Origin of the sequence: Protofrankia sp. Cas4 (assembly GCF_963555915.1) — a bacterium.
Classification (GTDB): Bacteria; Actinomycetota; Actinomycetes; order Frankiales; family Frankiaceae; genus Protofrankia.
The window spans coordinates 1-40,454 of sequence record NZ_CAUVXL010000014.1 but is presented as its reverse complement, the minus strand read 5'-3'; the positions used below and the strand labels follow the sequence as shown (position 1 = coordinate 40,454).

Genomic DNA, 40,454 nt, shown 5'->3' with positions numbered 1-40,454 from the left:
CGGTGGCGGCGTGTGCGACGCCGGCCAGGTCCACGGGCAGCAGGTGCAAGGTCTTGCGCATGCACCGCAGCGTGGTGAGTCCTTGCTGGCGGGTGAGCAGGGCGAGCGCGACGTCGGGGCTGGCGGCACGAGCCAGCACCGTGGCGAATGGGCTGGGTAGGCGCGCGGCGTGGATTCCCAGCCCGGCGCCCGCGATCTCGGCGACGGACGACAACCGGCGCTCGGGGTGCAGGCCGTGACGGGACAGCGTCCAGTTCCATAGCTGATGGGCCTGAGAGTGCGTCAGTGTGACGGCCCCGCTGGTCCGGGGTGCAACGGCGCTCACCGGCGGGAATCTATCAGCGGGCCACCACCCGCCCGTGCGTGGACACGTCCGGGTCAGATCATCCCTGCCGGTTCCAGTGCGTTTCGACGAAGTCGCGGAGCCGCCGGTAGGAGTCCTCGGTGTCCTGCCACTGTTCGGGGGTGCCCCACCAGTGCCGGTCGTTGTGGTGGATGTGGAACTTCGACCAGTCCCCGTCCCAGTCAGGCTGGGTGTGTGCGCCGTGGAGGTTGTGCCGGTCGGGATCGGCGTAGACCTGGGTGCCCGGCAGTGGAACGAACCGGAACAGTGACACCCGACTCAGGGAGGTTCCAAGCTCCTGCAGCAGGCTCATCGTCTCGGCGGTGGTCTCGGTGTTCTCGCCGGGGAACCCGTGGATGATGAACGCCTTCGCCTCGATCCCCGCGTCTGCGGTGGCAGCGAACGCCCGTTTGATCTGCGCGCGGGTAGTGTTCTTCCGCATGGCCTTCAGCAGTGCCTCGCTGCCGGACTCCACCCCGTACTTGATCTCGATGCAGCCGGCTGCCGCCATCGTCTTCAGCAGCGGGAGGTCGATCGTGTCGACGCGGGACAGCGCCGACCAGGACAAGCCGAGGTCGGTGATCTGTTCGCAGATATCGCTGACCTTGCGCTTGTTGACGATGAAGTTGTCGTCGACGATCGCGAAACCCTCGACCCCGTAACGCTCGATCAGGTGGACCAGCTCGGTGTGGGCACTGACGCCGCTGCGGTACTGGATTCTGGTCTGCCCGGCAGCGCAGAACGAACAGGGGAACGGGCAGCCCCGCGAGAACATCACGTGCGCCATCCGCAGGTCGCGGCCGGCGAGCCGATCCGAGAGCAGGAAATCTTCGGTCGGTAGCAGGTGTCGGGCCGGCAGCGGCAGGCAGTCGATGTCCCCGATGAGTCGGCGGGGCGGTTCTCGGTGGACCTGCTCGCCATTGGTCCATAGCGTGCCGGTGATGCCGCCAAATGCCCGGGAGGTCACCGCCCGGTCGAGGACCTCGAGGATGGTGTGTTCGGACTCTCCTTCACACATCACGTCCGCGTCGAAGTCGACCAGGGACTCCTCGGGATAGAAATTGGCGTGGACCCCACCTACCATCACCAGCGCGTCCGAGTCTATCCGGCTCGCACGGCGGGCCTGACGCAGGATGCCGTAGGTGGCGGATGAGGCCAGGCTGAACCCGACGGCCTCAAACCCGCTCAGGTCCAGGTCCGGTTCATGGGGGGTCACCTTGCGGACGGCCACGTCGTGCCCGGCGTCCTCCATCACGGCTGCCAAATAAAGGACCCCGAACGGGGGAAACTCCTTGCGCTGTTCAGCGAAACGGGCCATGTCGTACACCTCGGGGTAGAGCAGGACTACGCGCACGGTTGGCTACCTCCGGTTGAGCCAGATGGGCAGGTGGAACGGCCGACCTTCTCGGCCGGCTGATCAGAGAGCGAGGCGGCCTCACCGCGACTCAGAATCTGGGGCCGTTTCCTGTTCGGCACCCGCCGCCAACCGACGAGGGCCTATCCGCAGGATCTCGGCCGGGTACCGCGCGGCGATGCGGGCCAACTCCGCGTGCGGCCGACTCTGCAGGACGCCGGTCACCGCTTCGCGGACGACCGGCGTGAATATGGCAATGCCGGCATCGGCGCACTCCCGGTCCGCTGCTGGAATCAGATGGGAGTTACATACGATGAGGTCGTAGCGGGCGCGATCGGTGAACAAATCGAAACCGTGACGACGGACGAACCTGTCTCGGGTGTCGTGGTCCTTGGCCCGCACCAGCTCACGGCAGTCACGCAGCGACAGGCGCGTACGTTCCTGCGACACCAGGCACTTGCGTGCTCGGGACTCCAGATCGGACTCGATCCATATGCGCACCATCGGACTCGGGCTCAACCACGCCAACGCCCACGTGTCGAACACAGTCCCTTGCCGTGTCGCGGCCAACGCCACCAAATGCCGATCCAGCTCGGCGTCCGCCGCATCCCCCCGTCGTGCAGCCTGGATTTCGTCGAATCGCTCGAACCACACTCCGTCGCTGGGAGTGTCGATCCCGAGAATCGCCAGCATCACATCCGTCGCCGACACATAGTCATAGCCCAGGTCGGCGGCGAGCCGGCGCGCATGCGTCGTCTTGCCGGCCGCGGTCAACCCTGCGAACGCGACATTGGGACGATGGGAGGGAAACACCGGAACCCCTTACGAGGAGGACCCACAGGCGCAGGTCGTCAGTCCCGAGGCGTTATCACTGTAGTTATAGACCCGGGCAGAGCGCGCCATCGTCGTGTCAATCTCAGCAGGTGCGCGGTGCGGTCCTGGAAAGCCGGAGGTAAAATCCCACCGCCGGCCTTGCGTGCGACTAGTAATCCCGGCTTTCCTATTCCGTCGAGTGGGGTCAGACAGCTCACTGGTTGTCTCCCTGTACCCTGGGCCGGCTTCCCCACCTGAGGTGTCCATCCTTGCTAACCTCTGGTGTCCCGGTCGCTGTTTACGGCGTGCGGCGCGACTGCGGTGGGATGGCCCTCACGGGCAGGTGCGACCAGGTCATCCGGTGCCATGACGTCAGGTACCGAGTCAGTGTGCGCACTCCGGGCAACCCTCCCACCGCGTACATGGCGGTGTTCACCTCGTGGGGTCCGCTGCCACCGACCTCGATCAACGCGACGTGCGGGTCACCGTCGTCGGCCACCCATCCGGCGATTCCATGCAGGCACGAGGCTGCGCGCAGCACTGCCTCCCGGTCCGCCGCCGCGATGACCAGCAGCCCGACGGCTTCGGTCGCCGGCAGGGCGAAGAGACCCTGACCGGCCAGTCCGTGATCGGCGACGGTGCGGACCACCGTCCACGTCGGAACCCCGACCTGCGCACGCAGCAGTTCCGCGGTCGCGCCCGGACCTGCGCGCCGTCCGTCGCTGGTGTAGGCGGCGAAAGCCGACTGCCCGTCCTCCGACCGCCCGGCCATCCGTAACCGTCCGTCGCCGACAAGACCGAGCAGTCGCGCCACCCCGGCCATGTCCGACGTGCCATCAAACATCACGTACGTGTCACGCAGCACCTCACACCCCTTTCATCACCCTTCTGCATCCGACTGATCGCACTTGTCGCCGAGCATTGGTCGTGACGTGAATCGGCTCTCGGTCGGGCGTTTGACGACAGCGTGTCCGATCCGTCGCCCTGTCGACACGGGGCGCGGGTGCGCTGCGACAATCGGCTGACACCACCTGTAACCCGTCACGGAAGGACGCCGCGATCGTGCCGGACTCGGACGCCGTACTGGCCGCGCGTGCGGCCCTCGGCGCGGAACTCGCCGCATTGCGGAAGCAGGCCGGGCACACACAGCACAGCCTCGCTCCGCTGATCTACGTTAGTCGCAGCACCCTGGCAAACGTCGAGATCGGCTATCAGCACACGACCAAGGACCTCTGGCAGCGCGCCGACGCTGTGCTCGGTGCCGGCGGGGTACTGGTTCGGGGATACGAGGAGGTTGAGGCCGCCCGACGTGACCAGCGTCAGATGGAAGCCCATGCCGCCCAGGCCGCTCGCGAGGCCCGAGTCGAAGGACAGCGCGCCGTCTCCCAGACGGAAGCACGGGCGCTGCTCGGCCGCCTGGCCCTGGGCCAGCTCGGAGCGCACGCCGCCAACGCGGCCTCCGCATCGGCCAACCAATGGCTACCGAGCGTTACCGACTCGGTTGTCCGGCGTTCGTCGCCAGCGCCCGTTGATCCGCCTAGCGGCAACGTCGGTGCGGGTAGCCTGACCCTACCGGGTGGGCCATGCCAGGTCATTGCGAGTACCGGGGATGTGGTGATCGTGGCGATCGACAGGCGGATCTTCCTCGCCGGTACCGGCCTGCTGATTCCGGGTGCCGGTTTGGAGCTTTCCCGTCACAACATGCATCGTTCTCTGGTTGCTGACCCCTCTGCCGCCGACGTCAGCGAATGGCAAGAGATCGCCTGGGAGCACAGCGTCAGCTACATGACCGTCGCGCCGGGCGAGCTGCTAGGCAGCCTTCAGGTTGATCTCGTGGCACTAGGCAACACCGTGCAAGGTCCACACTCGGACACCGCCAGCCGCGAGCTGCGTAAGGTCGCGGCGCTCCTTGCCGCCGTGACCGCGCACACCGTCGCCAACCTCGGCGACATCCGGTCCTCCCGCCGATGGTGGCGGACTGCCAAACAGGCCGCCGACGAGTCCGGTGACGTGCAGACCCGCCTGTGGATACGCGGACGAGAAGTTCAGCAGGCCCTGCACGAGCCGCGGGCTGTGCCGGTCATCCTCGACCTGGTGGCAGAAGCTGAAACCATCCGCGCCGGCCTCCATACGCCCCCTGCCGCCCTACCTGGCCTGCTGGCAGGCAAGGCCCAGACCTTGGCCCGCGCGGGCCAGGCCACATCGGCCGAAGCCGCCTTGCGCGAAGTGCGGGACAACTTCGACGCCCTGCCCGTCGATACAACCGGAGACACGGAATCGTTGTTCGGCTGGTCCGAGCGCGCGGTGCGCTTTACCGAGAGCTATGTCTATGCCAACCTGGGCGACTATGCCCGCGCTGACCAAGCGAACGCGGCGGCCCTTGCGCTTTACCCGGCCACCTTCCCGCGTGGCCCGGTGGTGATCGAGTTGCAACGGGCTTTGTGCTTGGTGCGCGCAGGGGACATCCTGCCCGGCGTCGAGCACGCTCACGCCGTCATGACAAGCCTGCCCCGAGAGCAGCACATCCGCCCCATCGCCGACCTAGGCCACAACGTGCTCAGCGCCGTCCCGCCCGCTGAACAGGGCCACGATAGCGTGCAGACCTTCCACGCATACCTCACCCAGCAAGAAGCCGCGTAGCCGGCAGCTGGCGGCTGTGCGCTCGCAGTGCCCGGTCGTAGTCCTCGGCGGCCAACTCCATCCGAATGCGTCGTATGTCGGCGGGGTCGGCTTCGCTGTACCTGGAGATCGTGACCTGGCCGGCTCCGGTCCGTTGTTCTCTGTGTAGCCGCACGACGGTGCCGATGATCCGCGTGTTCTGTTCGCCGGTGTTCCCACGGCAGCCGTGCCGGTCGCCGGCCTGCGATCACGGACTCCTACGAACGGTGACCGAATCTCGCGAGGACACCGCGCCTCTCCACATCCAAAGGGCTCGCGAACTGTTGGAGTTCGAGCCAGCCGAGGCGGCTTTGATAAAATACCGCTCCCATGGGCGACGTAGAGCTACTCGATCAGGTCCGTCGATTGCGCAGTGAGGGGAAGCCTCCGAAGGCGATCGCCCGCGCCCTTGGCGTGCCGCCCTCGGTCGTCGCCTCCCTGGTACGAGTCGTCGCCGCGGAGCGGGACGCCGTAGCGGGTGAGCCGGAAGTCGCTGGTTGCTGGATCAACGTGGGCTGGAGTCTGGGACTCGCTGTTGACCAGTCACGCGGCTGGGTGGACGAAGATGAAGCAGCGTCGGAGGATGGCATAGGCGGGTTGGTCAGTGTGCTGGTCGCCCGCAGGCACCGTTGGGACAAGGTATCGGTGTGCGGCTACCTGGTTGACGCCTACTGCCTGGGCGTCAAGAACGTCCGTGGCCCCGACATCAAGAACGAACTGGATCTGCGGCGGTTCCTGCCGGACTACTTCTCCACCTACCCGCACGGATGGCAGGACGCGCCGATCGAGCTCGCTCGGCACATTGTGTTCGGCGCCGTCGAGTACGCCCGCGGCCTCGGTTTCGAACCCCACGCCGACTTCACCCAGGCAGCCGACCACCTCGGTACGTGGGAAGGACCGTCAGCCATCACCTTCGGTAAGGACGGTAAGCCGTTTTTCATTTCGGGCCCGCACGATAACCCTCGCGAGGTCATCAGGACTCTGGAACGCACAGTCGGCCCGCCGCCCAACTTCCACTTCCTGGCCCCGCAGGCAGCGCCACCCACCTTTGCCGATGATGATTACTTTCTGTAATTAGTCGGAGCTTCTGGCCGTTCAGGCCGGACCCGCACCCACGAAGTTCCGGGACCATCTACTCGGATGCCGCCAGTCTCACGGGCCGAAATCTGCCGGATCCGCCCGCATTACCGGAGTCGACCGGTAACGTCCTGGCTGTCGGACTGTGACGGTCCGGGAGGTTCGAGCCGGGTGAAGAGGGGTTCCGAGTGGAGAGCGTGCAGGCCACCGAGTTCGGGCCGTTGGCGGCGCTGGCCGGGGAGTGGGAGGGCGACGAGGGTCTGGACGTGGCCTTCTCGAACGCCGAGGGCCGCATCGTCGAGACACCGTTCCGCGAGCGCATGTCGCTCAAGCCGTTCGGCCCGGTGGAGAACGGCCCACAGGTGCTGTACGGCCTGGACTACCGCACCGCCGCGTGGCGCATCGGCGAGGAGAACCCGTTCCACACCGAGCTCGGCTACTGGCTGTGGGATGCCGTTGCCGGCCAGGTGATGCGGTGCTTCACCGTGCCCCGCGGCCAGAGTGTGCTGGCCGGCGGCACCGCGGCGCCGGATGCGACCAGCTTCACCATGCGGGCGGAGGTGGAGTCGGAGACCTACGGCATTCTGTCCAACCTCTACCTGGCGAAGGCCGCCCGCACGACCGGCTTTGAGGTCACGGTGACGGTGCAGGCCGACGGTGTCTTCGCCTACAGCGAGAAGACGTTGATCACACATGCCCGGTGGGATGGCGTGGTCGAGCACACCGATCGCAACGTGCTGCGCCGCATCGCAGGCTGACCGGGAATCACATACTGTTTTCGTATTGTTGATCATATTGCTCGGGCTGTATGATCGGATATATGAAGACGATGATCGATCTTGACGACGAGGCGCTGGCGTTGGCGGCCAAGGAGCTGGGCACCACGACGAAGAAGGACACCGTCAACGCCGCGCTCGAGTTCGTGGCCAATCGTCGCCGTCGTATCGAACAGTTGCTTGATGACCCGTACGCCCTCGGCGTCGGTCCGGACATCGCCGATCAGGAGATCATGCGCCAGGCTCGTCGGTGACCGTCCCGGTCGGTCCCGGCCAGCTCTATCTGATCGACACCTCGGCGCACGCGCGGGTCGGTCATCTGGCCATCCGCAATGTCATCGCCGGGCTCATCGCGGATCGGGCCGCGGCCACCTGCGTGACGGTCGACCTGGAAGCCGGCTACTCCGGTCGTGATCTTACCGACGTCCGCACGATCGCCGAGCGCCGCCGAACCCTCTACGTGACGTTACCGGTCAGCGAGGTCATCGCCGACCGGGCGCGTGATGTCCAGATCCGGATGGCCGCCCGAGGCCACCACCGCGCCGCCGGAGTCATCGACCTGATTACCGCCGCCGTGGCCGAACACCACGGCGCGGTAATCCTGCATTACGACGCAGACTTCGAACACATTGCCGCCACGACCGGGCAGCCACACGTCTGGATCGCTCCCCGTGGCGCCATCGCCTGACACCTGGCCTGTGATTGAACCGCGGTCGGTAGTCCGGTTCTGCAGGCCCGGCCGGGCGGCGGCTGTACGGGGGGCGGGTCAGCGGGCGGGTCAGCGGGCGGGAAAAACGCCGCGCAGGGCGCGGTGAACCTCGCCGAAGGCTGCCCCTATACTCCCGCTGGGAAATCTGATCTCCTGAATTCCGGCGAGGTTGGAAAATTCCTCAACGCCTTCTTCCCGAACGATGATCGCTTTTTCAAAGCCCAGCCTGCCCTGGAACAGCCCGGTCTCGTGTACCACGTTCTGGCGCGACCGGACGGTGCCGAGCTTCGTCTCGTCATCAGCGGTGTGGACGAGTAACGCGAAGTCCACCTGTTGAAGCATCTCCCATACGACGTCTGCTGCCGAGCGGCCGTAACGGAATTCGCTCTCGAAGGTCACCACCCGGTAACCGAACTCGGCCAGGTAGTCCTTGAGTATGCGCCACATCTCGTTCGGCCCGCCGTGTCCAATGAAAATCGTCGGCTGTGTCGTGTCGCCCGCCCATCCTTCGTCAGCCGCCTCGGGCTGGCGCGCACGTGGTACCACCGAAGTCGAATCGCCGATCACGTCGAGAATCGTACGGGACATCCGTTCGTCCGGTAAATCGACTACCAGCGTCGCCCGCGGCGGGCGGAAGCGGTAGTCGAAGGAAAAATCGAAGACCTCACGCCGGGGCCCGCTAAGGATGATCTTGCCATGTTCGGACTGCTCGGGGTCATACCTGCTGAACCACTCCGGCCGGAACACCAGCGCATTCCCGTCGGGCGTGGCCAGGCGACGGGCGACGGGCCGGGCGGGCATCCCCGATGGATACAACTCCAGCGCGACGACGGAGATCTCAACGTCATCGTGGCCACGGCCGTGGCCGTCATCCCACGCGTCTTTCACGAACTCGTACCACATGTCATAGGCGCTCACGAGCTGAGCGTCCGGCACTCGGACAGCCATGCTGACTGTAGCCTTCGGCATTCCCAGCCACGTCCTTTCCCATTGACACCGGCCAGATTACTCCGCCGTACCTGGGCAGGTGCACGCCGTATGCGACGGGTATAAGCGGTGGACCGCGGTGGACGTTCGTCCGGTGCACGTTGATCCGATGGATGCCGATCAAGCGGCTGCTGGATCGGCCGGGTGCTGGTCAGGTGCTGACGAACAGGTGAAGATGAGGGGGTGGTCAGGCCAGGGGAGACCCAGTGGATCGGCGCTCGTGTCCAGAACGGTTTGAAGATCATGAAATTGTCCGAGGTCAGCGAGCCAGCGCTGGAGGCCTTCTACGCAGAGGTGCTGACACCGGCCTTCCCACCGGATGAACTCATTACCTGGGACGAGCTGCGTGAGGCCGCTGCCGGCGATCTGGGTCCCGGCGCGCTGGTCTTCGATGGCGAGACCCCGCTGGGGGGAATGCTGGGCGAGATCTATCCCCGATCAGGGGTACTCCTGCTCAGCTATATCGCGGTGCGGCCCGAGGCGCGTGGCCGGGGCATCGGTCAGACCCTGCTCACCGACGTCATCCCCCGATGGCGGGCAGCCATCGGGCCGTCTCTGGTGATCGCCGAGATCGAGGATCCGCGTTTTCACCAGCCGAATGTCTACGGCGACCCCGACGCGCGGCTCAGGCTGTACCACCGGACGGGCTCCACGCTTGTCCCCATGCCGTTCTTTCAGCCGTCCCTGCGGCCTGACGTGCCACGGGTCTTCGACATGCTGCTGATCTGTCTCGGCGAGACCGCGCAGACCGTGTCGGCAAAGATCGTGAGCGTCTTCCTCGACGAGTACTTCGAGCTGTGCGAGGGGAGCGAGGTGCTCACCGCCGACCCTGACTACCAGGTGCTACGGCAGTTCTGCCAGCGGGGCGATGACGGCAGGCTCCCGTTGTGGCCGCTTGATCGTGTGGCGGAGATACCGAGGTTCATCGAGGTCAGCAGGTGACCGGAGCACTGCGAACCGCACTCGCCAGGGGGGATGGCGCGGCCGTCGACACGCTGATGAACACCGACCACGCGCTTGCGGTGCTGCTCGCGGAGGCGGTCGGTGCGTGTCCCGAAGCCGTCGCGGTGGTCGCGGTGGTCGAACGCGCCTGGCTCGACACCGTTGCCGTGGTGGTGGCCGACCCGGATCCACCGGTTCGGGTCGCCCTGCTCGGCGCGGTCCTCAGACTGATGCGGGAGGACGGCCAACTCGATGACGCCGCCGCCACGACCGACAGTGCCACCGCGAGATCGCCAGAGTCAGAGCCATCGCCAGAGCCAGAGCCATCGCGAGCGGGCTTCTTTCTGCCGCCGGATGACCGCTGGGCGGGATGGTGGAACGTTGACGTGTCGTCCTGGCCAGCCGGTTGGGTGCCCACAGCCGAACAGGTGCGTCATGCGGTGCGTCGCCTTGCGCTGAACCAGCGGACGCTGCTCATCCTCCGGGACGCGGCAAAGCTGTCGGCGACCGAGGCCGCTCCCATCACGGGTACGGAACCCGATGACCAGGGCAGACTTCTCGACAGCGCCCGGGAGGCCTACGTCGCTTACCTCGATGAAGAGTGCAGGGCCGTCGATTCCGGGGCTGAGCGCCGATGAGGGCGAGGGACGTCAGCTGTGAGGTCATCTTCGATCTGGTGGGCGCCTGGTACGACGCAGAGCTGACCGACAGTGATCAGAATGCGTTCGAACAGCACCTGCTTTTCTGCCCGCCGTGTCTTGCCTACAGTGACCGGGTGCGACGATCGTTGGCGGCGTTGACGGCGGCGGCCACCGTGGTGGTTCCCGCGGGGCTGGCGGACAGGCTGGCCGCAGTGGTCGAACGGGTTCGTGATACGTGACGATGAGCTACTACAAGTTCCTCCGTCCGGCGGGGACGGGCCCGTTCACCGGCTATGACTGGGGAACGGTGCCGGGAACCTGGGTTGACGCCGAGGTCAATGCCGGAGCCGGAGATGTGGTGCCGTGCAGGGACGGTATCCACGCCTGCCGGGTCGAGGACCTGCCCTACTGGCTCACCGAGGAACTCTGGCGGATAGACCTCGACGGCCCGCTCGTCATCCACGAGAACAAGGTCGTGGCCAGACGCGGTCGGCTCGGCACGCGGGTCGAGCAATGGACGCGGGCGGCTGCCCGGGAATTCAGTGTCGCCTGCGTCTGCCGGGTCGCCTACCATGCGGCGGCCGAACTGCGCGACGCCGGCCTGGCCGCGCTTGCCGAGAGCATCGAGGCCGCGGCGGCAGCTTTTGGCCAGAACGGAATCGGCCAGAAGGGAAAGGGTGACTCGCTCGACGAGCATGCTCGCGCGGGCATCGAGGCAGCTGTCCAGGATCCCGGTTCCACGGCCAACCTGTTGTCGGCATACGTGATCGACGCGCTTGAGTCGCTCGACGTCGACCCTCCCGCGGCACTCGCCTACATCGCGGCACGCGCCGCCAACCAGCGCAGCGCCATCCTCGGCGACGCAGCCCACCTCGATGACCCCTACCTCGATGAACGCCGCTGGCAGGCGTCGTGGCTCGCGACCCGGCTCGGACTGCCCGCCCCAGCCGGTTCGTCGGCGCCGTGACGCAGCCGCTATCCGGAGGCAAGGGACTCCACATCGGCGTCCGACGGTGGCTCGTCCTCGTCGAAGACGCTCCATTCGTCCATGAAGGCGGAGTCCGCTGACCTCAACTCGGCGGGTTCCGGCCCGCGCGGGAACAACCAGACGCGTAGGGCGCGTATGTCCGAACGGTCGAACATTCGGTGGACATCATCTGTGCCGGTTCGCTCACCACCCGAAAGCTGACTGCCGGTCAGCTCGGCCCGTCGCTTTGCCTCATCGACACCGGAGTGATTGAAGATCTCGCACAGGCGACTCACCGTCCGGGTTGTCATCTCCTCGTAGAAAACGAGGTTGTAATTGTCCGGAGGGTGCGGGACACCCATGAACCGATAGGCGTGGACGACAGCACGATGGTAGTCGGCGAATGCCTCGTCGGTCTTCCCTGATGCCCAGTACACATCCGCCCGCACACGGAAGAGGTTCGCGATCAACTCCTCGTCCCAGTCATCTGTTTGCGCGGCGAGCCGTTTCAGGCGTTGCGCCGCGGCGGTGATACGGGTGACCGCCTCCTCCAGAGCCTCCCGTTCCAGCGCGAGGTCCGCGGTTTCGAAGAGCAGCCAGGCGACGTTCCAGTCGTCCGTGAGTTCCTCAAAAACAGCCAGCGCCTCTTTGTAGTAACGGTTCGCGGCCAGGTCCGCCGGGTCACGGAATCGCCTGGTGTGCGCGAGAAATATCCTGATCAGGCCATTGACTCGCAGCAGCTCCCGTTCTTCTTCCGCAGTGGCGTCAACACGCGCGCCACGGCCCAGCCCGCAAAGACGTTGGACGAGGAGAAGCCGGTTACGGATGTCGTTCCAGGGAGCGTCGGTCTTGAGGTACCCGGGCGGATAATGGTCCAGCACAAAGCCCAGCGCTTCGCCCAACTGATCGTCCGGATTACGCTGGGTTGCGGTCGCGACGGAGCCGACGTTCCCGGCGAGCGAGTCCTCCTGGTGCCAGGTACGTTCCCAGTCCTCCAGCAGCCGCCGGTTGTAGTCGAACGGGCAGTAGCACCCCCACCACCAGTAGGCTTCCAGGAACACCAGCGCGAAACGTGCCCGGGTGATCGTGCGGTTCCGGGACACCCGCCGGGCGTGGAACAACCACTCCCGCTTGTAGGCCTGCCAGCGGGGGTGTTCGTAGCGATACCAGGAGCTGTAGGTGCCGGTGGTTTCGTCCTCCCATTCCGACACGAGGCGGAAGTAATGTTGGGCGGCCTGCTGGTGCAGGTCCTGCCAGATGCGGGGGTGCATTGTCCGCAGTTCGCGGCTCAGGGAAAGCCGGATGAACTCGTGCAGGCGGAAACGGTCGGACGGTTCGTCGGCGACCGCGACCAGCTGTTCGGCGATGCCGTATCCTTTGAGCGTCTGAATGACGGTTCCCACATCGGGATACCCGTCGTCGCCTTCTGCCAGCAGTTCGGCGAGTAGCGGCTCGTCGAAGGTGTTCACCACAGCGCAGGCATGGACGGCCTTCGACAGCCGGGTGTCCCGGACGGCGTCGATGATCAGTCGGACGAGGCCGGCCCATTTCTCCCACGGATCGTCCGGTAGCCGCTGAAGAGTTCGCCGCAGGTCCGACGCCTCCAGTTTGTCCGGACCCGTCTCGCTGACCAGCTTCGCCGCCAGCGACAGGCCACCGGGATGTCCCGCCGTGAAATCGTGGACGACATCGGCGACACCTGGCCGCAGTGCACCGTCAAAGGTCTGGTCGAGGTAGAGGACGACTTCGTCGCGAGACAGATAGGGCAGCGCCCGGACGTACCAGCGATCCGATCCGGTCGAGAACGTGTGCGGTGAGGGCACCCGGGCGATGACGACCAGAGTGTTGGTCAGGCGCAGCGCCATACGCGCCAGCCAGTGACCCATCTCGTCGTCGACGATACGTTCGAACGAATCCATGGTGATCAGGATGTGCCGACGCCGGCTCCATTCCGCCCAGCCGCTGACGAAAGCGTCGTCAATGGCCGACTGCGACTGGCGGATCCGAGCCTTCACCGTTTCCTGGTCGTCGCTCTCGGGGGTGTCGCGCACACCCGTTTCGGTCTTCGGTGCACCGCCGAGCAGCCGGGCCTCACGCTCGCACAGCTGGCGGAAACCAGCGAACTCCCGAGCTCGGGTACGATCGGTCACCCGAAGCATCAGCTCTCGTGTTCGCGCGAATGTCTCCCACAGGACGGGGGCAGAGGCGCGGGGGCCGTAGGCGTCCCGGAATCCTTCCCGCCGGAACGCGGACATGTCCTCGTTGAAGATGTATACCCGGTTGGCGCCTTCAACCCGACTGACCAGCTGTCGGATCAGCATGGACTTACCCAGGCCGTGAACACCGACAAGGTCGATCACCGACCCTTCGCCCCGGGTGAAGAGCAGGCGTAACGCCTCTGTCAACTCGGCTTCCCGGCCGACGAAAAGATCCATACCGTCCCCTCGGGTAGCAGTGGGTCGGGCTTCAGGATCTCATCACCCGAGATGCGGCACCATGCCGAAGTAGCTGTCGCGCTATCGTGCTGGCGCTGAGACGGTATAGCGCCGCAGCGCTCACGGGGGGCCAAACCTGGAACTGTCTGACAGGAGAGCATGGTGTCCACGATGCCAACCGGCAGTGGTGATCCGTCCGATTTCGCGGCGGCGTTTCAGGCTGTCGTCGACAACGTCGAGCTGGTGGTGCGGGGCAAGACCGAGGCGGTTTCGCTGGCGCTGACCTGCCTGTTCGCCGGCGGGCATCTGCTCATCGAGGATGTTCCGGGGCTGGGCAAGACCTCGTTGGCCCGCTGCATCGCGGCGTCGTTGGAGGCGTCCTGTCACCGCATCCAGTTCACCCCGGATCTGCTGCCGTCCGATGTCACCGGGGTGACCGTCTACCACCAGGGGACCGCTCAGTTCGGGTTTCATCCCGGGCCGGTGTTCGCCCATGTGGTGGTGGCCGATGAGGTGAACCGGGCGTCACCCAAGACACAGTCGGCGTTGCTGGAGGTCATGGAAGAGGGGCGGGTCACGGTCGACGGCCAGCCCCATGCGGTGCCGCGACCCTTCTTCGTCGTGGCGACCCAGAACCCGGTCGACATGGACGGCACCTATGCGCTGCCAGAGGCGCAGCTGGACCGTTTCCTGATGCGGGTTCGGATGGGCTACCCCGACCGTGAGTCCGAGGTGGCGATTCTACGTAACCGTCAGTCGGGCATCCGGGTGGAGGATCTGCGCCCGGTGCTGTCCACCGACGAGGTATTGGCGCTGGTCGCGCAGGGTGCGCGCACCCATGTCGCGGACACCGTGCACGAATATGTCGTCGACGTGGTCGCGGCAACCCGGACGATGCCGCGGCTACGGCTGGGCGCCAGCCCGCGCGGCAGCATCGCTCTGCTGCGCGCGTCCCAGGTCCGGGCGGCCGCGGCTGGACGGGATTTCGTCACCCCGGACGACGTCAAGGCGCTTGCCGTGCCCGTGCTCGCGCACCGGATGCTGGTGGCGGCCGACGCGGAACTGCGCGGCTTCACCGGCGAGGACGCGGTCGGTGAGGTGCTCGGGTCCGTGTCGGTACCCCGGTCGCTGGCCGGGGTGTAACCGGCCGTGGCACCTGCCCGGCGCCACCCGGGCGCGGCGCTTGGCATCGTCACCCCGACCGGGTGGGGGGTGGCCGGCGCGGCGGTCGTGCTGGCGGTGATCTCGGGTGTGCTGCGGTTCGCCGAACTGTCGGTGCTGGCGGTGGGGTGTGTCGCCGCGTTGCTGGCGGCGGCGGTCGCGGTCGCTTACCGTCCGCGGCTGGGTGCGGAGATCGAGGTTCTTCCGGCCCGGGTCCGTCGTGGCGAGGCGGCGATGGCGAGTGTGACGATCAGGAATATCGCCGACCGGCGGAGCGGGGTCCTGCAGATCATCCTGCCGCACGGTGAGACCGCGACCGAAACCCCCCTGCGTTCGCTGGGTGGATCGACGCGGCGCACGATCGCGGTGCCGCTGCCGACCGCGCGTCGGGGAGTGCTGCGGGTCGGCCCGGTGCACGTCCGCAGGTCCGACCCGTTCGGCCTGCTGGCACGCTCGCAGCAGGTCGGGGAAGCGGCTGTGGTCCACGTCCACCCGGTGGTGCATCCGCTGACGCCGCTGGCGTCCGCCCGGTCCAGCAGCCCCGACGGACTGTCCGTGGACAGCCGGACCGAAGGTGGCGTGACCTTCCACGCGCTGCGGGAATACGTGCCCGGTGACGATCCCCGGCATGTGCACTGGCGGTCCAGCGCCCGGGCGGGGACGTTGCTGGTGCGCCGGCATGTCGATCCGAGCGAGCCGGTCACGACCGTTCTGCTGGACACCCGGGCGTACGCCTATCCGTCCGGTGCGGCCGGTGACGGCGCGTTCGACGCCGCGGTGGATGTCGCCGCGTCCGTGCTGTTCGCCTCGGCCCGGCGCCGGTTTCCGGTCCGGTTACGGACCACAGGGGATGTTCGGGTGGCGGGCCGGGGCGGGCGCGGTGACGACCAGGTCGTCCTGGACGCGCTCGCCCGGGTGGAACGCGACGCCGGCACTCTCGACGCGGCCGGTTCCGGTCTCGGTTCCGGTGCCGGTCTCGGTGTCGCGGCATACCCGGATGACGCGCTGACGGCGGCCGTCCGGGGGCTCGGCCGCGGCGGAGTCGGCACACTGACCCTGGTCACCGGCGGAGTCGACGTCGGGCAGGCGGCGGCGGTCGCCCCGGCCGTCAGCCGGTTCGAGCACGTAATCGTGGTCCGGGTCGGCGGTACCGGAATCGAATCCAGCGGCGGGTCCGGTGCGGCCGGGTCCGGTGCGGCCGGCCCTGCCAGGGCGTCGGTTACGGCGGGTAGCGGACGACTGCGTGTTCTGGACGTCGCCGACGCCGCCGCGTTGGTGTCGGTGTGGCCGGCGACATCCGCCGGGAGGATGCGGTGACGGCGACGGTGCCTGCGGTGACGGCGACGGTGCCTACGCAGACGACGGCGTCGCTGCCCCGGGTCGGGAGCTTCGTCGCGGTCACGCTGGCGGCCGGGCTTGCCGGCGGAGCATTCCATCGGGCGTTCGCCGTGGGCGCGCTCGCCGGCCCGGTCGCGGTGGCCGCGGTCGTACCCGTGCTCGCGGTGGCGGCGTTCGCAGGTGTGGCCCGCCGTCGCCGGGTGCCGTTACTGCTGTCCGTGCTGGCATGGGCCGGGCTGTGGCTGGCCGTGGTGGCGCTCACCCTGTTCCGGCACGGTTCGCCGGACGTGCCCGCTGTGCTGCCCGCCGTCGGCGACGGACTGCTCAACGGCTGGGCCCGACTGCTGGAGGTGACGCTGCCGGCGCCGGACTCCCCGGATCTGCTGGTGGTGCCCCAAGCGCTGACGTGGCTGGCGGCCGGTGCCGGTGCGGAACTGGTGGCCAGGACGCGGACGACGCTGCTGCCGATCGTCCCGGCGGTCGTGGTCTTCGCGGTCGGAGTGACACTGACCGTGCCCGGACCGGGCTCGAACCTCCCTGTCGCGGCCGGTCTGGTGGTGGCCGCCGGACTGCTCGCGTTGTACCGCCACGCCGAAGCGCGGCCGTCGACAACCGCTGGCAGTCGCGCTGGCAGTCGCGCCGGCAGTCGCGGTGGCAGCCGCGCCAGGCCAGGATCAGCGCCGGTGTCGGGATCGTTTCCGGGTCGGGCGGTGATCGGGCTGTCGGTGGCGGTGCTCGTCGCCGCGGCCGCCGCACTCGTCGGTCCCCTCCTGCCTCCGGTGCACGGCCGCGGCCCGTACGACGTGCGTGCCGAACGCGCGGTGTCGCTGTACCCGAGGGCCACGGTCAGTCCATTGGATGAGGTCGCGGCCTGGCTCGGCAGTCCAGGCCAGCGGCTGTTCACCGTGCGTACGTCACCGCCCGCGCCCGCGTCGGCCTCGGCCTCGGTGTCGGCGAACATCCAGCTGGCTGTACTCGACCGTTTCGACGGCCAGACCTGGACGTCTTCAGCCCGTTTCTCCCCGGCCGGACGCCGGATTCCGGCGGTGTCCGGGGAGCCGGCGCGTACCGGGGAGATACGGCAGGACGTGGAGATCGACGGTCTGGACGGCGTCCTGCTGCCGACCATGGACCGTCCGGTCCGGCTCGACGGGACGGGTCTGGCTGTCGATGTCGGCAGCGGCGCCCTGCTCAGTACCGTCCCGCTGCATCCCGGCCGCCGGTACACGGTGACGTCGGCGCCGCAGGCCATCCCGGACCAGGCGGTACTCGCCTCCCTGCGGCCGGCCACCGGAGCCGACGCCGACGCGGCTCGTTACCTGCCGCCGGGCTTGCCTGACCTGGTGCGCGACGCGGCCCGGGAGGCGTCCACCGGGGCGGGTACCCCGTTCCAGCAGGCATATGCGCTGGAGCAGTACCTGCGCACCAACTTCACCTACGACCGGACCGCGCCCGCCGGCCACACCTACGGACACCTGAGCTACTTCCTGACCAAGAACAGCGGGACCGGCACGTCCGAGCAGTTCGCGACGGTGTTCGCGGTCGCCGCCCGGACACTGGGCCTGCCCAGCCGGGTCGTGGTCGGGTTCACCCTGCCCGGTGGGCCGGCGAGCACGGCTACCGACACATTGGACGTGCACACCGGCGACGTGCTGGTCTGGCCGGAGATCGATTTCGCGGGTGTGGGCTGGCTGGCGTTCTACCCGACGCCCAAGCAGGGGCAGAGCAGCGGTGGCAAGGTCGCGTCGTCGGCGCAGGGGGAGTCCACCGACCGGGAGCAGCGGGTCGGTGCCGCGGCAGCCGTGCCCGCGCAGAAGCCGACACCGCTGCCCCCGGCCCCGCCACCTGATCGTCACACTCCGCTGTCGGTGTATGCGGGTTTGGCCTCCGGCGGTGTCGTGATCGTTGTCGTCGTCGGCTACCTGGCGGTCGCCGTGGGGGCTCCGGTGGCGCGCCGCCGGCGGCGACGGTCGGCGCGCACCTCCCGCGAGCGGGTGGTCGGCGCCTGGCACAGCGCGGTCGACGTGCTGGCGGGCGCAGGCACAGCCATCCCGGCCGCGTCGACCCCGGTCGAGACGGTCAGGCTCGCGCCAGCCGCGATCGGGGACAGCGGCCGGGCGTCGCTGCTGACGCTCGCGAACCTCGCCACCACAGCTCTCTTCGCCGCGGACGGCATCGCCACCGCCGAGGCGGACACGGCATGGTTCCACGAGAAGCAGCTACGTACCCGGCTGCGGCGGGCGGTGCCGGCACAGCGGCGGATGATGGGACGGCTCGCGCCCAGCCGGGTCGTCCGAGGCGGGAGACATCGATGATCCCCGGTTACGAGTCTTTCACGGCGATCGCGCAGGGCGGGTTCAGTACCGTCTACTCCGCCTATCAGGTCGGTCTGGACCGCACTGTCGCCATCAAGGTGATCAATGCCGATCTTCGGGACTCCGCCGCGGAACGACGGTTCACCAGAGAATGCCGGGCAACCGGGCGTCTCACCGGCCATCCGCACATCATCACGATTTTTCAGACCGGCTCGACCCGGGAGCGGCGTCCGTTCATCGCCATGCAGTATCTGGCCCGCGGCTCGGTTTCCGACCGGCTCCAGCAGGCCGGGCCGATACCGGTACACGAAACCCTTCTCATCGGCGCGAAAATCGCCGGGGCAATGCACGCCGCGCACGGTGCCGGAATCATCCACCGGGATGTCAAACCCGGCAACATTCTGCTCAGTGACACCGATGAACCAGTCCTCAGCGATTTCGGTATCGCCAGCTTGACGGGTATGGAAGGCTCAACGAGCCAGGAGGCCTTCACGCCGTCCTATACCGCCCCGGAAATCCTGCAGGGGGAGGAACCGTCGGTCGCAACCGACGTCTACGCGCTGGGCGCTACCTTGTTCACCATGTTGGCGGGGTCGCCGCCGTTCGGTTACCGCCGGGGCGACAACCCTGCCAGCATCGTGCTACGGGCACTGACCCAGGACGTTCCCGCGCTGCCCCGTGGTGACGTGCCCGAATCCGTGGAGAACCTGCTGCGGACGGCGCTCGCGCGCGACCCGGCGCAGCGCCCGCCCACCGCCGACGCCTTCGCAGCCGACCTCCGCCAGCTGTATGAACGCCTCGGCCACACCGTCCCGCGCATACCACCGGAACCGGTTGGCACGCCAGCGGATGCCACCGCTACGCCCGAGGACCGGGACCGGCCGCGATCCCAAGCCGCACCGGCGGACCATTCGCCAGCAGGCCCCGTCATCGACCCCGATGGTGACCGCCCCGAGAGCGATCCAATGCAGGAGCCCACCGCGGTCCGGCCGCGTCGCCCGGCACCTCCGAAGCCTGCCGCAGAGCCGTCGGACGAGACCCGTGCGTCGAAGCGGCGGCGGATTCTGCTGATGACCGGGGCGGCCGCCAGTGCGATCATTGTGATACTCGTAGTGATGGCCATTCGTGCCCCGCAGCGGTCCAACCCGACGCCGTCTCCGTCGGCCTTGGCGGGGGCTGCATCCCCCACGCTGGCGTCCACGCCAGTGCCTGCTCCCTCTGAGGATCTTCAGGCCGCCCGTCCGAACATTACAGATGCCACCGACATGGGCACGGTTGTCACGCTGAGGTGGCGAAACGGGTCGCGGCCCGCCAATCTGGTGGTGCAGACGGCGGCTCCCGCGGGCTCACCCCAGGTACCGGTGCAGCCGTTGCCCCCCGGTGCGGCCGTGACCGAGATTCCTGATCTCGACCCCGCGCGGGGCTACTGCTTCCGAGTCGGCGCCGTGCTCGCCGTCAGCTCCTACGCCTGGTCCGACTACCGCTGCATCCGCGGCGCCACCCCACCTCCATCTTGATCGTCAAGGGCCGCCGTAGCGGCAGTCGTCTTCAATACCTATGTTGTCGGACGGCCCGGAACCGCTGGAGTTGCGAGCCACCACTGTCCACGTTGGCTGGCGCTCATCACGCGGGTTTTGTTTATCACAGGTAGGGAATGCATTGAAGGTGTCACTGGTCTGAGTGGTGACATGCCTCGCGACGAGATTGCCGGAATAGTTATAATAGCTGATTACATAATCCGTCACGGTTTCGCCCTGTACGGAAACGGGTGGATCCCAATTCAGCTGTATGACTCTGGTGCCATCAGGATTTTCTAGTGACGCCATGTAATTGCTTTGGTCCAGATGAATTCCGCCGGGGGGTGGGCATTTGCCGAATGAAACGGTGGACGTGTTCTGCCCGCCGGGGCCGGTGGCGGTCGCTGTATAGGTGCGCGGGCCGCAGGTGGTGAGCGTCGCGGCGTAGCTGGTCGGCCCGGTGGACGTGACGGTCTCCCCGGCGTTAAGGGGTGTCACGGTGAGGGTGACCGTGCTGGTCAGCCCGCCGGTGGCGGCCGCGGTCACCGTTGCGGTGGTCTTTGGGCCGTTGCCCACCAGCGCTACGGACACGGCCGGCTTCCCGGGTGGGGGAGTCGGTGTCGGGGACGGCGTGGGGGTCGGTGTCGGTGTCGGTGTTGGGGAGGCTGTGGCAGTCGGTGACGGCGCTGTCGGGTCGACCGTCGGTTGGATGTCGGGACGGCTCGGGCTGGGCGATGGTCCCGTCACCGGTACCCGGGGGGTGTCCCGCTGGGGTGGGACGGCGATCGGTGGCTGGTTGCGGGGGGCCTGGCTCGGCGGTACAACCACCTGCCTGGGCAGCGCCCGGGGCGGGGTAGTGGACGCGCTCCCGGCGACGTCGGGGGTGTACTTCTCGACCTGCTGGGTGGAACCGTCCGGTCTGACCATGACCGCATGGGAGCCGCTCTGATCGTTCGCCCAGACGGTCCCGTTTCGGACGAACACGGTGAGCTCCGCTGCCCCGGACGTAACAGTGATCGGCGCTTCGAACCGGCCCGGGCCGGTCGCGTAGACCAGCAGCCGTCCCTTGCCACTGTCGGGCACGTACACCCGGCCGCCGGCCACGACCGGCGCGCCGAGCTGTCCGGACGGATCCTGGGAGCCGAGCTCGACCGTCCGTACCGTGCCCGCGGCGAGGTCCGCGAGCAGCATCGTGCTCGTTGTGTTGACGATGATCGGTAGCAGCTGGCCGTCGACGGCCGGTGCCGCCAGCAGCGAACGTCCCGAACCGGCGGGAGGAGGCAACCGCAGTTCCGGTGCTGGGTGGCCGTCGCGCACGGGTACCAGCGCCGGAGCGGTTGCGTCGACCGCGACCGGCACCCCGTCCGCGATCGTCAACGACAGTTGGTCACCTGGCCGGCCAACGGGGACGGTCACCCCCGCGATGCCCTGACGGACCGGAACCAGCTGCCCCTGTACAGGCAGCATCACCCAGAGTGTGCCGTCGGCGGTCATCCCGGCGCTGTCGATCGGGGAACCGAATGCGACCGGCGCGCCCAGCACATCCAACGTTGTCGGGTCGATCCGGCTGACCCGTCCGGCGGGCTTGTCGATGACATACGCCTGGCCCGCGCCCGCGACAACAGTCACGCCAGCCCCGAAATTCTGCTGCCCGGTTACGGCCAGCCCGGCCGGGTCGATCCGGCTGACCCGCCCGGTGTCGGTGTCGGTGACCAGCACGCTGGATCCGTCCTGCGCGACGGTGAGGTGATGTCCCTTCGTGCCGTTGATGGTCACGCTGGCGTCCGCCCGTCCGGACGGCCCGTTGATATGCGAGACGATTCCCCGGGCACCGCTGGCCAGCCATGCGCCGACATCATCCAGCCGCAGCACCGCCGAACCCGCGCTCTGCCCCAGCACGAGGACGGCTGATCCGCCGGCGAGCAGAAGAGCCAGCGACACCGCCACGGAACCGCGTGCCCGGGACGCCGCGACTCGCGATGGCAGCCGCCGGCGGGTCAACCGTTCCCCACGAGTTCGCCTCACCACAGTCCCCCCACCAGGTGTGCGCGACGTGCACTCGACGTCAGTATATGGCCACTTTCCGCCCTATCGTCACCGCGCGATCGTCACCGCACGATCGTCATCGTCCGGTCGCAACCAGGCCGGGTCGGGGACGGGACGCTCCTACACTCCGTTAAATGGATGTCCGGTTCGCAGCCTGCAGTCCAGCTCTGGCCGCGCGGTGCTGAGGCCCGCCGACGTCCTGGTCGTACCGGGTCCACCGCCGCGTGCGGCCCTCGAACTCCGCCGTGACGTGTTCGTGATCGAACAGGCCGTGCCGCCGGACCTTGAGCAGGACGGGCGGGACGACGACGCCGACCACGCGATCGTCGTCGACGACGCCGGCCGGGCACTGGCGACGGCCCGGCTGCTCGACCCGGGCCACGGGTCGGCTTCGCCTGACGACCGCCGGGGTGCCGATCCCCGTCTCGGCGAAGGTCCGGCCGAGCCGAGCGGAGTGATCGGACGGGTCGCCGTTCGCGCCGAGCTGCGCGGGCGCGGTCTCGGGCGGGCCGTCACCGTCGCGCTCGAACACCGCGCATCAGAACGAGGCCTGCCCGCGGTGGAGCTGCATGCCCAGGTGACGGCCGAAGGTTTCTACGCCGCAGGCGGCTACCTGCCCATCGGTGGACGCTTCATGGAGGCCGGGATCGAACATGTGGCGATGCGCAAGGAGCTCCTCGGCCTGCGGCGGGTGCGTGATGCTGACGGCTCGGCGTTGGAGCGACTCGTCGGTACCCGCATCGATTTCGTTATCGGGCTCGGTTTCGACCATGCGATCGCCCTCGATGTGTCGGCCTTCGTCGCTTTGCATGATCATAAAGATGCCGACGTGATGGAACTGATGTCACTGTACGTCGCAGCGGTCGCCCGCCGTCGGGGATGGGGCACACGGCTGGTGTGGCGGGCTGAACGCGAGGCCCGGTCCCGGTCGGTTTGGACGAAATCCGCAGGCCGGACCGGACTGTGATAACCCAGACTTGACGGCCAACAGGACGAGGAGACACCCGTGACCTTGGATGGCGAGGCGGAGCAGGTTCGCCAGCTCACCCGGCAGGTGCTTGCCGATCACGCCGGCAGCGACGAGCAGGCGTTCCTCGCCGCGCTGTTCGACGCGGGCCTCGCATGGGTGGCCCACGCACCCGGCGACGGTGGTCTCGGCCTGCGACCCAAACTCCAGGAAGTGATCGACGCGGAGCTGGACACGGCCGGACGGCGGCCGGACTGGCTGCGCAACCCGATCGGTATCGGCATGTGCGCGCCGGTCATCGCCACGTTCGGCCGGCCCGACCAGCGCCGGCACCTACGTCCGATCTGGACGGCGCAGGAGATCTGGTGCCAGCTGTTCAGCGAGCCCGGCGCCGGCAGCGACGTGGCCGCACTGGCCACCCGGGCCGAGCCCGACGGTGAGCACTGGATCGTCAACGGTCAGAAGGTGTGGACGTCGCTGGCGCACCGCGCCCGCCACGGGCTGCTGCTGGCCCGCACCGACCCTGACGTTCCCAAGCACGTCGGGATCACCGCCTTCCTGCTCGACCTGGCAAGCCCGGGTGTCGAGGTCCGCCCGCTACGCCAGATGGACGGCAACGCCCACTTCAACGAGGTGTACCTCACCGACGTGCGGGTGCCGGACGCCAACCGGCTCGGCGAGGTCGGCGCCGGCTGGAAGGTTGCGGTGGCCACTCTGCTCAATGAGCGGGTCTCCATCGGCGGCATCGTGCCGCCCCGCGGATCGGGTCCGCTGGCCTACGCGATGGCGGCCTGGGAACGGGCCACGGCGACCAACGCCGGCACCAATGCGCACACCAACACCGCTGCCGTGCGCCGTGACCGGCTGGCGCGGTTGTGGGTCGAGGCCGAGGTGCTACGGCTGGGCAACCTGCGGGCGCAGTACCTGCGCGAGCGGGGTACACCCGGATCGCAGGGCTCGGTGCTCAAGCTGGGCAGCGCCTTGTTCTCGCAGCGGGTGAGCGACTTCGCCGTGGAGCTCCTCGGCCCTGAGGGCATGCTCTACCCGGGCTACGAGGACCCGGCCGAGACCTCGAATCGGGAGGACCCGCGGGTGAGGTTCCTGGGATACCAGTCCGCGACGATCGCCGGCGGGACATCGGAGATCATGCGCAATATCCTTGCGGAGCGCGTCCTGGGGCTGCCCGCGGAGCCGCGTGCGGATCGCGACGTGGCGTGGCGCAGTCTTCCCCGGTGATCTGCCGGACCGGCCGTTGCATCGTCTGATAAGAGGCTGGTGCGGCTGGTCTGATCTATTGATAACCGCGGATCTGACAGAATGCGTGCGCCAGCTCGCCGTTTCTCCCGTCCCACAGCTGACCTCTGGTGGCTGTGGCGATTGCCTGCATCTGCGACTCCGCGGCCTCGCCGAACAGGATCGGAAATACCGGGACCGGCACCGGAACCGGCGTGGCGCCGGACCGGGAGGCGACAAAGGCCTGGAAGTCGGCCAGCGAGCGGCCACTGTTGCTCTCACCGTCGGTCATGAGCACGATACTGCTGAAGCGGTCCTGGTCGGTTGCGCTGTCGAGCACCTTGTACGCGCTGACAAGGCTGTCGTACACCGCGGTGTCACCGCCGGCACGCAGACCGGTGATGGCCGTCCGGACGGCGTCGCGGGACGGCTGTGGGTTCTGCTCGTCGATGGTGAAGGCCAGCGGTTTGCCCGGGGTCTGGTTGAACGGCAGCAGGATGACGTCCTCGCGGCTGCGGAAGCGGCAGTACTGGCCGGACAGGGAGGTATCCGTGCCGGTCAGGCCGCTGAGCGCCTGCTCCAGGGCGTTCAGTCGTGCACCGGCCATCGACCCGGAGACATCGAGGACGTAGACCGTGCGTGAGGGGCGCCGGATGCGGTCGAAGTAGGCGGTGAGCAGCGCGTCGATGGCGGATCTGGTGCCCGGGAAGGGGAGCTCGACGAGCCCGTCGGGTAGTCCCGGTGGGAGTGCGATGCCCGGCAGCGCGGCCCGCCGCGCGGTCCGCTCCACGATCGCTCGCTGCACATCGGGCATGCGCAGGTAGTCGGCCAGCCGCTGGTGCGCCGTGCGGGCGGCGTCGCCGACGCCGGCGAGGAGGGTGAGGGGGTAGTCCGCGCTGACCACGCCGTCTGTGGGATACACGAGCACGAGCGGCTCGGGCAGCTTCCGCGTCCGGTTCACGGCTATTAGGGACGCTTCGTAGTTGATCAGCCCGTCTAGTGCCGGGCCGGGGTCGGCGCCGAGGTTCCTGCGCAGGAACGCGTCGGTGAGCCAGCCCGACGAGCCCGCGGTCAGCCGCTGGGCCGCGAAGAATCCGGTGAGTGACGCCGAGACCCGTTCGATCGCGGCGGCGTCGAGGACCCGGCCGCTGCCCTCCAGCGCGGACGCGACGGCGACGAGCGCGGAGAAGCCGGTGTTCGACGCGGCCGGATCGGTCATGGCGAAGGTGAACTCACCGCGTTTCGCGGCGTCGGCGATGTCCGACCAGGTCACCGGAGTCCTGTCCCAGCCCAGGCGCCGTGCCACCGGTTCGCGCAGCCCGAGTACCACCGGAGAGCCCATGATCCGCGGCGAGCTCGCGAGCCGTTGCCTGGCCGCCGGGATGGTCTCCAGGTAGCGGGTGGAGGAGAACCACACCGCGTCGTAGACGCCGTCGGCCCGACCCTCGGCAACGGTCTGCGCCCCGTCCAGAGTGCCGGTGAAGGTCATCTTCACCGTGACGCCGGTGGCTTTGGCGGCTTCGTCGAGAATCGGTTGCATGTCCGCCAGCTCGCTGCCGGCGAGTACCCGAAGGGTCGTGGGCGGGCCCGGCGTGACCCGCACTGTGGACGGCGTGCTCGACGACGTGCCGCTTGGGCCGACCGGCGGGTTACCCGAGGTGCATGCGGCCGCGGCGAACACGGCGGTGACAGCCACAGCCACGGCGACTGCGACGCGCCTCAACGGATGGACACTCATCAGGCACACGGCCGGGCGTTTGCCTCAGTCGACTTGAGGGAATCGATCATGCTTTCCAGCACTTCGAAGGATGGCGACCCGACGATGTCGACGGGCGCCCGGCGGCTGCTGATCGGCTGGCTGGTGGCCCTCGCGGGGCGGAAGCCGTGCTCCGCGGCGAGGCGTGCGAGCTCCGGGTCGTCCCGCAGCGCCTGCCCGACCCGGTGGCCGGGATCGTCCAACGGGATCAGCGTGTGCTCGGAGTAGACAGTAGGCCTGGGATACAGCAGCACCATGTCGGGCGTGAGGGTGGGCTTCTGCCCCGGAGCCTCCGCCACGAACTGGGCCTCGTAGATCAGCGCCATCGGGATCCGTCCCATGCCGTCGACGAGGTAGCGGTCGAACAGCACCTGGCTGGTGTCCGGCTTCTCCCCTTGATCGATAACCAGCCGGCACAGATCGGGCAGCACCTTCTGCACATCCGCTGCCGTGGTCACCACGAGACCGCCGTTGGCCACCAGCGAGGCAATCGACAAAAACATGATCGCGGAATTGGAATCCTGCGGATCGGTCGTCATGAGTCGTACTGCCTTGTGCCAGCTGGTTCTGGGGTTGTCGTTGCCCGGCAACTGGTCCCACAGAGTGCCCTTGCGGGCGACGTCGAGCAGCGCCTTGACGTCCACGACCATGCCGCCGTCTGACGCGGGCTGGACGATGGCGGCCTTGGTGAGCACGTCGACGACGTCTTTGAACGTGGCCACGGCCATCGGCGAGGAGAACGGTTTGAAGCTGTCGGTGATGGCCAGCTCGTTCATGATCTTTTTTGCGGTCGCGGTACTGCCCGGAAACGCGAAGCCGTAGCCGTCACGGTTGGGGCGTTCGAGCGCGGTGAGCATTTCGCGTGACCCGCTCGCGTCGACGGTGACGCTCAGCCCGGCGCAGACGAACCGCGCGCTCACCCGCTGGTCCTTGAAGAATGCCTCCTTCTCCGATCCGATGACGCCGCGCACAGCGGTCAGCGGCCCCGCGTCACACTGCGCCGACGACGGCCCGGGGGTCTTGGCGATCACGACGGTGACCACGACGATGAGCGCGACGCTGGCGACAAGGAGGACAAGTCTGATGATCAAGCTGCTTCGCTGTGAGCCGCGGAAATACATTCCCTGCGGTGTCCGCATGGCCAGGTCCCCCAACCGTCCTGCCGTTGACCGCTATTCCGGCGAAACTTTACAGCCGCGACAGCGGGGACCCTCCGGGGCCGGCGTCGCGCGTGGGATTCGACGGCTGCGCCCCTGTCTGCTCATCGGGCTCCGGGCGGGCGGCCCAGCCTTTTACAGCGATCGCAAGGAATATTCCCGCGGCGGCCAGAGCCGGCAAGACCCATGCCAGCGTCGGGCTGTCGACCCGGCCGACCAGGAAGAGGACGACCGCGACCAGAGACCCGGCGCCGCCGCCCACGATGACCGGCACCAGCACCCCTGGCCGGCCGCTTGTCCCGCCGCTTGTCCGGCCGCTTGTCCCGCCAATCGCCGGCGGGACAGACCCGGGTACTGCCGGTGAGTCACGCGGCAGCGGCGGCCACGGCGGCATGGGCGCCGGCTGGGTGACCGTGTCCTGCGCCGACGCATCCCCAGCCGCATCCCCAGCCGGCACCCCGGGCATGGTCCCGGCCGGCTCCTCAAGCGCCGCGCGGGCCGCAGCTGCGAGATCCCCGGCTGACTGGTAGCGATCATCAGGGTTTTTCGCGAGGCCCTTGGCTACCACGGCGCGCAGTCCGGCCGGCAGTTGATCCGAGAGTGGATCCGGGGCATGGAGAACATGTGCGACGAGCACCATGGCCACGTCATTTCCCACGAACGGTCTGCGCCCGGCCAGGCACTCGTACAGCACGACAGCCAGTGAGTACACATCGGCTCGATGGTCGACGGTGCCACTGGCGAGCCGTTCCGGTGCCACGAGCCGTTCCGGCGCCACGTAGTGCGGCGTCCCGACAAGTTGCCCTATGCGGGTCACCGGTGGCGCGCCGCTGGTGTCGATCGGCTGCGCAATGCCCCAGTCGAACAGCCAGGCGTGATCGGTATTCGGTCGCGCGCCGGGTTTCAGGAGAATATTGGACGGTTTCACGTCGCGGTGGCGCAGTCCCTTGCGGTGCGCGGCGTCCAGCGCCGCGGCGACCTGCTCAACGATGGCCACCGCCCGTTCCCGTGGAAGCGGGCCGTTCCTGATCACGGTGGCCAGGTCGGTGCCGTCGACGAGGGGCATCGCGATGTACGGTATGTCGGCGGTCGAGTACTCGAAAACCGGCAGCACGTGCGGATGATCTATTTGTGCGGCCAGCTGACACTCCCGGCGGAATCGCTCCGCGAGCTCCGGATCACTCAATGCCCGGGTCGACAGCAGCTTCAGCGCGACTTTCCTGTTGTGCCGAGGGTCGAACGCTACATACACCTCGCCCATGCCGCCACTGCCGAGACGTTCGATGAGCTCGTATGGGCCGACATGCTTGGACACCGATCACCCCTGGCTGGGCGAGTCACCCCTGGCTGGGCGAGGCGGTCATGACGCCAGAGATGATACGGCCACAGACCCTGCGCAGGCTGCGGTGGTGTGGATGGACCGGGTGCCCATCGCGGGCCCACCCCGGAGGTGGACCGGCCGCGGTCGGGTGACCGGCGCCAGGAGCCGCGTCGACGGTCACCGTTCGCCCTCCCCGGAAAGGCCTTCCGACCTATTTACCGGTCGCCGTTTCACCTCGGCTTGAATCCTTCGTGAAAGCGCCATGTTAGGGACGTGTAACAATTCTGTCTCGTAATATCCTGGATGACCGGACGGCGATTCCTCCGCACGTCCGTCAGCCCAGCTCATCGGGCATCCAGGCCTTCACAACACCGGTCGGTGTCCATACCAGACGGTGTGCCCGGGGTTGGCAGGGTCATTCAGCCGCGTGATTCAGACCTCATAGATTCAATTTTCGCTGCGTATAGCCGGGCCGTGCGCTGAACTTGTGCTAGGCACGAGAATCGCGAAAGAAGGCCGAGGGCCACATGAATCCGCAGTCGTTCACCACGTATAACGCCAGTCAGACCGCTGACGTTGTCCTCATAGGCGCTGGAGTCATGAGCGCCACACTTGGTACCCTGCTGCACAGACTCCAGCCGGACTGGTCGATTGATGTGTACGAAAGACTGCCCGGGGTGGCCGAGGAGAGTTCGGATCCATGGAACAACGCGGGTACCGGTCACGCAGCACTGTGCGAGCTGAACTACACCAGCGAACTTCCGGACGGCACCATCGACGTGCGGAAGGCCATCAATATCAATGAGCAGTTTCAGGTTAGCCGCCAGCTCTGGTCGCATCTCGTGGAAGACGGGACGATCGGCGATCCGGAAACATTCATCAACTCGATGCCGCACATGACATTCGTCCAGGGGGCGGCGGACGTCGACTTTCTCCGGCGGCGATACGAGGCGTTGCGGGCCGAGCCGCTCTTCGCCGCCATGGAATTCAGCGATGATCCGGCGGTGATTCAGCGTTGGGCGCCATTGCTGATCGAACAGCGCAAACCCGGTGAGCCGATCGCCGCGACCCGCGACATATCCGGAACCGATGTGGATTTCGGTTCCCTGAGCCGGCAGCTGTTCAGGTCACTGGAGTCGTCCGGGGTGCGGATCCATCTCAACCAGGAGATCAAAAGTCTTGCCCAGGCACCTGACGGCACCTGGCGGTTGCGGGTCCACCACCGGACGAGCGGGAAGACGAAGGACGTCACCGCGCGGTTCGTCTTCGTCGGGGCGGGCGGTTGGGCGCTGAAGGTCCTGCAGAAATCAGGTATACCCGAGGCGTGCGGATTCGCCCTTTTGCCCATCAGCGGACAGTTCCTCCGCACCGACAATCCGGCGCTCGTCGCCCGGCACCAGGCGAAGGTATATGGAAAGGCGCCGATCGGTGCACCACCGATGTCGATGCCGCACCTCGATACCAGAGTTGTCGACGGAAGTGCATCGATCCTGTTCGGCCCCTACGCCGGATCGAGCCCGAAGTTCCTCAAGAACGGCTCCATCTTCGATCTGCCGAAGTCCATCCGTCGGCACAATATCATTCCGCTGATCGCCATGGCCAGGGACAACATCGCCCTGGTCGCGCTGTTGCTGAACGCGCTGACGGCGACCCGGAAGAAGAAGATCGACGAACTCCGGAAGTTCGTCCCCGGTGGCACCGCCAGGGACTGGCGAATAATCACCGCCGGCCAGCGTGCGCAGATCGTCAAGAAGGACTCAAAAAAGGGCGGTGTCCTCCAGTTCGGAACTGAAGTCGTCGCTTCCGGGGACGGGACCATCGCCGGCGTCCTCGGTGCTTCTCCCGGTGCATCCACCGCAGTGCCGATCATGCTTGATCTGCTCCAGCGATGCTTCCCCGACCGCTACGATAAATGGCAGCCGGCGTTGGGCGAGTTGATCCCCACTTTTGGTCGGAGACTCTCCGACAATCCGGAACTCGCGCTCCAGACCATGGCGACGACCGCGAAGACCCTGCGCCTTACGGAAATCCCCCGCCCCCTTCCAGGCCGACCCCTGGGCCAGGTGAACTAGCCCCGGCTGGCGTCGCCCGGCCGTCAGCCGTCAGCAAGATCGGCGCGAGTTTGTCCATGTGTACGCTTTTCGGGCCGAAAAGCGTACCTAACGACAAACTCGCGCCGATCATCGCCGGGATGGGTGGGGGCAACGACGCCATCTGGGTACCCCGGCGCGCTCGTCCACGTGAAAGCGGGCAAGACCACATCCCATATTGACGGACACATGAAAGCAGCACACTAGCAGTTCGCTAGAGTGCCGATCCGGTAAATTTACGAGATCTGCGGCGGCCCGGCGGCCCCGCGGCACGATGACTACCGGTGCGCTGGGCGTACCTGTCAGGTCCTGTACCTGTCAGGTCGCCTACCGGTCGGAAAGCCGACTCGTGTTTTGTCGCCGCGGTGTTTTATCGTCTCTGTGGGGACCATCGGGCATGGTGGTCCAGACCATGCCACGGGGGCGGATCATGCGTCGATCGATCAGTGATCGTTTGTTTATTCATTGGCCGTTCAGCCATCGGTCGTTCAGCCATCGGTCGTTCGGCGTTGGGAAGGCCGTAGGGTCGGCGCTCGCGCTGACGCTGCTCCTTGTCGGCTGCGAATGGGCGGGCACATACCAGCCGCCGCTTCTCCCGTTCGAGCTCACGCTTGCCAGTGATGGGTCCATCACCTGGAGTGTTAAATCGGAGGTTGTGACTCCGCTGGGAACCTTCGGTGTCCAGACGTACGGGTCGAAGAAGATTCAGGCCCCGCCGGACGGCACCCTGCTCGTCGTCCGACACCCGATCCGTGGCGTTGCCATGGACAGCGTGTTCGGCATCCACGTTCCGGACAAGCTCCGCTTCCTGACCGATGGTGACTCTGCCATCACGACCAACCGGAACGTGGTCACGTTGAACCTCCGGAGCAACGTGCACGGCGTCCGGATCCAGAACGTTCAGCAGGTGAAGGCCGCGCCGCAGTACGCGACCCAGCAGGTGAAGGTGCTGCCGCCCGCGCCGAAGGCCGCTGCGCCCTCGGTATCGCCGACCGGCCCCGGTTCGCCTTCGGCGTCACCGACTGTCGCCGCATGCCAGCCAGCGCCCACACCCGCACCGAACGCGCCATCGCCGGCACCCTGCGCAGTGTCGACGATCGTGCTGTCCGTGGGTCCGACCGGGTCTGCCGCGGCGACGCCATCCCGGGCATCGTCGACAACATCGGCCGCAACGCCGTCCAAGGCTCCGGCCCCGACGCCGTCGAAGGCGTTGAGCCCGACGTCGGCTGGGACTACGCCGAAGCCCCCGGTCCAGGCACCGACCCTGACGGTTCCGACGGGCCACGCCACAGCCCCGCTGTCATGAGCCCGCCGCTTGCTCCCACGGCCCGCGGCGCGGCGACCGTCAGGCGGCCTTCGGCGGGTGCGGCGGCGTGGCGGCCGCGAGCAGGGTGGTTGATGTCCGTGGCCACGGGTGCGGTGCGGGTCGCAGCCGCCGCCAGTCATACGGTGGGTGGCCCAGTTTCGGGTGCCGCCGGTCGTAGAGGTGGGCGCCGAGCCAGGCCAGGACGCACACCCCGATGAGGGCTTTCGCGGCGGCGGCGGTGCCGGTGTGCGTGGCGGCGGTCAGGCCGGCCATGGATGCCGCAATGCCGAGGTACCCCAGTACCGGATAGATCAGAAGCTGATGCCACACCTTGGTGGGGGCGACGGCCTGCGCGGGCAGGAAATAGCCGCTGCGGACCTCGTCCCACCACTGCCACAGACCGAATACCAGCCAGGTGACGACGACGCCGACAGCCCCGGCACCGCTGGTCAGGCTCGCCACCGCGGTCGGTGCGGTGCCGTGGGAGACACCGGTACCGGTACCGGTGGCCACAGCGAGCAGCGGGTCACCGTAGATGAACGCGACGAACTGCTCCCGTGGTCGTAACCAGCGCTGTTCGAGGGTCCGCGCGAGCAGTATCGGGATTCCCGGGCTGATCGCGAACGCGGTGACGGCGGCGGCGAGCGGCCCGTGGGACAGCGGTACCCCGAGCCACGGTAGCCAGCCGGCGCTCACCTGGGCCCCGCCGTGCCGGTGATGAGCCGGTCGACGGTGGGATCGGTGAAGAAGTCGGCGTTGAGTCGGGCGAATGCCGACACTTCAAGCAGGTTCGTGTTGCGTTCGTCGGGCGCTGCGGCCGGCGGATTGCGTCGGTGCAGGAGCTCGGACTCGATGTGGGCGACTACAGGCCGGCGATCGGCCGTGAACTGGGAGACGACCCGTTTCGAGACGTTCGCGGATCGTGCTACCTGCGGTTCGCGGAAGTGGTTCAGCATGGCCCGCCAGATGATCAGGTCGGTTGGACGGCGGATGAGCTGGTCCAGCAGGGGTGCGGCGCGTTTGTACGGGCGGGCCGCGGTGTCGTCGGCGCGGTGCCCGGCCTGCGCGGCCTCAACGGCCCGCCGCAGCGGCCCGCGCCCGGCGCTTTTGGGTACGATCGTCCACGTCTCCGGGAAGAACCTGAACACGGCCAGGAGGAACAGCATCCTGTTGTCCTCGTCGACCGAGTGCACGACGCTGGCAATGCCGTGTGTGGACAGGACGTCGAAGGCAGCCAGGCCGCTCTCGCGCGTTTCCTTGCCGTAGTGCAGGTCGACCAGCGCGAGTTGAAAGTCGCCGTCCCGGTCGAGTAATGCGGCCAGTTCCGTGGGATTACGGACGCCGACCACCTCGACATCGCGGTCCGCCTCCAGCGCGCGGGCGACCTCGGTCTCCGCCATCAGAAGGTCGTCGACAACAAGAACACGCATGGTCATATCCTTTCCAGAGCCCGGCTGGATGGCAGTCCCGAACGCGGCTGCGGCGAACGCCAGCGCACGTTCACCGTGGCTCCCGATCCCGATCCCGATCCCGTATCCGTATCCGTATCCGCACCTTCGCCCGCATGTGCGCTCGCAGTCGTACCGTTGAAGAACGCGATGCGTCCGCCGTAGCGGTGGATCTCCCACTGCAGGACCCGCAGGCTGCCAGTCGGATCAGCCAATGCGTCGGCCGGCATGCCCGGACCGTTGTCACGGACCTGGACCTCGACCCAGGGAAAGTCACCGTCCGGGATCGTGGTCACGAACACTTCGACCTGCTGCGCACCGGCTTTGAAGGCGTTGGTCACCAGATCGGCGATGACCCGGCGGGCCAACTGGTAGTCGGTTCCGGACAGCACCAGGTCAGCGCTGCCGTCGGCAAGCCGGCAACGTCCCCGCATGCCGTCCGGCAGAACGCGCACCAGGGCGTTCCACAGCGTGGCGAACAGGCGTGGGTCTGGTCCCTCTGGCCCCCGGAGCAGTTCCAGGCGTGCCTCCTCGACCACCACCAGCAGGTCCCGGACGAGCGCGCGGACCTCGGCATGGTTCGGCGCTGGCGCCTCGACGGTGTTGGCGACGATCCGGACGGCGTTCTTGATGAGGCTGTGCAGGTCCTGCGCGACGCCTTTGCGGACCGCATCCTCCGCATCGTGGACAGTCTCCGCGGTGGCGGCGAGTATCTGGTCGAAACACACCCAGACGATCTGCAGAAGCAGCGGGCTCAGCCCGAGCGACACGCGCAGCACGACCGGGACCGCGGTCAGCTCCGCCGTCCACGGCACGGCGATGATCAGAAGAAGGACACTGCTGAGGCCGACCGGTATCAGGCGCCGGAGCACCACGAGGAACGGCTGTGGCGGGCCCGTGCTGCGGTCCGGGCCGACGATCACCGGGACGGCCGGTGCGTACCAGCCCGCGTCCAGCACAACGTTGAGGAACACCATCCAGGTGCAGCTGACGCAGGCGAGCAGAGCCACTGATCGAATGGCCGGCGACAGCCCCGGTACGGCCCACGGGCCGGCGAACAGCAGCCCGGTGCTGAGGGCGCCGAATGCCTCCAGCAGGCCAGGGAGGTCAACCTCGGCATGCCCCCGGGCCTGGAACAGGTGGTCGGCGAGCCAGCGCAGACCCGGTATCCGTTCCAACCGCGCCACCAGACGAGGGCGGGCGTGGATGAACGCCATCGGACAGCCCACCGTGATGAGCACCAGCTGACCGGCTCCCCGCGGGAGCTGGGTTGCGGGTAATCGCGCGGCCGCGACCCACAACAGTGCGACGCAGCCGAGTTTGAGCCATGACGTCGTCCGGTGTTGCGCATCGTCCAGCGCCCGGACAGCGGTCGCCCAGACCACGTCCGAACGGTCGGTGCGCACGGCAGTCTCCCTGTCGTCAGGACCAGTGGTTCGTATGATTCTGCAAGATCACCGTCTGATGCCAGGGAAAACTTCGCGCGTTCCCGACGGGGCCCGCGCACAGTCGGTGCTCAGTGCCCAGCTGGTGTTCAGCGCGACATGGCCTGGTAACGACGGATGCTGAGTGACGCGAAGATCACGATGAGGACCGTGACCCAGATCAAGGTGGCCAGGACCGGGTGCTTCGTGGGGAAGCCGCTGCTGCCGAAGGGATTCGGGTTACCGAACAGAACCCGCATCGCGGCGGTCAGGGAGCTCACCGGATTCCATTCTGCCACCGGCTGTAGGAAGCCGGGCAGCGTCTGGATGGGGACGAAGGCGTTGGACAGGAACGTGATGGGGAAGATCGCGGTGAACGCCACCTGCTGGGCGACCTCGACGGTCGGCACCAGAAGGCCGAGCCAGACACCGATCCAGGCCATCGCGTAGGCGAACAGCAGCCCGAGGGCCACCGCCGCGAGAAAGCGGACCGGTCCGTTGCGGACCCGCCAACCGACGACAAGGCCGGAGAGCATGAGTACCGCGAGTATCACGGCGTTGTAGACGACGTCGGAGACCGTGCGCCCGGTCAGGAAGGCCGAGCGGGCCATCGGCAGCGAGCGGAAGCGGTCGATCAGGCCTTTGGCGAGGTCGTCGGTGATGCCGATGGCGGTGGTCGCCGTCGCGAAGGTAAGCGTCTCCGCGATGATCCCTGCCATGACGTATTCGCGGTAGGAGCCGCCTCCCGGCAGCGGGATCGCCCCGCCGAACACGTAGGAGAAGAGCAGTACGAACATCACTGACTGCAGGATCGCGACGATCGCCAACTCGGGGATACGGGGGATCCGCTTCAGATTGCGCCAGGCGACGACCAGCGAGTCGGCTACGACCGATGCGCTGGCGGCGGGCGCGCGCAGTCTCCAGCGAGATCTCCGGGACTGCGCAGCTGGATGATCGTGTATCCGTCGGCCCGGGTACGCGGGGTCCATGGGGCTTGTCACGAGGCTCTTCCCACACGTGCGTCAACCGTCTTATCGCCATCGCCATCGCCCTCGGCGGACTTCTGCCGCGCGGCGTGGCCGGTGAGCCGGAGAAACACGTCGTCCAGAGTCGGGCGGCGTAGCCCGAAGTCGTCCAGCACGATTCCAGCCTCGTCAAGGGCCCGGATGAGGGTGGTGAGCTTGCGCATACCACCGTCGGCGGGCGCGGTCAGGCGTTTCGCCCGCTCGTCAACGATGGTGCCAGCAGTGCCAGCAGTGCCAGCAGTGCCAGCAGTATCGGCGGTGCAGTGGCGGGAGATGACATTCCGGGCCCGGTCGAGGTCCGCCGGGTCGTTGACGACGATCTCGACCCGTTCGCCGCCGACCTGCGACTTGAGCTCGGCGGCCGTGCCACGGGCGATGATCTTACCGTTGTCGACGACGGCGATGACGTCTGCGAGCGCGTCGGCTTCCTCCAGATACTGCGTCGTCAGCAGCAACGTCGATCCTTCACGGACGAGATCGCGGATGACGTTCCACATCGAAACCCGACTGCGCGGATCGAGACCGGTGGTCGGCTCGTCCAGGAAGAGCAGCTGTGGGTGGCCGATGAGAGCCGAGGCGAGGTCAAGGCGGCGGCGCATACCACCGGAGTAGGTCTTGACGATGCTGTCCGCCGCGCCGGACAGCGCGAACTGTTCGAGCAGTTCGCCGGCGCGGCTGCGCGCGGTGCGGCTCGGCAACTGGTAGAGCCTGCCGAACATCCACAGGTTCTCGGCGGCGGTGAGGTTCTCGTCGACGGCGGCATACTGCCCGGACAGGCCGATGAGCCGGCGCAGTTGCTGCGCGTCGCGCACCACGTCGTGGCCGAGTACGGTCGCCCGGCCGCTGTCGGGCCGCAACAGGGTGGCCAGTATGCGGACGGTCGTGGTCTTGCCGGCACCGTTGGGGCCGAGCAGACCGAGGACCGTGCCCCGCGCGACCTCCAGATCGAGGCCGTCGAGCGCATGTACCGGGCCGGCGCGGGTCGTGAACACCTTGGTGAGGGCTTGTGCACTGATAGCTGACACGAAGTGGCCTCCTTCCAGACGTCGGACAACCAACAGTGAGATCACAAGCCGCCCACGTCCCTGTTGCCGGGCACTGGTAGGGCGACCGGACGCTCCAAGTATCGGTCGATGCGGCGGAGGTCACCGGTCCACGCGCGTGCGGTCCGGTGCTCAGTCAGCCTCCCGCCAGGCTGTTCCGCCCAGGCGGGCTATGCTGCCGACCGGACTCGGAGGGACGAATGCGGGCACGGTGGGCAGCGGCGGCACTGGTGATCGTCGCGTTGACGGCAGGGTGTGGCGGGGGAGCGGCGGACCCTGAGGAGACGCCACCGCCGAACACGCCTGGCTACCGGCTCGCCTTGCTCGACGGCGAGGCGGATCCCAGCTTGGCGACCATCCAGCGGTACGACAGCGCCATCCAGACGGTGGCGAGCGGATGCAAGGGCAGCGCTGTCGAGGTGGCCAGGCTCGCACAGGAGTCACGGGACGCGTTGACCAACGGAAAGGTCTTCGAGGACATCATCATCATCCTCAGAGACGTCGCGGGCTACACCGCGGACGCCGCGGATTGCAAGGCCGCGTTCACAAGCTATGTCGTTGTCCAGCTCAAAGGCGAAGACGATCCGAACTGAACGACGATCCCAACTGGCCGGCGATCAATAATAGGATTGACAGGACGGCACGCCGGGGATGGGTTCGTTCTGCCCACCCTGGGATACCGCGGTCGCCGGCAGATACCCCCAGGCACCGGTGTAGCCATGGGTGTTGGAGTTCCCGGAGTCGCCCTGGGTGTAGAGCCACCAGGTGTTGGTGTTTCCCTGGATGACAGGGTTCGACCGGCCCTGGTACTGGCATAGCACCCATACCTTTGCGGATCCGTCCATGTATCCGCTGTCATCAAGGTCTTCCGAAGCCTGGTTGGAGCGGACGTTGGCGTAGACGGCCGAGCCCACGTAGGTACTGCAGGTGTAGATGGTCGGGAAATGTCGTCCGGCGTAGTCGTTGATCGACTCGCTGCTCGCCGGACAGCTGCCGACCGAGGCCGGCTGCGGTTGGGGGGCGGTGGAAGGGGCCGGCTGGGCAGGCTGGGCAGGCTGGGCCGGAGCGGACGAGACGCTCGGAGCGCTGCTCGCCCGAGGTTGCGGATCCGCCGGACCCGCGGCGGGCGGACCGGCGGCGGATGGACCCACAGCGGGCGGTGCCGCGGCGGCCGACACCGGCGGTGGGAGCGAATCCGGGTTCGCCGGCGCCGCGTCCGTCGATCCGCTTCCGCTTCCGGAGTTGGAGTTGGATGGCGCCGGGCTGATCGTGCCAGCGGCCGATGTCGGGTCGCCTGAGGGCGCGGGATCGGTCCCGCCGGGTGCCGGTGACGCCGTCACCGACGGGATGACGGACTGCGCCGTCCGCGTCTGGGCTGTGTCGGTACCCCCTCGTAGGACGGCAGCCAGTACCGCGATCACCACGAGTACGGCTGCCGCACCCGCGGCCGTAGCCAGCCACGCGCGTCGAAGGCGTCGGTGACCCGAGCCGGTGCCCGCGGGTACCGGCACGGGCGGTGGCATCGGTGTTCGCCGTGCCCGGGTTTTGGTGGGCGTGTCCACAGCCTCGCGGAACCCAGGCGCCAACGGCGGCGTGTCCGCAAGGCGTGGCGTGTGCGCAAGGCGCGGTGTGTCGGGGTCCAGGTCGTCTCCGGCTGGCACCGGTCGGGCCAGCGGCTCGCTTCCGAGGAGATCCCGCAAGCTGTTGAACGTCTGGACAAGGCTGACCGCGGTCGGGCGTTGTTGTGGATCGACCGCCATCATGGACTTGATCAACAGTCGGAGCGGCTCGGCGACGGCCGGGTCGAGCTCCGCGGCATCGCCGGCGAGGATGCGGCGGATGAGCGTCGCGGGTCCGTCGCCGGCCTGGGGTGCGAACGGAGCCGTGCCGGTAAGCAGGGTGTACAGGGTTGAGCCGAACGCGTAGATGTCGGCCGCCGGCGAGTAGCGCAGGCCGTCGAGCACCTCGGGCGCGCAGTGGACCGGTGTAAACGCGTCAAGGCTGACCGACTCCTCCGAGTCGGTGCGGATGCTTGCCACCCCGAAATCGCTCAGCACCGCGCAGCCATCATCGGAGACCAGGAGATTTCCTGGTTTGACGTCACGATGAGTAATTTTGGCATCATGCGCCGCAGCGACGGCGCAGGAGACGGACACCCCTACTCCGACGGCTTCCAGTACGGACAGCTGGTTGCCGCCATGTATTCGGTCCGCCAGCGATCCCCGTGGGAAGTACTGCATCGCGATGAAGGGCCGGTCATCGGCGGTGGCGCCTGCGTCGTACACGGTGATGACCTCTGGGAGGTGCGACAGGCGTCCGGATGCCTGGCACTCGCGGGTGAACCGGCGCAGTGCGTTCGCGTCCCCGAGGTTAGTGCCCAGAACCTTCACGGCGACCGTTCGCGCGAAACGTTCCTGGTGAGCGGTGTACACGGTGCTGAACCCACCGGTCGCGATCCGCTGAAAATCCCGGTAACCCTCGATGGGCGGACCCGGTGAGCCCCCGCCCGTACCCTGGCTCGCCTGATCCCGTTCCACATGATCTCCTGGTGCTATGGTCGCAGCCGCGTCCGCTGTGACGCATGCCCGGTTGAATTCCACATCATAATCGCGCGCCGCGATCCGTAAGCCGTTGGTGGTGCGCGGGATGACGCGACGCTTCGTGCGTTGTTTTGCAGTGGATCCGCGCGGCTGCCGAGCGCCCGAAAGAAACATGATCGCCTACTCTTCGGTCGCTGGACTGTCCCCTGTTGTTGCTTCCTGGTACCGTGCCGGTCAGCGCTTTTCGGCGTCCCTGGTGCTACCGGGTGGATGGCCACCGCCAGCGATTTCTGTCGGTGGCCCTGGTTCTCGTGGCCCTGGTTTTCGTGGCCGTCGGCCACCTGACGAAAGGAAAGACGCGATGGCTGACGTCCACGTCGATTACGGAGCGTTGGAGCAGACGGCATCGAGGCTCACAGCCGGTCAGCAGGAGATGGAAAACCAGCTGACTCAGCTCAAGGGTCTGATCGACAATCTGGTGACCAGCGGTTTCATCACCGATCAGGCGTCGGGGAAGTTCCAGCAGTCATATGAGCAGTGGAACACCGGTACCAGGAACGCCATCGCCGGGTTGGAGGGCATGGGCGCTTTCCTGAAGTTGGCTATTTCGAAGCATCAGGAGCTTGATGCCACGCTCAGCCAGTCGGCGGGCGGCTGAGTAGGCGTTCGGCGGACGAAGCCTGGGTGAACAGGGAGGACCGCGGTGAGCGACTGGGGTGTCCTGGAGTTGGAGGGTGATCCAACTCCGGGTGACCCGGATGCGGTGCGGGGCATGGCCGTCCGGTTGCGAGGCCAGGCCGATCTCGCTGAGAGTGGCACCGCGCGGTTGCGTGCTATCGCGGGCAGCGGTGGTGACCTGGCGATGGCCGGTGACTACGCGCCGGCGTTCACCGAGGCGTTGGTGGAGTTACCCGACGGGCTGGCCCGGTTGGCTCGTGCCTACCGGGGCTGCGGGGATGTGCTGTTCGGTTATGCGAACGGTCTGACCGAGGCGAAGGCGCGGGCGGGGGCTGCGTTGCGCGACGGCCTGGACGCTGAGGGTCGTTATCGGGTGGCGTTGGGTGA

General features: G+C 67.5%; 35 protein-coding genes and 1 pseudogene. 19 read left to right on the top strand and 17 right to left on the bottom strand.

The window, feature by feature from the left end; all coding sequences use genetic code 11:
* From U9979_RS01530 to U9979_RS01515, 4 genes are all read right to left on the bottom strand, one after another.
* Positions 1-325, bottom strand: a 325-nt coding sequence (locus U9979_RS01530) for a hypothetical protein (protein WP_322777956.1), incomplete at its 3' end; no start/stop codon positions are given.
* A 58-nt stretch (positions 326-383) separates the two neighbouring features.
* Entirely contained in the window at positions 384-1,697 is a 1,314-nt protein-coding gene (locus tag U9979_RS01525; protein WP_322777955.1) for a B12-binding domain-containing radical SAM protein, read from the bottom strand.
* An 81-nt stretch (positions 1,698-1,778) separates the two neighbouring features.
* A complete protein-coding gene (locus tag U9979_RS01520; RefSeq protein ID WP_322777954.1) occupies positions 1,779-2,510 on the bottom strand; it encodes an AAA family ATPase in 732 nt (243 codons plus the stop codon).
* Between the two features lie 298 nt (positions 2,511-2,808).
* Complete coding sequence (locus U9979_RS01515; protein WP_322777953.1) at positions 2,809-3,375, bottom strand: hypothetical protein; 567 nt, start codon at positions 3,373-3,375, stop codon at positions 2,809-2,811.
* Positions 3,376-3,572: 197 nt separating this feature from the next.
* Here U9979_RS01515 and U9979_RS01510 point away from each other — a divergent pair, with 197 nt between their 5' ends.
* The 5 genes from U9979_RS01510 to U9979_RS01490 all read left to right on the top strand — a co-directional run bounded on the left by U9979_RS01510 (position 3,573) and on the right by U9979_RS01490 (position 7,709).
* Entirely contained in the window at positions 3,573-5,150 is a 1,578-nt protein-coding gene (locus U9979_RS01510) for a helix-turn-helix transcriptional regulator (protein ID WP_322777952.1), read from the top strand.
* Between the two features lie 348 nt (positions 5,151-5,498).
* Positions 5,499-6,242 (top strand): helix-turn-helix domain-containing protein, encoded by a 744-nt coding sequence (locus tag U9979_RS01505; RefSeq protein ID WP_322777951.1) that lies wholly within the window; start codon positions 5,499-5,501, stop codon positions 6,240-6,242.
* A 191-nt stretch (positions 6,243-6,433) separates the two neighbouring features.
* Positions 6,434-7,003 (top strand): heme-binding beta-barrel domain-containing protein, encoded by a 570-nt coding sequence (locus tag U9979_RS01500; RefSeq protein ID WP_322777950.1) that lies wholly within the window; start codon positions 6,434-6,436, stop codon positions 7,001-7,003.
* A gap of 62 nt (positions 7,004-7,065) precedes the next feature.
* Positions 7,066-7,275 (top strand): type II toxin-antitoxin system VapB family antitoxin, encoded by a 210-nt coding sequence (locus tag U9979_RS01495; protein ID WP_322750334.1) that lies wholly within the window; start codon positions 7,066-7,068, stop codon positions 7,273-7,275.
* Positions 7,272-7,709 carry a PIN domain-containing protein gene (locus U9979_RS01490; protein WP_322756302.1) on the top strand — a complete coding sequence of 146 codons (438 nt, stop codon included), beginning with the start codon at positions 7,272-7,274 and terminating at the stop codon, positions 7,707-7,709. The genes U9979_RS01495 and U9979_RS01490 overlap by 4 nt, the downstream gene beginning before the upstream one ends.
* 90 nt (positions 7,710-7,799) lie before the next feature.
* Here U9979_RS01490 and U9979_RS01485 read toward each other — a convergent pair whose 3' ends face one another.
* Complete coding sequence (locus U9979_RS01485) at positions 7,800-8,678, bottom strand: nucleotide-binding protein (RefSeq protein ID WP_322777949.1); 879 nt, start codon at positions 8,676-8,678, stop codon at positions 7,800-7,802.
* A 222-nt stretch (positions 8,679-8,900) separates the two neighbouring features.
* Between U9979_RS01485 and U9979_RS01480 the strand changes: the two genes are divergently transcribed.
* Genes U9979_RS01480 through U9979_RS01465 form a run of 4 tightly spaced genes read left to right on the top strand, consistent with a single transcriptional unit; the run spans position 8,901 to position 11,267 of the window.
* Entirely contained in the window at positions 8,901-9,659 is a 759-nt protein-coding gene (locus U9979_RS01480) for a GNAT family N-acetyltransferase (RefSeq protein WP_322777948.1), read from the top strand.
* Positions 9,656-10,297, top strand: coding sequence for a hypothetical protein (locus U9979_RS01475; RefSeq protein WP_322777947.1), 642 nt, complete (start codon positions 9,656-9,658; stop codon positions 10,295-10,297). The genes U9979_RS01480 and U9979_RS01475 overlap by 4 nt, the downstream gene beginning before the upstream one ends.
* A complete protein-coding gene (locus U9979_RS01470; RefSeq protein WP_322777946.1) occupies positions 10,294-10,539 on the top strand; it encodes a zf-HC2 domain-containing protein in 246 nt (81 codons plus the stop codon). The genes U9979_RS01475 and U9979_RS01470 overlap by 4 nt, the downstream gene beginning before the upstream one ends.
* Before the next feature lie 2 nt (positions 10,540-10,541).
* Entirely contained in the window at positions 10,542-11,267 is a 726-nt protein-coding gene (locus U9979_RS01465; protein ID WP_322777945.1) for a hypothetical protein, read from the top strand.
* Positions 11,268-11,275: 8 nt separating this feature from the next.
* Here the strand turns inward: U9979_RS01465 and U9979_RS01460 are convergent, their stop codons facing one another.
* Entirely contained in the window at positions 11,276-13,702 is a 2,427-nt protein-coding gene (locus U9979_RS01460) for a hypothetical protein (RefSeq protein ID WP_322777944.1), read from the bottom strand.
* A 171-nt stretch (positions 13,703-13,873) separates the two neighbouring features.
* On the opposite strand from U9979_RS01460, the gene U9979_RS01455 reads away from it, so the two are divergent.
* Genes U9979_RS01455 through U9979_RS01440 form a run of 4 tightly spaced genes read left to right on the top strand, consistent with a single transcriptional unit; the run spans position 13,874 to position 20,033 of the window.
* Positions 13,874-14,845 carry a MoxR family ATPase gene (locus tag U9979_RS01455; protein WP_322777977.1) on the top strand — a complete coding sequence of 324 codons (972 nt, stop codon included), beginning with the start codon at positions 13,874-13,876 and terminating at the stop codon, positions 14,843-14,845.
* Positions 14,846-14,851: 6 nt separating this feature from the next.
* Positions 14,852-16,180: a DUF58 domain-containing protein gene (locus tag U9979_RS01450; protein WP_322777943.1), complete on the top strand. Its 1,329-nt coding sequence runs from the start codon at positions 14,852-14,854 to the stop codon at positions 16,178-16,180.
* Positions 16,177-18,516, top strand: coding sequence for a transglutaminaseTgpA domain-containing protein (locus U9979_RS01445; RefSeq protein WP_322777942.1), 2,340 nt, complete (start codon positions 16,177-16,179; stop codon positions 18,514-18,516). Before U9979_RS01450 ends, U9979_RS01445 begins: the two co-directional genes overlap by 4 nt.
* The gene (locus U9979_RS01440) at positions 18,513-20,033 is read left to right on the top strand and encodes a protein kinase domain-containing protein (protein ID WP_322777941.1); all 1,521 of its coding nucleotides are present in this window, start codon (positions 18,513-18,515) and stop codon (positions 20,031-20,033) included. The genes U9979_RS01445 and U9979_RS01440 overlap by 4 nt, the downstream gene beginning before the upstream one ends.
* Before the next feature lie 3 nt (positions 20,034-20,036).
* Here U9979_RS01440 and U9979_RS01435 read toward each other — a convergent pair whose 3' ends face one another.
* A complete protein-coding gene (locus U9979_RS01435) occupies positions 20,037-22,058 on the bottom strand; it encodes a hypothetical protein (RefSeq protein WP_322777940.1) in 2,022 nt (673 codons plus the stop codon).
* 199 nt (positions 22,059-22,257) lie between these two features.
* Between U9979_RS01435 and U9979_RS01430 the strand changes: the two genes are divergently transcribed.
* Together U9979_RS01430 and U9979_RS01425 are read left to right on the top strand one after the other, a co-directional pair.
* On the top strand, positions 22,258-23,046 hold the full coding sequence (locus U9979_RS01430) for a GNAT family N-acetyltransferase (RefSeq protein ID WP_322777939.1): 789 nt from the start codon (positions 22,258-22,260) through the stop codon (positions 23,044-23,046).
* Positions 23,047-23,085: 39 nt separating this feature from the next.
* The gene (locus U9979_RS01425; protein WP_322777938.1) at positions 23,086-24,282 is read left to right on the top strand and encodes an acyl-CoA dehydrogenase family protein; all 1,197 of its coding nucleotides are present in this window, start codon (positions 23,086-23,088) and stop codon (positions 24,280-24,282) included.
* A gap of 55 nt (positions 24,283-24,337) precedes the next feature.
* Here U9979_RS01425 and U9979_RS01420 read toward each other — a convergent pair whose 3' ends face one another.
* The 3 genes from U9979_RS01420 to U9979_RS01410 all read right to left on the bottom strand — a co-directional run bounded on the left by U9979_RS01420 (position 24,338) and on the right by U9979_RS01410 (position 28,507).
* On the bottom strand, positions 24,338-26,002 hold the full coding sequence (locus tag U9979_RS01420; protein ID WP_322777937.1) for a VWA domain-containing protein: 1,665 nt from the start codon (positions 26,000-26,002) through the stop codon (positions 24,338-24,340).
* Between the two features lie 14 nt (positions 26,003-26,016).
* Complete coding sequence (locus U9979_RS01415; RefSeq protein WP_322777936.1) at positions 26,017-27,126, bottom strand: hypothetical protein; 1,110 nt, start codon at positions 27,124-27,126, stop codon at positions 26,017-26,019.
* A 97-nt stretch (positions 27,127-27,223) separates the two neighbouring features.
* Complete coding sequence (locus tag U9979_RS01410; RefSeq protein ID WP_322777935.1) at positions 27,224-28,507, bottom strand: serine/threonine-protein kinase; 1,284 nt, start codon at positions 28,505-28,507, stop codon at positions 27,224-27,226.
* Positions 28,508-29,040: 533 nt separating this feature from the next.
* Between U9979_RS01410 and mqo the strand changes: the two genes are divergently transcribed.
* Complete coding sequence (mqo, locus tag U9979_RS01405) at positions 29,041-30,585, top strand: malate dehydrogenase (quinone) (protein WP_322748112.1); 1,545 nt, start codon at positions 29,041-29,043, stop codon at positions 30,583-30,585.
* A 918-nt stretch (positions 30,586-31,503) separates the two neighbouring features.
* On the opposite strand, the gene U9979_RS01400 is transcribed toward mqo, so the two are convergent.
* The 6 genes from U9979_RS01400 to U9979_RS01375 form a co-directional block, all read right to left on the bottom strand.
* Positions 31,504-31,893, bottom strand: a complete 390-nt coding sequence (locus U9979_RS01400) for a hypothetical protein (RefSeq protein ID WP_322777934.1) — start codon at positions 31,891-31,893, stop codon at positions 31,504-31,506.
* A gap of 55 nt (positions 31,894-31,948) precedes the next feature.
* Positions 31,949-32,605 (bottom strand): hypothetical protein, encoded by a 657-nt coding sequence (locus U9979_RS01395; RefSeq protein ID WP_322777933.1) that lies wholly within the window; start codon positions 32,603-32,605, stop codon positions 31,949-31,951.
* Entirely contained in the window at positions 32,602-33,339 is a 738-nt protein-coding gene (locus U9979_RS01390) for a hypothetical protein (RefSeq protein WP_322777932.1), read from the bottom strand. The genes U9979_RS01395 and U9979_RS01390 overlap by 4 nt, the downstream gene beginning before the upstream one ends.
* 2 nt (positions 33,340-33,341) lie before the next feature.
* Positions 33,342-34,763, bottom strand: coding sequence for an ATP-binding protein (locus U9979_RS01385; RefSeq protein WP_322777931.1), 1,422 nt, complete (start codon positions 34,761-34,763; stop codon positions 33,342-33,344).
* A 128-nt stretch (positions 34,764-34,891) separates the two neighbouring features.
* Positions 34,892-35,782 (bottom strand): ABC transporter permease, encoded by an 891-nt coding sequence (locus U9979_RS01380; RefSeq protein ID WP_322777930.1) that lies wholly within the window; start codon positions 35,780-35,782, stop codon positions 34,892-34,894.
* Positions 35,779-36,831, bottom strand: a complete 1,053-nt coding sequence (locus U9979_RS01375; RefSeq protein WP_416219172.1) for an ATP-binding cassette domain-containing protein — start codon at positions 36,829-36,831, stop codon at positions 35,779-35,781. Before U9979_RS01375 ends, U9979_RS01380 begins: the two co-directional genes overlap by 4 nt.
* Positions 36,832-37,079: 248 nt before the next feature.
* On the opposite strand from U9979_RS01375, the gene U9979_RS01370 reads away from it, so the two are divergent.
* Positions 37,080-37,442: a hypothetical protein gene (locus U9979_RS01370; protein WP_322748118.1), complete on the top strand. Its 363-nt coding sequence runs from the start codon at positions 37,080-37,082 to the stop codon at positions 37,440-37,442.
* Between the two features lie 24 nt (positions 37,443-37,466).
* Here U9979_RS01370 and U9979_RS01365 read toward each other — a convergent pair whose 3' ends face one another.
* The gene (locus U9979_RS01365) at positions 37,467-39,386 is read right to left on the bottom strand and encodes a serine/threonine-protein kinase (RefSeq protein ID WP_322777929.1); all 1,920 of its coding nucleotides are present in this window, start codon (positions 39,384-39,386) and stop codon (positions 37,467-37,469) included.
* 364 nt (positions 39,387-39,750) lie between these two features.
* On the opposite strand from U9979_RS01365, the gene U9979_RS01360 reads away from it, so the two are divergent.
* Together U9979_RS01360 and U9979_RS01355 are read left to right on the top strand one after the other, a co-directional pair.
* Positions 39,751-40,047, top strand: coding sequence for a WXG100 family type VII secretion target (locus U9979_RS01360; protein WP_322756523.1), 297 nt, complete (start codon positions 39,751-39,753; stop codon positions 40,045-40,047).
* A gap of 45 nt (positions 40,048-40,092) precedes the next feature.
* Positions 40,093-40,454 (top strand): annotated as a pseudogene (locus U9979_RS01355) (hypothetical protein); the annotation flags it as partial.

Coding starts and splice junctions, on each gene's coding strand:
- U9979_RS01505 (WP_322777951.1), top strand. CDS start 5,499: ATGGGCGACGTAGAGCTACTCGATCAGGTCCGTCGATTGCGCAGTGAG.
- U9979_RS01495 (WP_322750334.1), top strand. CDS start 7,066: ATGAAGACGATGATCGATCTTGACGACGAGGCGCTGGCGTTGGCGGCC.
- U9979_RS01485 (WP_322777949.1), bottom strand. CDS start 8,678: ATGGCTGTCCGAGTGCCGGACGCTCAGCTCGTGAGCGCCTATGACATG.
- U9979_RS01470 (WP_322777946.1), top strand. CDS start 10,294: ATGAGGGCGAGGGACGTCAGCTGTGAGGTCATCTTCGATCTGGTGGGC.
- U9979_RS01465 (WP_322777945.1), top strand. CDS start 10,542: ATGAGCTACTACAAGTTCCTCCGTCCGGCGGGGACGGGCCCGTTCACC.
- U9979_RS01460 (WP_322777944.1), bottom strand. CDS start 13,702: ATGGATCTTTTCGTCGGCCGGGAAGCCGAGTTGACAGAGGCGTTACGC.
- U9979_RS01455 (WP_322777977.1), top strand. CDS start 13,874: ATGCCAACCGGCAGTGGTGATCCGTCCGATTTCGCGGCGGCGTTTCAG.
- U9979_RS01440 (WP_322777941.1), top strand. CDS start 18,513: ATGATCCCCGGTTACGAGTCTTTCACGGCGATCGCGCAGGGCGGGTTC.
- mqo (WP_322748112.1), top strand. CDS start 29,041: ATGAATCCGCAGTCGTTCACCACGTATAACGCCAGTCAGACCGCTGAC.
- U9979_RS01390 (WP_322777932.1), bottom strand. CDS start 33,339: ATGCGTGTTCTTGTTGTCGACGACCTTCTGATGGCGGAGACCGAGGTC.
- U9979_RS01360 (WP_322756523.1), top strand. CDS start 39,751: ATGGCTGACGTCCACGTCGATTACGGAGCGTTGGAGCAGACGGCATCG.